This is a genomic window from Bacteroidales bacterium (assembly GCA_023228145.1).
Classification (GTDB): Bacteria; Bacteroidota; Bacteroidia; order Bacteroidales; family CAIWKO01; genus CAIWKO01.
Map to the genome: position 1 here is coordinate 1 of JALOBU010000015.1, position 57,671 is coordinate 57,671.

46 protein-coding genes, 3 tRNA genes and 2 rRNA genes (1 of these 51 running past the window's edge) are annotated in these 57,671 nt (G+C 39.3%); 29 read left to right on the top strand and 22 right to left on the bottom strand.

The window, feature by feature from the left end; translation table 11 throughout:
- From M0R16_08600 to M0R16_08615, 4 genes are all read right to left on the bottom strand, one after another.
- Window positions 1-2,019 (bottom strand): 23S ribosomal RNA (locus M0R16_08600); the annotation flags it as partial.
- A gap of 89 nt (window positions 2,020-2,108) precedes the next feature.
- A tRNA-Ala gene (locus M0R16_08605) sits at window positions 2,109-2,182 on the bottom strand.
- 15 nt (window positions 2,183-2,197) lie between these two features.
- Window positions 2,198-2,271 (bottom strand) — tRNA-Ile (locus M0R16_08610).
- Between the two features lie 124 nt (window positions 2,272-2,395).
- Window positions 2,396-3,919, bottom strand: a 16S ribosomal RNA gene (locus M0R16_08615).
- A gap of 419 nt (window positions 3,920-4,338) precedes the next feature.
- Between M0R16_08615 and M0R16_08620 the strand changes: the two genes are divergently transcribed.
- Together M0R16_08620 and M0R16_08625 are read left to right on the top strand one after the other, a co-directional pair.
- A complete protein-coding gene (locus tag M0R16_08620) occupies window positions 4,339-4,911 on the top strand; it encodes a hypothetical protein (protein ID MCK9612947.1) in 573 nt (190 codons plus the stop codon).
- Between the two features lie 41 nt (window positions 4,912-4,952).
- On the top strand, window positions 4,953-6,281 hold the full coding sequence (locus tag M0R16_08625; GenBank protein MCK9612948.1) for a DNA photolyase family protein: 1,329 nt from the start codon (window positions 4,953-4,955) through the stop codon (window positions 6,279-6,281).
- 57 nt (window positions 6,282-6,338) lie between these two features.
- Here M0R16_08625 and M0R16_08630 read toward each other — a convergent pair whose 3' ends face one another.
- The 5 genes from M0R16_08630 to M0R16_08650 all read right to left on the bottom strand — a co-directional run bounded on the left by M0R16_08630 (window position 6,339) and on the right by M0R16_08650 (window position 15,201).
- Complete coding sequence (locus M0R16_08630) at window positions 6,339-7,841, bottom strand: aminoacyl-histidine dipeptidase (GenBank protein ID MCK9612949.1); 1,503 nt, start codon at window positions 7,839-7,841, stop codon at window positions 6,339-6,341.
- Window positions 7,842-7,922: 81 nt separating this feature from the next.
- Complete coding sequence (locus M0R16_08635; GenBank protein ID MCK9612950.1) at window positions 7,923-9,137, bottom strand: FprA family A-type flavoprotein; 1,215 nt, start codon at window positions 9,135-9,137, stop codon at window positions 7,923-7,925.
- A gap of 28 nt (window positions 9,138-9,165) precedes the next feature.
- On the bottom strand, window positions 9,166-10,245 hold the full coding sequence (locus tag M0R16_08640; protein MCK9612951.1) for an acyltransferase: 1,080 nt from the start codon (window positions 10,243-10,245) through the stop codon (window positions 9,166-9,168).
- A gap of 42 nt (window positions 10,246-10,287) precedes the next feature.
- Window positions 10,288-13,137, bottom strand: coding sequence for a DNA gyrase/topoisomerase IV subunit A (locus M0R16_08645; protein ID MCK9612952.1), 2,850 nt, complete (start codon window positions 13,135-13,137; stop codon window positions 10,288-10,290).
- Between the two features lie 15 nt (window positions 13,138-13,152).
- Window positions 13,153-15,201 (bottom strand): BatA domain-containing protein, encoded by a 2,049-nt coding sequence (locus M0R16_08650; protein ID MCK9612953.1) that lies wholly within the window; start codon window positions 15,199-15,201, stop codon window positions 13,153-13,155.
- Window positions 15,202-15,464: 263 nt separating this feature from the next.
- Here M0R16_08650 and M0R16_08655 point away from each other — a divergent pair, with 263 nt between their 5' ends.
- From M0R16_08655 to M0R16_08710, 12 genes are all read left to right on the top strand, one after another.
- Complete coding sequence (locus M0R16_08655) at window positions 15,465-17,003, top strand: KamA family radical SAM protein (protein ID MCK9612954.1); 1,539 nt, start codon at window positions 15,465-15,467, stop codon at window positions 17,001-17,003.
- Window positions 17,004-17,216: 213 nt separating this feature from the next.
- The gene (locus M0R16_08660) at window positions 17,217-18,134 is read left to right on the top strand and encodes a hypothetical protein (GenBank protein MCK9612955.1); all 918 of its coding nucleotides are present in this window, start codon (window positions 17,217-17,219) and stop codon (window positions 18,132-18,134) included.
- Window positions 18,135-18,330: 196 nt separating this feature from the next.
- On the top strand, window positions 18,331-19,212 hold the full coding sequence (locus M0R16_08665) for a Fic family protein (protein ID MCK9612956.1): 882 nt from the start codon (window positions 18,331-18,333) through the stop codon (window positions 19,210-19,212).
- A 129-nt stretch (window positions 19,213-19,341) separates the two neighbouring features.
- A complete protein-coding gene (gldF, locus tag M0R16_08670) occupies window positions 19,342-20,091 on the top strand; it encodes a gliding motility-associated ABC transporter permease subunit GldF (GenBank protein MCK9612957.1) in 750 nt (249 codons plus the stop codon).
- Window positions 20,092-20,107: 16 nt separating this feature from the next.
- Window positions 20,108-21,856, top strand: a complete 1,749-nt coding sequence (gldG, locus tag M0R16_08675) for a gliding motility-associated ABC transporter substrate-binding protein GldG (protein ID MCK9612958.1) — start codon at window positions 20,108-20,110, stop codon at window positions 21,854-21,856.
- Window positions 21,857-21,868: 12 nt separating this feature from the next.
- Window positions 21,869-22,948: a DUF4340 domain-containing protein gene (locus M0R16_08680; protein MCK9612959.1), complete on the top strand. Its 1,080-nt coding sequence runs from the start codon at window positions 21,869-21,871 to the stop codon at window positions 22,946-22,948.
- 73 nt (window positions 22,949-23,021) lie between these two features.
- Window positions 23,022-24,146: a DNA polymerase III subunit beta gene (dnaN, locus tag M0R16_08685; protein ID MCK9612960.1), complete on the top strand. Its 1,125-nt coding sequence runs from the start codon at window positions 23,022-23,024 to the stop codon at window positions 24,144-24,146.
- A 62-nt stretch (window positions 24,147-24,208) separates the two neighbouring features.
- Complete coding sequence (locus M0R16_08690; GenBank protein ID MCK9612961.1) at window positions 24,209-25,087, top strand: transglutaminase-like domain-containing protein; 879 nt, start codon at window positions 24,209-24,211, stop codon at window positions 25,085-25,087.
- A 195-nt stretch (window positions 25,088-25,282) separates the two neighbouring features.
- Window positions 25,283-25,579 (top strand): metalloregulator ArsR/SmtB family transcription factor, encoded by a 297-nt coding sequence (locus tag M0R16_08695; protein MCK9612962.1) that lies wholly within the window; start codon window positions 25,283-25,285, stop codon window positions 25,577-25,579.
- A 123-nt stretch (window positions 25,580-25,702) separates the two neighbouring features.
- A complete protein-coding gene (locus M0R16_08700; GenBank protein MCK9612963.1) occupies window positions 25,703-26,326 on the top strand; it encodes a hypothetical protein in 624 nt (207 codons plus the stop codon).
- Window positions 26,327-26,334: 8 nt separating this feature from the next.
- Window positions 26,335-27,120, top strand: coding sequence for a DUF2520 domain-containing protein (locus M0R16_08705; GenBank protein MCK9612964.1), 786 nt, complete (start codon window positions 26,335-26,337; stop codon window positions 27,118-27,120).
- Entirely contained in the window at window positions 27,110-27,628 is a 519-nt protein-coding gene (locus M0R16_08710; protein ID MCK9612965.1) for an HAD hydrolase family protein, read from the top strand. Before M0R16_08705 ends, M0R16_08710 begins: the two co-directional genes overlap by 11 nt.
- Window positions 27,629-27,730: 102 nt before the next feature.
- Here M0R16_08710 and M0R16_08715 read toward each other — a convergent pair whose 3' ends face one another.
- Window positions 27,731-29,338 carry a DUF4139 domain-containing protein gene (locus M0R16_08715; protein ID MCK9612966.1) on the bottom strand — a complete coding sequence of 536 codons (1,608 nt, stop codon included), beginning with the start codon at window positions 29,336-29,338 and terminating at the stop codon, window positions 27,731-27,733.
- A gap of 229 nt (window positions 29,339-29,567) precedes the next feature.
- Here M0R16_08715 and M0R16_08720 point away from each other — a divergent pair.
- Window positions 29,568-29,640: transfer RNA gene (locus tag M0R16_08720), tRNA-Lys, on the top strand.
- A gap of 180 nt (window positions 29,641-29,820) precedes the next feature.
- On the opposite strand, the gene M0R16_08725 is transcribed toward M0R16_08720, so the two are convergent.
- Window positions 29,821-30,525, bottom strand: a complete 705-nt coding sequence (locus M0R16_08725) for an Mpv17/PMP22 family protein (GenBank protein MCK9612967.1) — start codon at window positions 30,523-30,525, stop codon at window positions 29,821-29,823.
- 154 nt (window positions 30,526-30,679) lie between these two features.
- Here M0R16_08725 and M0R16_08730 point away from each other — a divergent pair, with 154 nt between their 5' ends.
- Window positions 30,680-31,885: a radical SAM protein gene (locus M0R16_08730; GenBank protein MCK9612968.1), complete on the top strand. Its 1,206-nt coding sequence runs from the start codon at window positions 30,680-30,682 to the stop codon at window positions 31,883-31,885.
- 206 nt (window positions 31,886-32,091) lie between these two features.
- Here the strand turns inward: M0R16_08730 and M0R16_08735 are convergent, their stop codons facing one another.
- From M0R16_08735 to M0R16_08770, 8 genes are all read right to left on the bottom strand, one after another.
- Window positions 32,092-33,954: a CHAT domain-containing protein gene (locus tag M0R16_08735; protein ID MCK9612969.1), complete on the bottom strand. Its 1,863-nt coding sequence runs from the start codon at window positions 33,952-33,954 to the stop codon at window positions 32,092-32,094.
- A 90-nt stretch (window positions 33,955-34,044) separates the two neighbouring features.
- Window positions 34,045-34,713 carry a hypothetical protein gene (locus M0R16_08740; GenBank protein ID MCK9612970.1) on the bottom strand — a complete coding sequence of 223 codons (669 nt, stop codon included), beginning with the start codon at window positions 34,711-34,713 and terminating at the stop codon, window positions 34,045-34,047.
- Window positions 34,714-34,717: 4 nt separating this feature from the next.
- Window positions 34,718-35,113, bottom strand: coding sequence for an energy transducer TonB (locus tag M0R16_08745; protein ID MCK9612971.1), 396 nt, complete (start codon window positions 35,111-35,113; stop codon window positions 34,718-34,720).
- 52 nt (window positions 35,114-35,165) lie between these two features.
- Window positions 35,166-37,142 (bottom strand): OmpA family protein, encoded by a 1,977-nt coding sequence (locus M0R16_08750; GenBank protein MCK9612972.1) that lies wholly within the window; start codon window positions 37,140-37,142, stop codon window positions 35,166-35,168.
- Complete coding sequence (gene aroC / locus M0R16_08755) at window positions 37,120-38,205, bottom strand: chorismate synthase (protein ID MCK9612973.1); 1,086 nt, start codon at window positions 38,203-38,205, stop codon at window positions 37,120-37,122. Before aroC ends, M0R16_08750 begins: the two co-directional genes overlap by 23 nt.
- A gap of 86 nt (window positions 38,206-38,291) precedes the next feature.
- Window positions 38,292-40,397, bottom strand: coding sequence for a C10 family peptidase (locus M0R16_08760; GenBank protein ID MCK9612974.1), 2,106 nt, complete (start codon window positions 40,395-40,397; stop codon window positions 38,292-38,294).
- A gap of 5 nt (window positions 40,398-40,402) precedes the next feature.
- Window positions 40,403-42,529, bottom strand: a complete 2,127-nt coding sequence (locus M0R16_08765) for a C10 family peptidase (protein ID MCK9612975.1) — start codon at window positions 42,527-42,529, stop codon at window positions 40,403-40,405.
- A 34-nt stretch (window positions 42,530-42,563) separates the two neighbouring features.
- Complete coding sequence (locus tag M0R16_08770) at window positions 42,564-44,645, bottom strand: C10 family peptidase (GenBank protein MCK9612976.1); 2,082 nt, start codon at window positions 44,643-44,645, stop codon at window positions 42,564-42,566.
- Between the two features lie 160 nt (window positions 44,646-44,805).
- Between M0R16_08770 and hutI the strand changes: the two genes are divergently transcribed.
- From hutI to M0R16_08800, 6 genes are all read left to right on the top strand, one after another.
- The gene (gene hutI / locus M0R16_08775) at window positions 44,806-46,068 is read left to right on the top strand and encodes an imidazolonepropionase (GenBank protein ID MCK9612977.1); all 1,263 of its coding nucleotides are present in this window, start codon (window positions 44,806-44,808) and stop codon (window positions 46,066-46,068) included.
- Between the two features lie 127 nt (window positions 46,069-46,195).
- Window positions 46,196-48,388, top strand: coding sequence for a DUF748 domain-containing protein (locus tag M0R16_08780; protein ID MCK9612978.1), 2,193 nt, complete (start codon window positions 46,196-46,198; stop codon window positions 48,386-48,388).
- Between the two features lie 58 nt (window positions 48,389-48,446).
- Window positions 48,447-50,144 carry a glutamate formimidoyltransferase gene (gene ftcD / locus M0R16_08785; protein ID MCK9612979.1) on the top strand — a complete coding sequence of 566 codons (1,698 nt, stop codon included), beginning with the start codon at window positions 48,447-48,449 and terminating at the stop codon, window positions 50,142-50,144.
- Between the two features lie 10 nt (window positions 50,145-50,154).
- Window positions 50,155-50,586: a hypothetical protein gene (locus M0R16_08790; protein ID MCK9612980.1), complete on the top strand. Its 432-nt coding sequence runs from the start codon at window positions 50,155-50,157 to the stop codon at window positions 50,584-50,586.
- A gap of 10 nt (window positions 50,587-50,596) precedes the next feature.
- The gene (locus tag M0R16_08795; protein ID MCK9612981.1) at window positions 50,597-51,178 is read left to right on the top strand and encodes a hypothetical protein; all 582 of its coding nucleotides are present in this window, start codon (window positions 50,597-50,599) and stop codon (window positions 51,176-51,178) included.
- A 192-nt stretch (window positions 51,179-51,370) separates the two neighbouring features.
- Window positions 51,371-51,856, top strand: coding sequence for a DUF4293 domain-containing protein (locus M0R16_08800; GenBank protein ID MCK9612982.1), 486 nt, complete (start codon window positions 51,371-51,373; stop codon window positions 51,854-51,856).
- Here the strand turns inward: M0R16_08800 and M0R16_08805 are convergent.
- Complete coding sequence (locus M0R16_08805) at window positions 51,853-52,347, bottom strand: metallophosphatase family protein (GenBank protein MCK9612983.1); 495 nt, start codon at window positions 52,345-52,347, stop codon at window positions 51,853-51,855. The two genes, M0R16_08800 and M0R16_08805, sit on opposite strands and share 4 nt — an antisense overlap.
- 9 nt (window positions 52,348-52,356) lie before the next feature.
- Window positions 52,357-52,794, bottom strand: coding sequence for a hypothetical protein (locus tag M0R16_08810; protein ID MCK9612984.1), 438 nt, complete (start codon window positions 52,792-52,794; stop codon window positions 52,357-52,359).
- A gap of 101 nt (window positions 52,795-52,895) precedes the next feature.
- Here M0R16_08810 and M0R16_08815 point away from each other — a divergent pair, with 101 nt between their 5' ends.
- The 3 genes from M0R16_08815 to M0R16_08825 all read left to right on the top strand — a co-directional run bounded on the left by M0R16_08815 (window position 52,896) and on the right by M0R16_08825 (window position 54,288).
- Entirely contained in the window at window positions 52,896-53,051 is a 156-nt protein-coding gene (locus tag M0R16_08815) for a hypothetical protein (GenBank protein ID MCK9612985.1), read from the top strand.
- A 62-nt stretch (window positions 53,052-53,113) separates the two neighbouring features.
- Window positions 53,114-53,920: a hypothetical protein gene (locus M0R16_08820; GenBank protein MCK9612986.1), complete on the top strand. Its 807-nt coding sequence runs from the start codon at window positions 53,114-53,116 to the stop codon at window positions 53,918-53,920.
- A 77-nt stretch (window positions 53,921-53,997) separates the two neighbouring features.
- Window positions 53,998-54,288 carry a hypothetical protein gene (locus tag M0R16_08825; GenBank protein ID MCK9612987.1) on the top strand — a complete coding sequence of 97 codons (291 nt, stop codon included), beginning with the start codon at window positions 53,998-54,000 and terminating at the stop codon, window positions 54,286-54,288.
- Between the two features lie 47 nt (window positions 54,289-54,335).
- Here the strand turns inward: M0R16_08825 and M0R16_08830 are convergent, their stop codons facing one another.
- Complete coding sequence (locus M0R16_08830; protein ID MCK9612988.1) at window positions 54,336-55,010, bottom strand: Crp/Fnr family transcriptional regulator; 675 nt, start codon at window positions 55,008-55,010, stop codon at window positions 54,336-54,338.
- Between the two features lie 149 nt (window positions 55,011-55,159).
- Here M0R16_08830 and M0R16_08835 point away from each other — a divergent pair, with 149 nt between their 5' ends.
- From M0R16_08835 to M0R16_08850, 4 genes are all read left to right on the top strand, one after another.
- Window positions 55,160-55,705, top strand: coding sequence for a DsrE/DsrF/DrsH-like family protein (locus M0R16_08835; GenBank protein MCK9612989.1), 546 nt, complete (start codon window positions 55,160-55,162; stop codon window positions 55,703-55,705).
- Window positions 55,706-55,790: 85 nt separating this feature from the next.
- Window positions 55,791-56,042 carry a sulfurtransferase TusA family protein gene (locus tag M0R16_08840; GenBank protein ID MCK9612990.1) on the top strand — a complete coding sequence of 84 codons (252 nt, stop codon included), beginning with the start codon at window positions 55,791-55,793 and terminating at the stop codon, window positions 56,040-56,042.
- Between the two features lie 105 nt (window positions 56,043-56,147).
- Window positions 56,148-56,585, top strand: a complete 438-nt coding sequence (locus M0R16_08845) for a hydrogenase iron-sulfur subunit (GenBank protein ID MCK9612991.1) — start codon at window positions 56,148-56,150, stop codon at window positions 56,583-56,585.
- A gap of 1 nt (window position 56,586) precedes the next feature.
- Window positions 56,587-57,671, top strand: the 5' portion of a protein-coding gene (locus M0R16_08850; GenBank protein ID MCK9612992.1) for an FAD-dependent oxidoreductase. Its footprint extends 250 nt past the window's final position; 1,085 of the gene's 1,335 nt are visible here — the first part of the coding sequence; it begins with the start codon at window positions 56,587-56,589; its stop codon lies off the right edge, out of view.

Consider the following 57,671-nt stretch of genomic DNA (forward strand, 5'->3'; position numbering starts at 1 on the left):
CAGTGCCCAGATCGTTACACCATTCGTGCAGGTCGGAACTTACCCGACAAGGAATTTCGCTACCTTAGGACCGTTATAGTTACGGCCGCCGTTTACTGGGGCTTCAATTCAATGCTTCACCTTGCGGTTGACATCTCCTCTTAACCTTCCAGCACCGGGCAGGTGTCAGGCCTTATACTTCATCTTTAAATTTTGCAAAGCCATGTGTTTTTGCTAAACAGTCGCCTGGGCCATTTCTCTGCGTCCCGATTTGCATCGGGAACCCTTTTTTCCGAAGTTACAGGGTTAATTTGCCTAGTTCCTTAGCCATGGATCACTCGAGCACCTTTGGATTCTCTCCTCGACCACCTGTGTCGGTTTCCGGTACGGGTTGCATATATCTGAAGCTTAGAGATTTTTCTTGGAAGCATGATTACGTCCATTATCCGCTTGTCCGAAGACTCACGGTACTATCAGGTTTCAGCAAGAACTACGGATTTTCCTATAGTTCTTATACCTACACCCTTCAACGTACTATTCCGTCAGTACGCAGGACTTTCACTTCTCCGTTATCCCATCGCAATATATGCAAGTACATGAATATTAACATGTTTGCCATCGACTACGCCTTTCGGCTTCGCCTTAGGACCCGACTAACCCTGATCCGATTAGCGTTGATCAGGAAACCTTGGTCTTTCGGTGTGCGGGTTTCCCACCCGCATTATCGTTACTTATGCCTACATTTTCTTTTCCAGCCGCTCCAACATACCTTACGATACATCTTCAATGCAACTGGAATGCTCCCCTACCAATATGAATTACTTCAATTCCACAGCTTCGGTAATATGCTTATGCCCGATTATTATTCACGCCCGATCGCTCGACTAGTGAGCTGTTACGCACTCTTTAAATGAATGGCTGCTTCCAAGCCAACATCCTAGCTGTCAAAGCAATCAGACTTCGTTAGATCAACTTAGCATATATTTGGGGACCTTAGCTGATGGTCTGGGTTATTTCCCTCTCGGCACTGGACCTTAGCACCCAGCGCCTCACTCCCGAGTATATGTCATAGCATTCGGAGTTTGTCAGGATTTGGTAGGCGGTGAAGCCCCCTAGTCCAATCAGTAGCTCTACCTCTATGACACTCAACCTCGAGGCTGTTCCTAGAAACATTTCGGGGAGTACGAGCTATCTCTCAGTTTGATTAGCCTTTCACCCCTACACACAACTCATCCAAAGACTTTTCAACGTCAACTGGTTCGGTCCTCCATCAACTGTTACGCTGACTTCAACCTGGTCATGTGTAGATCACAAAGTTTCGCGTCTACCCCCACTAACTAAACGCCCTATTCAGACTTGCTTTCGCTTCGGCTCCTTCCGTAAACAGAATTAACCTTGCTAGTGAGGAGTAACTCGTAGGCTCATTATGCAAAAGGCACGCCGTTAGCTACTAACCATGCAAGCATGGTGTTGGCCTCCGACCGTTTGTAAGTGTATGGTTTCAGGTTCTATTTCACTCCTCTGTTCGAGGTTCTTTTCACCTTTCCTTCACAGTACTTGTTCGCTATCGGTCTCTCAGTAGTATTTAGCCTTACCAGATGGTGCTGGCAGATTCCCGCAGGATTTCTCCGGTCCCGCGGTACTCAGGATACTGTTAGGTAGTGAATTCGTTTTGCGTAGGGGACTATCACCCTCTATGGTCTAGCTTTCCAGAAATGTTCCGCTACAAATTCACAATCCACGTTACAGTCCTACAACCTCCCGATTGCCTTAACAATCGGGATTTGGGCTGTTCCCTGTTCGCTCGCCACTACTTAGGGAATCACTATTGTTTTCTCTTCCTCCGCTTACTAAGATGTTTCAGTTCGGCGGGTTGACTTCCCTTGCGGGATTCCCGACCTTCAGTCGGGAGGGTTGCCCTATTCGGAGATCTCCGGATCACAGGCTATTAGCGCCTCCCCGAAGCTTATCGCAGCTGGTCACGTCCTTCATCGTCTCTGAGAGCCAAGGCATCCTCCATACACTCTTAATTACTTTCTTGTTAGATGCTTGAGTTTTCTCGATTAATCATTAATTATTGTATTTTCTTCCAATATGTCAAAGAACTTTTACCGCTTTGAGGCGATTTGTGGAGAATAACGGATTCGAACCGATGACCCCCTGCGTGCAAGGCAGGTGCTCTAGCCAGCTGAGCTAATTCCCCATAACGATTTTTCAGTAGTCTCGAGCAGATTTGAACTGCTGACCCCTACATTATCAGTGTAGTGCTCTAACCAGCTGAGCTACGAGACTATTTCTGCAGCATTACACTTGCCGTTTGAGAGCCCTAACTGAGCTCGTTGTGGGTAAAAGAATAATGAAGAAGTAAGAAGAGTAAGTACCAATCCGGAAATCCGGATATAGTAAATCGCTCTAGAAAGGAGGTATTCCAGCCACACCTTCCGGTACGGCTACCTTGTTACGACTTAGCCCCAGTCATCGGTTTTACCCTAGGCAATTCCTTGCGGTCATCGACTTCAGGTACTCCCGACTTCCATGGCTTGACGGGCGGTGTGTACAAGGCCCGGGAACGTATTCACCGGATCATTGCTGATATCCGATTACTAGCGAATCCAACTTCACGAAGTCGAGTTGCAGACTTCGATCCGAACTGAGACCGGTTTTAGAGATTTGCATCTTGTCACCAAGTAGCTGCCCTCTGTACCGGCCATTGTAGCACGTGTGTAGCCCTGGACGTAAGGGCCGTGCTGACTTGACGTCATCCCCACCTTCCTCACTACTTGCGTAGGCAGTTTCATTAGAGTACCCAGCATTACCTGATGGCAACTAATGATAGGGGTTGCGCTCGTTATGGGACTTAACCCGACACCTCACGGCACGAGCTGACGACAGCCATGCAGCACCTTGCAATTTTCATCTGCATTTCTACAGACACTCTCTTGCGAGATATAGCATTCAAGCCCAGGTAAGGTTCCTCGCGTATCATCGAATTAAACCACATGCTCCTCCGCTTGTGCGGGCCCCCGTCAATTCCTTTGAGTTTCAACCTTGCGATCGTACTCCCCAGGTGGATTACTTATTGCTTTCGCTCAGACGCTGACTGTATATCGCCAACATCGAGTAATCATCGTTTACAGCGTGGACTACCAGGGTATCTAATCCTGTTTGATCCCCACGCTTTCGTGCATGAGCGTCAGTTATAGCTTAGTGAGCTGCCTTCGCAATTGGTGTTCTGTGTCATATCTAAGCATTTCACCGCTACATGACACATTCCGCCCACTTCAACTATACTCAAGAATAACAGTATCAATGGCAATTTTCCAGTTAAGCCGGAAGATTTCACCACTGACTTATTATTCCGCCTGCGCACCCTTTAAACCCAATAAATCCGGATAACGCTTGGATCCTCCGTATTACCGCGGCTGCTGGCACGGAGTTAGCCGATCCTTATTCTTACGGTACCATCAGCCCCCGACACGTCGGGGGGTTTTTTCCCGTATAAAAGCAGTTTACAACCCGTAGGGCTGTCATCCTGCACGCGGCATGGCTGGGTCAGACTTGCGTCCATTGCCCAATATTCCTTACTGCTGCCTCCCGTAGGAGTCTGGTCCGTGTCTCAGTACCAGTGTGGGGGATTTTCCTCTCAGAACCCCTAGACATCAGAGCCTTGGTGGGCCGTTACCTCACCAACTAGCTAATGTCGCGCATGCCCATCTTAAACCGCCGGAGCTTTAAATGTAAAAAGATGCCTCTTCACAGTGTTATGGGACATTAATCCCTCTTTCGAGGGGCTATTCCCCAGTTTAAGGTAGGTTGCATACGTGTTACGCACCCGTGCGCCGGTCGCCGCCAGATATTGCTACCCGCGCTGCCCCTCGACTTGCATGTATTAAGCCTGCCGCTAGCGTTCATCCTGAGCCAGGATCAAACTCTTCATTGTAAAATTTGATCTTAAATGTTCTCAAGATTTACTATTCTTCTCAGGTTATTGACAAGAGATACTTACTCTTTTCTTACCTTCTTCAATATTTTCAAAGAACTTGTCTTTTTTCCCTTTTGTTAAAGGGAGTGCAAAATTACTACTTATTTTATTATCTCCAAATATTTTTTCACTTTTTTTGAAAATATTTTTTAAATACTTTAAAATCAAAGCGATATAAATGAAATATTTTTAAAGAACTTTTGTTAAACCTCTTTTTTTATTATAAGGGACTGCAAAGGTAATACATTTTTAGGTCGCTTGTCAAGAAAAATTTTTCTTTTTTAACTTTAAAATTTTGATTGTATTTTTGGTTTTTATTTTGAAAACAATATTTTTTGATATTATACATTTATTAATATAGCGTAACAAATAATCAAATGAAAAAAACAATATTCTTCTTTTTTGTTTTTTTTACTACTCTGCTTGCTGTACACTCAGGCATAGCCATAGCGCAGGAAAGCGAGCCGTCAATCAGAGATGATTATGATGTTACTTTTAAAGGACGTTTCTTCTATGGCGGAGGACTAGGGATGCAGTTTGGAACGGTTACTATGGTTGATGTTGCCCCGCAGTTCGGATATTATCCCTTAGAGAATATCGCAATCGGTATGGGACTGACCTATCAGTACATCAGCGACAGAAGGTATGAACCTCCTGAAAGCTTGCATGTTTTAGGCACCAGCATATTTACAAACCTGCACCTTCCGTTTTACAACAGTATTTTTGCACACGGTGAGTACGAGTTTATTGCATATAATACAGATGTGTTTAGCCTCGATAATAAAAGAAAATGGATTTGTGTTCATAATGTATTAGCCGGAATAGGCTACAGACAAAGAATATTCAACAGGTCATCCATTTTTCTGATGGTGTTATGGAATTTTAATGAAACACAATATAATCTATACAGCAACCCTGTGATTAGGATGGGTGTTAATTTTGGTTTTTGAAAAAACATCACTTAATTAATGCTTTTTGATTTAATGATATTTTGAAAAGTAATACCGATATTAAGAATAATGAAGCAATAAACATTTTCTGGTTCCGCAGAGACCTTAGGATAGAAGACAATGCAGGACTTTATCATGCTTTAAATGCCGGATTTAAAGTAGCGCCAATTTTCATATTCGACACAAATATTGTTGAGCAAATTGAAGTGAACCCTGACTCACGAGTGATGTTTATATGCAGTGCCTTGTCTGCCCTACAAAGCAATTTGCGTTCTGAAGGTTCATTATTACAAGTTTTTAAAGGCACACCTTCTGAAGTTTTTATTATGCTCTCTGAAAAGCTTCACATAAAAGCTGTCTATACCAACAAAGATTATGAGCCTTATGCAATAAAAAGGGATACAGAAGTGGCAACTATACTGAAGAACAAAGGCGTTGTTTTTCATGCATACAAAGACCAGGTGATGTACGATACAGATGATGTGATAAAAACAGATGGCAATCCTTATACGGTTTTTACACCCTACTCAAGGCTTTGGAAAAAAAAAATTTTGCAGGAAGGAATACGAAACTATCTGACAGAAAAGTTGCTGGGTAATTTACTCAAATACCCAAATGAAAACTTTTCAGATGTTACATTATGTTATAATATTGAGAAATCAATACCGATGCATAAACCGGAAATCCCTTCTGCAATTATCAGGGAGTACCATAAAACACGTGATTATCCCGCACTTGAGGGAACATCGAAGTTAGGACATCATCTGCGTTTTGGTACAGTCAGTATCAGGAAACTGTTATCAATAGCAACTGAACTAAATGAAACCTGGCTCAACGAGTTGGTATGGCGTGAATTTTTTATGATGATTTTATGGCATTACCCAAAAGTGGTAACACATAATTATAAATCAAAATATGATTCTGTTTTTTGGCGGAATGATGAAAATGAATTTGAACGCTGGCGTCATGGCGAAACCGGTTATGCCATGGTGGACGCAGGGATGCGGCAGTTGAATTCCACAGGATGGATGCATAACAGGGTGAGAATGATTGCAGCCGGTTTTTTAGTTAAGCATCTGCTGATTGACTGGCGATGGGGTGAAGCTTATTTTGCCCAAAAGCTTATGGATTATGAATTATCATCCAATAATGGCAACTGGCAGTGGGCGGCGGGAACAGGTTGTGATGCTGCCCCTTATTTCAGGATTTTTAATCCGGAAGAGCAGCTAAGAAAATATGACCCGCAACATATTTATGTGAAAAAGTGGGTTCCTGAGTTTGGAACAAGTAGATATGTGAAACCCATAGTGGAAAACAACTATGCTCGTAAACGTGTGATAGAGGTTTATCGTAAAGCACTTTTAGATTGAACTGTCGGGGTGACTGAGCGTTTGACCTGCGCCGTGGTCATTCACCCCGACAATATACTATGAAATATCTTTCAGCACTTCAACGATAAGCCGGTAGCATTTTTCAACGGTATGGATTTCAATTTTTTCTCCCGGCGCATGAACACCCATTAGCGTTGGCCCGAAAGAAATCATATCCATGCCCGGATATTTTTCTCCGATAAGCCCGCATTCCAAACCAGCGTGAATGGCTTTAATCAGGGGTTCCTTCCCAAAAAGTCTTTTATAAGCATTCTTTGAAATTTCCAATGTTTTTGATTTTAAATCGGGTTTCCATCCCGGGTAACCGGAAGCATGAGAAATCTTTACGCCCGGGTGCTGAAAGGCGCAGTCCACCATGTCCACCATGTCCTGTTTGGCTGATTCGATAGAACTTCTTTGACTTGTAGCGATTTTTATTTCACTTTCTTCAAGTTCAGGAATTTCTTTATCATCGGATTCATCTTTTGCATCGCCTTTCATTTTTATGCTCGCAAGGTTGGTGGAAGTCTGCACTAAACCTTCAATATCCGGCGACATAGTTATCACTCCGTGAGGGCAGGCATACAGACAATTCAGCAATGTTTCCTGAGTCTGTTTATCTATTATCTGTTTAGGCAAATCAACTTTTGTACATGTGATATTCAGTTCGGGTTCGTTGGTTTTGTATTCCGCTTTAATGTTACTGCTGATTTTGTCAAAGCACATTTTAAAATCATTAGCTTTTACGGATGGAATTAAACAGACGCATTTTCCTTCACGGGCTATAGCATTTCTAAGGTTCCCGGCTTTAATGTATGATATCTTAGCATCAAATTTCCGCATCAGGTTCCACATTATCCGAACAATCAGTTTTACTGCGTTTCCTCTGCCTTTATTGATGTCTTCACCGGAATGTCCGCCCTGCAGGTCGCTTACATTTATCAGATAAGGGTCATGGTTAGCTGGAACGTTTTCTTTTTTATAAAAAAATCTCGCTACGGTATCGCCGCCACCGGCGCAACCAATTGTAAATTCACCGTCTTCTTCCGAATCAAGGTTTATGAGCATGCGGCTTTTTACAAAGTCAGATTTCAGAGAAAATGCACCTTTGAGCCCGGTTTCTTCGTCAACAGTAAACAGGCATTCCAGTGGCCCGTGTTGAATATTTTTGTCTGCCAGAATGGCCATCTGCAGGGCAACGCCAATACCGTTATCCGCGCCCAGCGTGGTTTCTTTTGCTACGAGCCATCCGTTTTCAATAACCGCTTTTATGGGGTCTTTTGCAAAGTCGTGAATAGTATCCGAATTTTTTTCGCAAACCATATCCACGTGGCTCTGCAATACTACAGACGGGATGTTTTCTTTTCCAGGAGTAGCCGACTTTCTGATGATTACATTCCCCACTTCGTCAATTTTTGTTTCAAGTTTTAGTTTTTCGCCAAAGGCTTTCAGGTAAGCAATTATTTTTTCTTCTTTGCCTGAAGGACGGGGGATTTGCATAATTTCAGCAAAGTAGCTCCATACGGTTTTAGGTTCGAGGTTTAGGATTTCTGGGTTCATTTTATTAGGTGTTTAGGTTTTTTAGGCTGTTAGACTGTTAGGTTTATTAGGCTGTTAGGTTGAATAGGTTATTAGGTTTTTTTATTGGACTCCGCATTTGATTTCCAGCATTTTTGCTGCGAAAGTTTTTCCATATTCAATACAGCGTTGAATGTCTTCCTGTGAGGGTGTAAATTTTACAAAGATATTATCAGCCATAAGGTTCAACTTAAGATTTGTTAGCATGCTTTCCATAATTTTTTGCGCTTCGCCGCTCCAACCATAAGAACCGAAGCATCCGGCCAGTTTTCCCTTATCTCTAATCGGGTTTATCAGAGCGAAAAGTGTATAAATCTGAAGTAATGTATTCTGGTTTATCGTCGGGCTTCCGATAATAAAAGCGCTGGCTTCGGTTAGTTTACGGTCTATTTCTGCCGGCCCCATTTTTTCAATGTCGCAAAGGTCAATTTCCACATGGCCGTTTTCTTTAATTCCTTCAGCAATGGCTTCTGCTAATAGTTGTGATTTTTGATAAGCGGAAACGTAAGCAATAAAAACTTTTTCCTTTTGAGGATAGGAAACAGCTTCTTTAGCATATTGCTCTGATAAATCTACATATCGTTTCCAGTTTTTTGTGAGCAAAGGCCCATGACCGGTGCAGATAGCCTGAATATCAAGCGGGCGTATTTTTTCTATAGCTTTCAGCATAAATTTACTGAATGGCTTTAGTATCACATCAAAATAGTATTTAAAAGCATCATCAAAATTTCCGACTTTATCATCATACATTTCTTCGTGGCAAAAATGCGAACCAAATGAGTCGCAGGTAAATAATACCTTGTCTTCTTCCAGATAAGAATACATACTGTCGGGCCAATGGAGGTTGGGAGCGCCAATAAAGCGAAGTGTTTTGTTTCCTAAGTTCAAAATATCACCGTCTTTAACCACGATGTGCGGAAATTCACAATTTCCAAGCTCGTTCATATACCTGATGACATTACCTGTTCCAACGATTTTGGCATTGGGAGCCATATTCAGCAATTTAAGGGCATTTCCCGAATGGTCGGGCTCGGTATGATTTAAAATGATGTATTCAATTTCTGCCGGGTTTACGACCTTTTTCAGTTTTTCGAGATAAACATCCCAGAATTTCTCTTTGCAGGTTTCTACCACCGTTTTCTTATCTGCATTTATAAAATAAGAGTTATAAGTGGCTCCGTATTTTGTTTCCATCACAATATCGAAGGTACGAATGTCTTTATCCAACACACCTATCCATTTTACGTCGGTTGTAATGTCAAGTATTTTATCGTCCATAATTTAAAAATTTATACAAAAATATGATTTAATTTGATTTTGCAGCACCAGTTTTGGTCCCCAGGTGTACAATTTTCTTTCTTAATTTTTTCTCAATTAAAATATAGGTGATGCTGCAGGTGCCAACCAGAACAGCAAGGTAAATGAAAAACTGTGGCATATTAAAAGTATCGCATCCGCAGATTTTTGAAAACACAAGGTAAACAGGATATTGTAATATGTATATGCCATAACTGATATCGCCAAGAAATACAAAGGATTTCGACCCCAATATTTTGGAAATAAATGATTTGTCAAGAGCCAGACCTGTAAGTATCATAAAAAATACTGGCGATAACAAGCCATTATGGATGCGGAGGTCAGGAATTTTATTGTAAGCGAGAAATGCTAAAAAAAGTATTAGTCCTGTGAATGCAATAATTATGGGAAAATATGAAAAGTTTTTATTTGATTTTTTTATTTTGATGACCAGAGCGCCTGCAAACATGCCGAAAATAAAAGCATTTAAATGCCATACAGGAAAAAATGCAATTAAATCATCAATCACTTTATTTCCAAATTCATAAACATGGGTTTCAAAAAAATAATTTTGCAATATACTTAATATCCAAATTATTAATGAAAATAAACCGAGCTTCCACAAATTGAGTTTTTTAAAAAGGATTAATAATAAAGGAAACAGCAGGTAAAAGAATATTTCAACAGATATGGACCAACCCGGGAAATTAATGTCGGTACAATACCCCGGTGTCCAGGCGTGAAGTGCCAGAATCTGGAGCATGATGCTCAATCCTCTGGGATGTGTGTCAAATAAAAGTATAAGTGCTGCCAAAGTTATAATAATACCAAAGAGATAAATAGGGTAAATGCGTGCAAAACGTTTCAGGTAAAACATTTTGCTGGAGAATCTACTGTATTCAAAGTAATTGAGTGTCAATACCATACCTGAAAGGAAAAAGAAAAAACTAACAGCAACAGGGCCGTTGTCTACAATAATGTTTACGATTTTATTTGAAAATATCCCCACCCCGTAATGATGAAAAACCACCATCACTGCTGCCAGAAACCTTGGAAATGTTAATTGGGGGATATATTCATTTTGAGCCATGATTTAATCAGGTTGTACTAATGTAATTTTTAAAAGTTTTTATTAAAATTCAAATTCAATTTGAATGGCTCCGGGAAAGTCTTTCCCTTTCTTTGTTTTTGAGTTTTTTTTCTTGTTGTTTTTCTCAGAAGATGTTTTCTTTTTTTCGGAGGTATCTTGTCGAGTTTCCTTTTCTGTTGCTTTCTTGGGTTTTATGGGCCTGTCTGCAATTCTTTTTTCTTCCTTTGCTTGTGTGTTCTCTTCTTCGGCTGATGTTTCTTCAATATGGATGTCTTTCAGTTCTATTCTTCCTGTTGTTTGTTTGTCAGGTGTTGGACTTTTTTCTTCAGGAATTTCCGGTGTTTCGTTTTCGCCAGATATTTCTGAGTCTGGTGTTTCAGGAATGATGCGTTTTATTTCCTGTATTACATTGTTTGAAAGCCGCTTACCTTTAGCTTTATGGCTCTTCACGCCAATAAAATCCTTCAGGTTAATAATTTCGGAAGGTTTGCTACGTAAATTTTTTGTTATATAAAACAGTTCAATTGAAGGGTCGGGTTCTGACATAAATTCCACCATGTATGACTCGGGGGTGTCGCCGACGAAGCTTGTCTTTTTCTCTGAGTATTCAATGTTAAAACGTTTTACGAAATGATAACCTAATTCTCCGTCGAAATAAATTACAGTATATGTTTTTTCGGGATTGTATTTTTCAATTTCGAAAAGGTCTTCGTCGAAATGTACAGACAGGTCGCAGTTATAAATTCTGAAATGCCCTGACTTCATAAAAGCGATGATTTTATCAGCAGCTTCGAAAGCTCCGAGGTATTTTCCGCGTTGCTCGGTATTAATACGTTTCACAGTGTCATCATACCATAGATCTCGTGCGCTGAGAGTTGAAACCCCTTCGCCTTTCAGAGTGATTTTACGTACAGGGTTTTTTGTAAGTATGTTGCCGATAGAATTACGCCCCTTGATTGCCAGAGTGCTGAAGTCAAAGTCGAAATTAAGTATTTTTAATCTGGGTTTTGGCCTGAGGTGTACGGTAATAACTTCGGCTTCACCATTAGGGTTTGCCGTAAAATATAATACTTTGGAATCAGCTTTGCCCTTGGTAAGGACATATTCTTTGTCACGGTTAACTCCCATCACGGCAAAACGCTTCACCATGGCCGGGCCACCTCTTCCATCCTGGTAAACCATATTGAAAATTGTGCGGTCGTCGTATCTTTTATAAACCGCAGCATGTATTATATTCTTCCCAACAAATAACTTTTCGGAAACCTTAGTAAGCATAAAAGTGCCATCGGCCCTGAAAGTTATGATATCATCTATGTCGGAACATTCGCATACAAATTCATCTTTTTTGATACCGGTACCAATAAACCCTTCTTCTCTGTTGATATATAGCTTTTGATTGGCGGCAGCTACCAGGGTGGCTTGTATCACATCAAAATTGCGTATTTCGGTGCGGCGTTCCCTTCCGGCAGCATATTTCATACGGATACGTTCATAATATGCAATGGCATAATCAACCAAATGGTCTAAGTCGTATTCTACCTGCGCAATATCATCATTAAGTGATTCAATGATGTTTTTTGCCTTGTCGGAATTATATTTTGATATTCTTTCGATAGGAATTTTACGTAAGCGGTGAATGTCTTCTATAGTAACAGGCCTTATAAATAACTTGACATAAGGTTTCAGGCCTTTGTCGATGGTTTCGTTTATTTCCTGGTCTGTCTTTGATTTTTTTATCAGCTGATAAACTTCTTTTTCAATAAAAATACGTTCCAGTGTGGCAAAATGGAGTTGCTCGAGGCATTCGGCTTTTTCAATTTCCAGCTCGTGCTGAAGCAGGTCGAGGGTATGTTGTACTGATTTTTCCAGTATTTCATGAACGGTGATGAATTTGGGCTTTTGGTTTTCGATGACACAACATATTGGTGATACGCTGCTTTCACAAGCGGTAAAAGCGTATAACGCATCAATGGTTGTGTCGGGTGAAACCCCTGGGGCAAGGTGTATGATTATTTCAACTTTTTCAGCCGTGTTGTCTTCTATCTTGCGTATTTTTATTTTGCCTTTATCATTTGCAGTAACTATGGTTTCGATAAGCGATGCGGTGGTTGTGCCGAAAGGTATTTCGGTTATCATCAAAGTTTTCTTATCCTCCTGAACTATTTTTGCCCTAATCCTTACTTTTCCTCCGCGTGCGCCGTCATTGTATTTTGAAAAATCAGCCATACCGCCGGTAGGGAAGTCAGGAAGGATTTCGTATTCTTCATTTTTGAGGTGTTTGATGCAGGCATCTAAAATTTCAATAAAATTGTGCGGTAATATTTTGGATGACAAGCCCACTCCAATGCCTTCAACACCCTGGGCTAACAACAAAGGAAATTTAACCGGTAGGGTAATGGGTTCTTTGTTTCTGCCGTCATAAGAATTTTGCCATACAGTAGTTTTGGGGTTAAAGACCACATCAAGAGCAAATTTCGACAAACGGGCTTCAATATAACGCGGGGCGGCGGCACTGTCGCCTGTAAAAATATTTCCCCAATTTCCCTGGGTATCTATCAGCAGGTCTTTTTGTCCAAGCAATACCAACGCTTCTCCAATGGAGGCGTCTCCATGAGGGTGGTATTTCATAGTGTTGCCAATGATGTTAGCGGCTTTGTTGAACCTGCCGTCGTCCAGCTCTTTCATCGAGTGTAAGATGCGTCTCTGAACGGGCTTCAGCCCATCTTCAATGTGAGGGACAGCCCGGTCCAGATTCACATAGGAGGCATATTCAAGAAACCAGTTTTTGTACATTCCCGAAAGGTGTGTCGCCTGATGAGAATCGCCCATACTGCCGATGTTGCTTTCACCGTCCTGATGTTGTTCTGTGTTGTCCTTGTCTTCTTCGCTCATCGTATTGCTTTGGTTTTATTTCCAAAAACGCAAAATTATAACTTCTCCGGCAAGAAACAGCAATGCAAGCAACACAAAAGTTTTCCACAATTTTATCCCCTGATTAAGTTCGGATATTAAAAGTGGCAGGGATTTCACTTTTGCTTCAAGCAATTGGGCATTTTTGAGATGACTTTTGTTAATATGCTGTTTAATTTCATCCGGAGTGGCAACTCTCAGGTCTGATTCATCACTGTTGTAATTAAATGCAATGCCGTTTATCAGTTTTTTTTCACCCGATAATTCATAATTTCCGCTCTCTTTTACTTGCTGGTTAACCATTAAAGCAGTTTTTCCGGGCATTTTTTGTATTCCGGGAATAATTTCTATTTCTTTTTCGGTGTGTTTTAATTTTACTACAAGGTCTTTGCCTTCTTCGTAAACCAGCGGCATCTCAAGCACACTTTCTTCTCCTATCGTATAATAAAGCTTATTTTGCATGCGGCTCAGCAGGGCTATTTTATATATAGTGGGCACAAATAGCGCATGCCGTGGAAAATTGCTGAATGAGGTCTGAAGGGGTATCGCAAGCAAGTAAACTTTACCGTTGCCGCAACTTTGAACATCCAGAAAAATATCGCCGTTTTGAAGTTTTAGAAGGTACTCCTGCACGGAACGGCTGATACGGCTGATGGCATAATAAGACGTTACCTGTGGCATATCCATGTTTTGCGGAATGCTCTCAAAAACATCTGTAAAAACAGGATTCTGAAGATTGATAGTCGCTATTTTTTGAGCAGCTTTTAAAAGGGAAGTATAATAATTTGAACCCAGTGAACTGAGAAACTGCCGGTAATTTTCAATATTTATTTTTTCTGAGGGTATTACCAGGAGGTGCCCTCCGTTGCTGACAAATTTTTGTAACTCTTGTGCCAATCCTGTTGAAATATCTTCTAATTCGTTGATTATAATTAAATTATACGAATTTAATGCATTGTAGTTAACCTGTCCGACAGGTGTGTTTTGATAAGTAAATGCAGAGTCCTCAGCCATCAGAGAATTCAGAAAGGGGCTTGGCTGCTTTCCGTTGATGCTTAATACCGGCACCGACGGAAGAATGTTATATGAAAAATAAAACTTATCATCAAAAATAATAGGGTTATCTGTTATCTCTATCATCCCATGGTGAACTCCGGCTTCATGGTCGATGTATGAAATAACTACTCCGGCAGTGCCGTTTGGGCCAATATTGAAACTATTTACGGCTTTTTGTACTTTATTGATATAAAGGCGCAAAGGTACTTTTTCGATAGCCTCTGCAGAATTGTTTTTAATGCTGATAAAAAGCTTTACGGTTTGCCCCGTAAGATGTACCGGCGATTCGAACCAGCAGGTATCAATGTATAGATTGTTGATATTGTTGGCGTTGACAGGAACTAAAAAATAATTAATTGACGTATCGGGGATGAACATCTCAGGTTTGCAGGTTGTTTTCTGAAAGTCGGATATTACGTAAGCAATGTTGGAAGAGCCTTTCAGGTTGCTGAAAATTTCCAGTTGCCTTTTGGCAATATCCTGCAGCGAGCGGCTTATGGGGCTAAGTTCTAAACCACGCACCATTTCGCTAAATTCATCGCGCGTAACAAATTGCCAGTGACGGGCTTCAAAATCATTGGTGAGCAGTTGAAAATGGTCGCCGCTGCGATACGCGGAAGCTATTTCTATGGCTTTGTGTTTGGCTTCGTCAATCAGGCTGCCTCTGCTGCCCTCAGCCTGCATGCTGAAAGAATTATCAATATAAATACTGATGTAGTTTACGGCTTTGGGGTTGGCAGATTGTTGCTTATGAGGAATGTAGGGTTGGGCAAAAGCAAACACCAGGGCTGTGATGGCAAGTATGCGAAGCAACAAAACAATCAGGTTGCGAAGCTGTGATTTTCTGCGTGTTTCCAGTTTTAACTCCTGAAGGTAACGTACATTGCTGAAAAAAACTTTTTTGTATTTACGGAAGTTGAACAAATGGATGATGATGGGTACTGCCACAGCAAACAATGCAAACAGAAAATATGGATTTAAGAAAGTCATCCGTAAGTTTTATTAAAGCGCAAATTTAGTCATTTTTGAGAATTTTTGACGCGGTGCAGTCACTAATAATAACCAATATATTTTCAGATTATTAAAAATTTTATTAGATTTGTAAAATAGTTAAAAGCAGAGCGCGGTTTTTTCCCGATAATACCCGGTCACTATTTTTCTAGTGGCATGCGGTAAGAGAAGTCAAAACTCAGATATGGGTTTGCTTTGTAAGTTTCAAAGCTTAGGCCTTTTATTAATTTAAAAAAATAAATATGATGAAAAATGATAATAAGATATATTATAAGTCACGTGATTTTAAAACAATTTCATTATGGAAAAACATCACCCGGGAGCAATGGAATAATACTAATTGGCAAAAAGTCAATACTATACGTGACATAGAACAATTAAAACAAGTAATTAAACTCAATAATTTTCAGGAGAAAGAAATCAGAAGAACCCTGCAGGTATTAAAAAAAGAAGGGAAAGAGGCCTTGCGTATTACCCCATATTATGCTACGCTTATGCAGGAAGACCCGTTTCATCCCGTGATGCTGCAGGGTGAAAAATCAAGCCAAAGGCTAGACCCTGTTTTCTGGCAATGTGTACCAACTCCTGCCAACCTGCTGTTTCCCGATACAGGTGCAGAAGGCGCTATGTGTGAGGGTTCCAGAAGCTATGGCGCCGCTTATCAACGATATCCAAACCGGGTGGCGCTGTTTGTGGGCGAAAATACAAGCTGTGCTTCTTACTGTGTGCATTGCCAGAGGGCAAAATCACTGGACGGCTCTGTGGATGTGAATAGAAAAGAAATCAATAAAGGATTGTTTTATATAGGGTATAACAGAAATATCAACGAAGTGCTTGTAACAGGAGGCGACGCCTTGATGATAAGCAGGTCGCGACTTCAGTATATTCTTGAGGAATTAAGCAAAATTCCGCATCTTCGTACCATAAGGATTGCTACAAGAACTCCTGTGGTGATGCCAATGGGTGTTACAGATGACATACTCGCTTTAATCAAAGAGTCTGCAAATAAATACAACCAGGGAATAGAAAAATATGTGTATTTTATGACGCATATTAATCATTATCAGGAAATTACATCAGAAATGGCATCGGCCATCAAACGAATTAGCAGTCATGGTTTCACCATCAGAAACCAGACGGTATTGTTAAATCATGTAAATGATTATTACAAGACACTGGCTGAAACATTCCGCCGCATGTTCTGGGTGGGCGTTCATCCTTATTATTTATTGCAGTGCCATAAAGAAAAGGGCCTGGTGCATTTTATAACGCCCATACAGATTGGGAAGATATACATGAAGCATCTTCAGGGCTGGATGTCGGGCATTACCGTGCCGCGTTATGCCGCCAATGTGGAAGGCGGCGGCGGAAAAGTGCTGCTGATGCCCTCCGGGCATGATACATTAAATATTGACGATAAAATTGACCAGAAAATCTCCGAGAGTTTTGCGAACGTGATTACCTGGGATGGTAAAGAATGGTTAAGGTACGAAGCATTGGGAAGGGCAACTTACGAAGAGTTTGAGGCCGGCGTTAAAATTATGGACGATTTTATCGGGCGCAAGGGTGTTTTCTTTCCCAAACTCATCATTGTTGACAAAGACGGGAACCATCTTGAAACAACCAACAGGACAAAACTACCCACCCTGAAAAAAATAAAAAAATCCGAACTTCTCGGATACAAACTTCACAGCCACAACATGCCGCTTACCAACCCCGCCGAAATATCGGATGAATTGGACAGGCAATTTGTGAAATCAAAATTCATGAAGCAGGAATAGATTTGTAATGGTATTGGCGTGAAAAAATTTATTTGATTTTACAGGAAAGCGATTTGTTTTCATTTTGGTGTTTGATATTAAATATTTATATTTGTGTTCAAATTTAAAATGTTAAGCTATCTCCTGAAAGTCAGCAAATAGTGTTGAAAAAAGGGGAAGCGAGAAATGAGTTAAGCACAAGGCTAAAAAGACAAACACGAAAACAAATTAAGATTGACAAACTCGACCCTTACATATGAACGTAGATTAATTGCTTTTATAGACATTCTTGGCTTCAAGGACATTGTAAAGCAATCAGAGACAGACTCTACTAAAATAGAGCTAATCTATTCTGTTCTTGAATATTTAAAGGATTGGGAAAAGACAGAAAAGTGGGACTTGAAATTTTTAGAAATTGAAGAAGACGCTCAAAAAAAAGGGGTAAGCAATTTTGACTTGCGTGGTAAGACAAATACAACTTCATTTTCTGATAGCATAGTCGTTTCGGTTCAGGTTGACAATAACGTAAATGAAATGGCTTCAACTTTAATTGTTAATCTCGCCTATATAGGAACTGTGCTTCTAGAAAAGGGAATTTTATTTCGTGGTGGTTTGACAATTGGAAATTTAATTCACGTTGACAATGGCACTGTATTCGGACAAGGATTAATTGACGCATATATGCTTGAAACAAGAAGTGCAAAATTTCCTAGAATTGTTCTTTCGGACAAACTATTAAAAGAATTAAATTATCCGCTAGAAACAAAAAGAAACAGATATCCATATCACCAATATTTAGACAGATTTGATGACGGATGTGTTGGGTTTCATCAATTAATTTACTACCAAGTAATCGAAAGTTGGACAGAAATGACCCCTGAATTATTAACCGAATCATTAAGAAAAGTCCGTAAAGTCATAGTAAGCGGACTTGATTCAAGTTTTGAGAAACCTGAAGTATTTGAAAAATATACTTGGCTTAAAGACCAATATAATAAATTGATAATTCTTAGCGACTTTGATTTCGAGACCAAAACAGAAGAGCATATAAAACAAAAAATAAGAGAACGAAATGATGGAATTGTAGGTAATAATATTCACTACTCTTACACCGACAATTTTTATGAAAACCGTAGAAATGACAAAGACTGAAAAAAGCCCAGTGCATAACAGCCGTTTGCCGCAATGGGGGCTGACGTGGTTAAATCAATTGCAGTGCTTCTATCAAGCTTTCTGCTTGGTTGACAGTGAAGTGCTCCGAAATCCCCCACTGCGGCAAGCGGCAAACCGTTAAGGAAAACATCATATCGTTGAACGAAAAATTCAAGAGTAACAGTATAGATTAATAATGAGTAATTCAAAAATATCCATACGTTTCTTTGACGACCGCGAAGTACGAGCTGTTTGGGACGAGCAAAATGCCAGGTGGTGGTTTTCGGTCCTGGATATTGTTGCAGTGCTTACCAACCAGGACAACTATACAAAAAACCGCAATTATTGGAAATACCTTAAAGCAAAGTTAAAGAAAGAAAATAGTCAAGTGGTTAGTGCCACTACCCAACTGAAACTTACAGCCAATGACGGTAAACGCTATGTAACCGACATGTTGGATTACGCTGGTATTATTGCCTTAGGTAAAGAATTCCCGGGCAAAAAAGCAAACCGGTTTATTGATTGGTTTACATACAGTGATGAATGTATTGACGGCAAAAGCAAGACAAAAGCGTATGCCTTGTTTGAAAGTTCGTTTATCGAAAGCATTGAAGTTGGGACAGCCAAAGGCTTGCAACAAATTCATGCGTATTTGTTTGGAGGGTTGTATGATTTTGCAGGACAAATCAGACAAAAAAACATTTCCAAAGGAGGTTTTCAATTTGCTGTATCACATTTTTTGGGCGACACATTAAAGCAAATAGAAGCCATGCCTGAAAATACATTTGACGAAATCGTAAGCAAATATATTGAAATGAACATTGCGCACCCTTTTATGGAAGGTAATGGCAGAAGCACCAGGATATGGTTGGATTTAATACTGAAAAAACGCCTCAAAAAATGTGTTGATTGGAGTAAAATAAGTAAACGAGACTATATGAACGCAATGATGCTAAGCCCTACCAAAAGTCATGTTCTGAAATCTCTTTTAGAAAAAGCGCTCACCACCAAAATAAATGACCGTGAAATGTTTATGAAAGGGATTGATTATTCCTATTATTATGAAGAAAATGGTTAAAGAATATATGAAATAGTGAAACTTCATAATTTAATAGCACAAGCGGTTAATTTATTCTTCTTTAACACCCTTTTGTTTAAAAATTGCATATTCATTTAACAGCTTTATTCATAATTTGTGTAAATTCGCATGCTTTTTAATACAGGCATGTTCACTCTACTCAAAAAAGAAATAAGCGGATTTTTAAGTTCCCTGATAGGCTACATCGTCATCATCGTGTTCCTGCTTACCAACAGCCTGTTCTTGTGGGTGTTTAACAGCGATTTTAATATCCTGAATTTCGGATATGCCTCTATTGACGGTCTCTTTGTGTTGGCTCCTTGGGTGTTCCTTTTCCTGATTCCCGCCATCACCATGCGCTCTTTTGCTGATGAAAAAAAATCAGGCACTATAGAGTTGCTTCTCACCAAGCCCCTCAGCGACCTGCAGATTATCTTTGCAAAATATTTTGCCGGCTTGCTGCTGGTGGTGCTTTCTTTGTTGCCCACACTCATATATTTTATTACAGTTTACTGGCTGGGTTTTCCAATAGGCAATATTGACACCGGAGCGACCTGGGGCTCATACATTGGATTGATATTGCTGGGCTCAGCATTTGTAGCCATTGGGCTTTTCTGTTCGGCAATTACAGATAAACAGGTGCTTGCTTTTGTATTGTCGGTGTTTATATGCCTGTTTTTATACATCGGATTTGAAATGCTGTATTCTTTGGAATTGTTTGGGAAAATTGACCTTTTCATACAACGTATAGGGATGAATGCGCATTATATATCTTTAAGCAGGGGTGTGGTGGATACCCGCGATGTTATATATTTCCTGAGTGTTATTGCCCTGTTTATCCTGCTCACCAAAATAATGATAGAAAAACGAAAATGGTAAAAAAATCATGGCTGGCATGAGGAAGACAAAAAAACATTTTAAGCGCAACAGCCTGACACAGCTTGGATTGAGCCTGCTTGTCATCGTCCTGCTTAATATTATTTTCAGTTTTGTTTTCACACGTATTGACCTCACACAAGAAAAACGTTACTCTTTATCAAAAGCAACAAAAGAATATCTGAAAAATATTGATGACATCGTATATTTTAAAGTTTATCTTGAAGGGGATTTCCCTGCCGGATTTAAACGCCTGAGGTCTGAAACTAAAGAAATGCTTGATGAATTCCGGGCTTATAACAGCAATATACAGTACCGTTTCATCAATCCTTCGGCCGGGGATGATAAAAACAAAATTAAAACCACCTACCAGCAACTGATGAAAAAAGGCTTGCAGCCCACCAACTTAAAAGTAAATACCGCCGAAGGCACCTCGCAGCAATGGATATTTCCGGGCGCACTGGCCACCTACAAGGAAAAGGAAATCCCTGTTCAATTGTTTATGAATCAACTGGGCACCCCTGCTGATAATGTGTTGAATAACTCAGTACAAAATCTTGAATACAACCTTATTAGTGCCATAAGGAAACTCAGTGTGAAAACCAAGCCACGCGTTGCATTCACCGAAGGGCACGGAGAGCTGAGCAACTATAAGATGGCAGATATTATATATTCATTGTCGGACTATTATGCTGTGGAAAGGGTGAAAATTGACGGCAAAATTAACAGCCTGATGGTTCGTGGTACCAAAGAAAAACCGCTGCTGAATAAATACGAGCTACTTGTCATCGCCGGCCCCGACTCAGCTTTTAATGAAAAAGACAAATATTTTATAGACCAGTTTGTGATGCATGGCGGCAAAATTCTCTGGCTTGTTGACCCCGTATATACCAGTATGGACAGCCTGCAACGCAGTAACGAAACACTGGGATTCGGCAGAGATCTCAACCTTGATGATATGATGTTCAGTTACGGTGTACGGATGAACACCAACCTGCTGCTTGACCTTAATGCCTTGCCAATACCCGCTGTTACAGGCTCTTATGGGGGACAACCGCAAATTGAATTACTGCCGTGGTATTATTTTCCTCTTCTTATGACAAACATTAAACATCCCATAGTTAATAACCTGAATGCCGTCAAAACCGAATTTGTCAGCAGTATTGACACTGTGGGAGGCAGAGACATTAAAAAAACTGTTTTGCTTACCACTTCAAAATATTCTCGTGCTGTTAACACTCCTACGCGTATCTCGCTGGATATTATGCAGGAAAAACCGGATGAAAGATTATTTAACAAATCATTCCTGCCGGTAGCGGTATTGCTTGAAGGTAAGTTTAAATCAATTTATATCAATCGTTTGCCACGTTCTATTATTGAAGACACTTCCAGCTTTAATTTTTTAGAGCAAAGCCCCGAAACAAAAATGATAATCATTGCCGACGCTGATGTTATAAAAAACCAGCTTGACAAGAAAAACGGAACCCCCTTTCCGCTGGGCTACGACCAATATACTGGTGAAACCTTCGGAAATAAGGACTTCATAATGAATTGTATTGATTATCTTTGCGATGATTCAGGCATCATCAGTGTACGTTCACGTGAGATAAAACTACGCGGACTTGACCCCAAGAAAATTAAAAATGGCAACATAAAACTTATTGTACAGTTGACAAATACTGCAGGGCCTGTGTTTATTGTGATGTTTCTTGCCATGGTAATGATGTTAACAAGAAAATACAGATATGCAAAAAAACATAAGGTGTAAAATCTCTTTTCTATGAAAAAAAACCGCATTACGATATTGCTTGTTTTGGTATTAGCTATTGCCGCCATCATTTTATTGATGGTTAAAAACAAGAATAATACTCTGGATGATAAAAATACACGATTTGCCGTTGAAGATACTGCGAGTATTACAAAAATATTTTTAGCAGATAAACAGAATCGTACCGTTCTTTTAAAAAAAGAAGCAGAGGGGAAATGGACGGTTAATGAAAAGCACGATGCTTCATCAGATGCCATAAAGATGATTTTAAAAACCGTGATGAGTCTGGAAGTTAAAGACCCTGTTGCAAAACCGGCAAAAGAAAGAATAATGGGCCTGATGGCTACCAAGTCTGTGAAAGTTGAGATATATCAGATGGTTTATCGCATTAATCTTTTTGATAAAATCAGATTATTTCCTCATGAAAAAAATACGCGCACCTATTATGTAGGTGTGGATGCGAAAGATAACCTCGGCACATATATGCTTCTGGAGAATTCCGACACTCCTTACATCGTATATATTTTAGGCTTTAATGGTTTTTTATCAACGAGATACAGCACCAACGAAAAAGACTGGCGGGACCATACTATTTTTAAACTGAAATATAATCAGGTTAAAATGGTATCTGTTCGTTTTCCGGATTTGCCTGAAAATTCTTTCAAAGCTGTAAAAAAATCACCTAAGGATTTTGAGCTTTATAGGCTGAAAGACAATGAGCAAATATTTGATTATGATACGGTTAAGCTTATGGATTTGTTTTCCTTCTTTGGCGATATTCGTTATGAGGTGCTTCTTAATGATATGGAAGCCGACAGGAAAGATTCAATTATATCTTCACCGGTTTATATCGAAGTAACTGTGGAGGATGAATCTGGGAAAAAATATTCAGTTACCACCTTTAAGCGAAAAGCTCCAGAAGGCGAATTTGACCAGCAGGGCAACCCTGTAATTTTCGACCGCGACAGGCTTTATGCTCTGATAAACGGCAAAAAAGACTTTGTATTGATACAGTATTATGTTTTCGGGCAGATTTTTAAGCCATTGGATTTTTATTTTCAATCATCAGAAAAACCTGTCGCCGATAATTAAAAAAAAATTATGTAAAAGAAATTTTTATATTTTTGTAAAAAGCAAAATTTAAAAAGTTAAAACAATTAACACTATGAAATTCATTGTCTCAACCAACGTACTGCTAAAGAACCTTCAATCTATAAGCGGTGTATTAAATACAAATAACACACTCCCAATATTGGATAACTTTCTTTTCGACCTTGATGGTGAAACTTTACGGGTAACAGCTTCCGACCTGGAAACAACCATGACCATCTCGGTGCCTGTTACTAAATCAAGTGAAAACGGCAGCGTGGCTGTCCCTGCACGCTTTCTGATTGATTACCTGAAAACTTTTCCGGATGTTCCCATGACGATAAGTGTCAATAAAGATACTTTCCTTATTGAAATATCAGCTGGTGATGGTAAATACAAATTCAGCGGGTTCAGCAGCGATGAATACCCACAGTCTCCGGTTGTGGAAAATGCCACCGCTATCACCTTGAATTCAGGTGTTTTGGCTAATGCTTTTAATAAGACACTTTTTGCTACAGGAAACGACGATATGCGCATCGTGATGACAGGGGTTTTTTGCCAGATATCTGACAAAGACATTACTTTTGTTGCCACTGATGCTCATAAACTGGTTAGATACCGCCGAAGCGATATAGCTGCCAGCGAGCCGGGTTCTTTTATACTTCCCAAAAAGCCCATGAGCCTGATAAAAAACATTCTTTCAGCCATTGATGTTGACGTAAAGATTGAGTACAATAATACGAATGTATCTTTCGAATTTGAAAATATCGCAATGATATGCCGGCTGATTGATGGCAAATATCCTAATTATGAGGCAGTTATTCCAATTAACAATACCAAAAAGTTGACCATTAACCGCCAGCAGATACTCACGGCCATAAGGCGTGTATCTATATTTTCCAGCCAACTGACACGCCAGATACGTTTCTCTGTCTCAGGCCAGGAACTTATTTTATCATCAGAAGATATTGAACTTTCTAATGAGGCCAAAGAGCGCATGAGTTGCACTTATTCAGGTGAAAATATTGAAATTGGCTTCAACTCAAAATTTATTCAGGAAATGATAAGCAATCTCAGTGCGGAAGAGATTTGCATGGAAATGTCTGCATCGAACAGGGCAGCTCTTATTTTTCCTGTTGTAAGTGAAAACGAAGGAGAAGAAATTCTTATGCTGGTGATGCCTGTAATGTTGAACCAATAAAAATTTAGCATGATTTTTCAAAGCAAGATTACAATATCTTGCTTTTTTTATTAAATAAAAAAATGGAATCATCAGGAACAGATAAGGAACTAAGAGCGCTTATAAATCTTATTGACGAACCCGATGAAGTTATTTACAGGCAGATACGCGACCGCATCCTGTCGTATGGTATGGCTGCCATTCCGTTTCTCGAAGAGGCTTGGGGCAACAATCTTGAGCCCGAAGCGCAAAGACGTATCGAAATACTGACGCATAAAATTCACTTTGAACATATTTGCACGGAACTGAATAACTGGTACACTCTCGGCGGAGGGAACTTGCTGACAGCTTATATTCTTGTCAGCAAATACCACTATCCTGATATGAATGATTCCAAAATAAAGGATGAGCTTGAACGAATAAAAAAAGATGTTTGGATAGAGCTAAATCTCGGGCTTACTTCATTTGAGAAAATTGGTGTTATCAACCGTATCATGTTTGAAGAGTTAAAGTTTGAAGGTAACCGTACTAACTTTCATGCTCCTCAAAATCATTATATTAACCAGGTTCTTGAAACTCGTATCGGCAGCGCTTTGTCTCTTTCGGTTATTTATATGCTCATTGCCAACATGGTAGGCTTGCCTGTGTATGGTGTAAATCTCCCGGATAACTTTGTTCTTGCCTATATGGATGAAACTGTATTGATTCATGGGAAAAGCCTCGATGAAGCGGAGGTGCTTTTTTATATCAATCCCTTCAACAAAGGTATGCTGTTTACAAGAAAGGAAATTGACATTTTCCTGACGCAGAAGAAAATTGAGCCGGATGAAAAATATTACAGACCATGTTCCAATATTGATATTATTATTAAGCTGTTGCAAAGTCTTGCTTATTCCTATGAACAGACAGGCAATAAGATTAAAGTCAGCGAAATAGAAATCCTTCTCGGTATTTATAAATAACAAGGCTTCTTACTAAGAAATCAAATCAGTGAACTATCATTATTTTTTTGTAGGTGGTATGATTATTTGAAGTATTCACTCTAACAAAGTATGTTCCCAAATATATAAATGGTAAAATAATGTAATAAATTTTATATATTTTGTTTGTATTTAATAAAAAATTATAACTTTGTTAAAAATTACAAAACTATTACTATGACAACAGAAAAGAAAATTGATGCTGCAAAACTGGAAGAAGCTGCTAATCGCCTTAGAGTAATGGCACATCCTGTTAGAATTGCCATTATTGAAATGCTTGAAAAAAACAAACAGATGAATGTTACCCAGATTTACGAAAAACTGAATCTTGAACAGGCAGCGGCATCCAATCATTTAACATTAATGAAAACATACGGCATCCTGGAATCAAGAAGGGCAGGAAAAAATACCATATACTCCGTTAAAACTCAGGCACTCAGCAAAATACTTGAGTGTATAAAAAAATGCGGATAAGCTTTTCCCGTTTTTTTTTAATTCATAATACTACGCGATAGACGTTTTTTTTTGTAATTTGCACACAAATTATTATTTCATTTTTTTATGTTGCACCGTTTGTGCATAAATATAATATTATTGTTGCTTATTACAGTTTCCTGTAACAAAGATGAAAAAAATAAAATACACATTGAGGGAAAAATATATGACCCCAATACTGAGGAATATGTCAGCAATGTGCTTGTTACAATTTCTGCCAGTAAGCTGAGTTCCGGAGGCATTTTTAGTTCAGGATACGATGAAATCGCATCAATTACAACCGACGCTAACGGCACTTTTATCTTTGATTTTCAGGAAGGCAAATTTGCGGGATTCAGGATAACGGCTATCCGCGAAGGGTATTTTTATTTTTTTAAAGAACTCTCTACTTCAGAAATTATCCCGGGGACAACTTTTTTGCCTACTTATTACCTTTATCCGGTTTGTTATATTGACATGAAAATCAAAAATATTGTCCCTTACGATGAAAATGATTTGATTTCATATTCATTTACAAGTGGCTGGCTTGGAGGTTTTGAATGTTGCGATAATACGATACATCAGGGTAGCGGCGAATATTTTTCAGATACTGTTTTCTGTAAAACTTATGGGAACCAATATGTTACTGTAACATATAATGTTACAAAAGAGGGCAACACATTGTTATTCACACAAACAAAATACTGTCAGGCTTTCGATACCACTTATTTTAACATACAATATTGACAAACCCTTTGAAAATTAAAGAAAATATTGTACTTATCGGCTCTGGTAAGTTGGCAACAAGCCTTGCGTTTGCATTGAAAAAAGTAGGTAGAAATATTGATTACATATACAGCAGGAGTTTGACCAATGCTAAAAAACTCGGGGAGGCGACAGGAATCCAGTTTACAGATAAAATTAGCGATTTGCCACAAAATGCCGCTCTTTATATTATTTCTATTACCGACAGTGCTATAGAAGAAATAATTACTCAACTTAAGATTTCTTCCGGTATTGTTGTGCACACATCAGGTTCCGTGGAAATGGACATTATAAAACCTTATGATAATTACGGGGTTTTTTATCCGCTTATGCAATTTACTAACGACAAAATAACTAATTTTAAAAATGTGCCTGTATGCATTGAAGCCTCTAACGTAAATAATTTTCAGTATCTGAAAACTCTGGCAGAAGATTTGTCGGCGCAGGTTTATGCCATGAATTCGGATCAGCGGAGGTTTTTACATCTGGGTGCTGTTTTTGTATGTAATTTTACGAATTTAAATTATGTAATTGCTGAAGAGATATTGGCAAAACAAGGTCTTTCCTTTGATATTTTTGGACGTTTGATTTCCGAAACTGCCTCGAAGGCAATACAAAAAAGTCCCGCAACACTACAAACAGGTCCCGCTGTGCGTAAAGATTACAATATCATTGAAAAACATATTGCTCTGCTTGCAGAATTTCCTGAATATCAGGAAATTTACCGCTTGCTTACCCAGACAATCATAGATAAAAAAAACAAAAATGAACTTTAAAAACCTGCTTATAAATATCAATACCATGATATTTGATTACGACGGTGTACTTACCGATGGTACTGTGCTGACGACTGCTAACGGCGACCAATTGAGGACAGGATATGTGAAGGATGGGTATGCCCTGCATTATGCCATAAAAAAAGGTTATAACATTGCTATCATCAGCGGGGGAATGTCCGATTCTATTAATAAGCGCCTTGAAACCCTTGCACTTAGTGATGTATTTATCGGGGTAAGCAATAAAATTGATACCTTTAACAATTACCTGAAAAGCAAAAATGTCAGGACTGAGCAGGTTTTATATATGGGGGATGATATTCCTGACTATAAAGTGATGCAACTGGCAGGTGTTGCTGTATGCCCTGCGGATGCTGCCGAAGAGATAAAATCCATATCCAAATACATATCATTACTCAAGGGCGGACATGGCTGTGTACGCGATGTGGTGGAACAGGTACTCAGAGTCCAGGGAAAATGGATGAATGACGATGCCTTCGAATGGTAAATTACCTCCCCCCCCGAAACTCTGTGCCCCCTTTTTTTCTTGTGTCTTCAGTGGTTAAAAAAATATATAACATCAATATTAGCTTCCACTGTGTAACAAAGCTTAGTTAATATTCAAAATTTTATCTTTAGGATATTTTACGGAATAAGACAACTTTAGCTCTTTGGTTTCAGCAGGCTTAATATTAAACCTCCAGCGGAGTATGCCTTTATCTTCATCTTTTGTAGCACCCGATATTTCAATGGCTTCAACCTCAATGTCTTTGTCGGAAGTGATAGGCAATTGGTCTTCAATCAGAATGTCAATACTTTGTTTCTTTTTGTTGCGTACAGAGATGTTGAAGGCAAATGTTTCCTTTTTGTTCAGTCCGAGGATTTTCGTGCTCGAAAAATCTTTAATCTTTTCACGGTTCACGCTGATGTTTTTATCAATACCCAGTGAAAATTCAAGTGTATCGCTGGTAACCCTTGTGTCAATATAAGATTTGCCAACATAGGTCCCTTCAAAGAAAAGGTTCATTTCCCCCGAAATAATATTATATTTATCCCATCCGCTTACCCGTGCCACAAGAAACACATCTTTACTTAGCTTGGGGGCACAATAATACTCGTATAGGGCAGGCAGGGTGTTTTTCTGGATTTCCACCATGTAATTTTTGCCATCAGATGATATATCGTAAGGCAAGCTGATAATGTATTCAATATTGGTTTGAGTTTCATTTACTACGGTATAATCGGCTGCCGAGCCTGCAACAGGTGTAAAGGCTTCTTCATCGCCATCGGCAGCTTTTTTCTCCAGGGTAGTAGTTTCACTTTTAGCCTGTGCCGGGTATGAATATCTGTAAGGATAAATATAGGAAAGGTACCAAGGATTTAGCACAGGTTTTACTCCGTTTTGCATGGGGTTTCCGGTTGAAAGAGTGAGCTTTACTTTGTTCCAGTCGGTGCCGGTGGTTTGGTGTACATTAGCGCGGAAGTCAAGTTCAATAGGATTGTTGATGTTGGTGGCACGCATATCATAGGTAGGTGTCCATCCGGCATTGGTAACATAATAGCTTAAAATTAATTTTGCAGATAAGGCAGTTTCAGAAACAACAGTAACTAAAATTTCACTGGTGGGTTCTGTAGTCTTGCTGTTATATACTGCCAGTTGGTTATTGTTTGCGGTGATGCGTTTCTGGATAGCGCTGATTTTTTCCTGTATCTTCATCTGATTGTTTTTAATATCGAGCAGCCTGGTGCGGAAATATTCTGTAGCCTGCATCAACTCGCTTACTTTAACGCCTGTTGATTCTCCGCCAATAACCTTATTGGCCAGCAGCATGCTTTCTTCCTGCACATAAACATTTAAAATGGTTTGTTGTTGTGTAAGCTGTTTGCCAAGTATTTCAAGCGAGTCTTCTATGCGGCTGACTTCAGGAAGTTTTTCCTGGTTTTTTAGGTAGTTGATATGATGCGTAACCGACAGAATATCGAATTTGCCCTCACCTTTCACCTGTATGCTTTGTGCATTGATATATTGTGTCAGGCCTTCAAACAAAATAGTGCTCTGGCCTTCCTGGAGGTTAATATCTCCGGCTTGTGTGATTTGCGCTCCATTGAAAAAGACGGTTACTTCTTTGATTTTTGATTTGATGGTTTTGGGCTGACTGTTAGCTTTGAACAACATCGCATTGCATATTACTAACAAAAAAATAATTAACTTTTTCATGGTTTTAGGATTTTTAAATTATGCCTTTAGATGTAATAAACATTAATTTCCACAAATCTGAAAAAAAAATTTAACAGATGATTATTTTTGTTTCATAATAATTTTGGTTTCTGGTTATTTTTATGTAAAAATATACTGATTAGGAAGCTTTTGATAATGCTTTTTGATTTTTATCTATAAAATCTTTGCCAATTCAAATAAAGTCAGTAAATTTGCACGCTCAAAAAATGATTATGTAGCTCAGCTGGTAGAGCATTGCCCTTTTAAGGCAGGGGTCCTGGGTTCGAATCCCAGCATGATCACAAAAAGCAGCCGGTGTCAACCGGCTGTTTTATTTTCAGAAAGAGCGATTTAGAACTTTGTTCGCAAATTGCGACGAATGAAAACAAAACAAAGCCCGACAGGGCTGTTTTTTGTAGCCGCCCCCCCAAAAGATAATCCGTAGAAGGCAGTAATAAAAAAAGTTAAAGGTTGATTGAGAATTACTTCTTCTTATTCATCACGGCAGCCACAGCCAGTATAATGCCCAAAACTATGCCTAGAACTGCGGCAAATAAAACCCTGAAATGACCCGGTAAAAGAAAAGTGATGGTATGTGCCGGTATCCAGAAAAATGGAATGGTTTTCTTAAAAACAAAACCCCATTGCACTGTCCAGTTGATACCGCTGAAGATAGACGCAAAAGGTATGGGAGTAATTAAGCTTTTCAACTTACCGCCATTGGATAAAATATGAGTGTCGGTGATTTTATGAAAAGTCATCATCACAGGGGCATATACCAGGTTCAGGCAAAAGCTGATGCTGAAAGCTGTCAGCAATTTCAGGCCAGTAAGCCCGCCTTTCATGGAGGCAACGGCTCCTTCTATGCCAAGATATTCGAGCAATGCAGGAGTGCCTGTCTGAAAAATCACAAAAGCCATGGCGATTGTGGCGCCGAGCAAAGCCCATACTACCGCTCGGGGGATTATGCCGAAACCTTTTTCAAAATAATGTCCTGTTTTTATGCGCAAGCCAATTAATTCGCCGGTAGTGGCAAGTATGCCAAACTTAAACATGGCAAGCAAAACCGGATAACCTGTTTTTTGGTCATTGGCGTTGATATAAAACTCATAAAGTGAGGGGAAAATTACAAAAGGGAGAAAAAGAACTGCTACGAATAACAGCATATAAAGGTCTTTAATTTTCATGGAAAATTTTTTTGCAAAGTTATGTAAATATGCTGTTCATTAATAAAACTTTATCTTCATTACAGAAAATTAAATGTGAAAATATGTAGCACAGCTAAAGCTTTTATTTTTTAATTTCGCATGTTGCTTAGTTAAGAATTTTCAAAAAACAGCGATGTCTTCAGAAATAAAATATGATGGTTACCTTGACAATGCCACGCCATACAAACTGATTGGATGGGCGGCAGATATGAATGATTTTTCGGCCCATGCAGAAGTTGAATTTTTACTAGACGGAAGTGTCGTAGGCCGGACTATTTGCCGAAGTTTCAGAGAAGACCTTTTGCAGGCAGGGGTAGGGACGGGCGACCATGCTTTTTGTTACACCTTTGATTCGCCTTTACCCAGTTCTCCGGCTTTGCAGTTTGCTGTGCGTATTGCCGGCACGGACATACAGCTAAAAAATTCTCCCTGGCCATATCCGCTGCAACGCGGTTTTGATATTATTGCTGCCGACATCACGGATAATTGCAACCTGCGATGTCCTTTTTGCCTTTATGACTATAGTAATGTAAAGACTACTCATAAGATGACACGCGGTACTTTTGCGAAGCTGATAGATTTGTCGCAATATGTGGGTGAAGGGCAGTTTTTTGTATCCTGCCTGCACGAGCCTACGCTGCATCCTGAGTTTTTAGATTTCCTTGAAATGATACCCGGGCACCTGAGGCAGAAGGCTTTTTTCACCACTAATAACTGTCGCAGGCTTACCGATGATTATTTTTCAAGGCTGGCGAATACAAATATCCACCATGTAAATGTTTCTTTTGATACCCTGAAACCAGATTTTTTTTCATTTTTACGCAAAGGGGGAAACAATGAAGTTTTCATGGAAAATAACCGTCGCATGGCAGATGCTTTTAGTAAAAATCCGAGAGCGCCGAAGCTCAGGTTTATTATTATGGCGTTCAAAAGTAACGCAGCAGAGATACCTGCTTTAATAAAATTCTGTCACGATGAATATGGTGCCGATGACGTGGAAGTGCGTTATACCTTCGAAATGCCTCATATCTCAACAGAATTTTATCAACAGCATGTCATGAATCGTGCCGATTGGGCAGCATTTGAAAAGACATTATCGGAAGTAACACAGCAATACACCCTCATGCTTCCTCCTGAATATTATGACCCGCTTCCGGCCGGAGGCCGAAAAATTCATTCTCTGTCTGATATGGAAGCCGTTACTACTTATCCGCCACCTCAACCAATACAATTAAGAGTTTCGTGGGATGGCACTATGCAGGTGATTGGGTGGGAAAAACATTTCAAGGTTAATATTAATATGCTGAGGGACCCCTACGCCACACTGATATCAATTTAAATTGGTAATGTGCTGAAAAATAAAAAAAGCCCTTGCGGGCTTTTTTATTGCTGGTTGCTTTTCTTGGCTTTTTTCTGCTCTCTTTTTTCTTTTAAGGTCTTGGTGGCCTTTTTCTTTTCTTCTTTTTTTTGTTTTGATTTTTCTTTGCCCATGGTTTTATGTTTTAGAAAAATTTACAAATACAAAGATACATATTAATTATGGATTTACTTACGCTGTATTAACTTTTTTCGTAACGCAAAAAACGAAACTGCAAGTAAAATCAAAATTATGGGCATTACATAATAGCGTACCGTATTATTATTATGCCTGTAAGTAAGGTCTGCGCCGCTGTAAACAATACCTGCCCAGTAAAGCGGGTTGGCTTCAGCGGGACTGCATTCTTTGAGATATTGCAACTTTGCATCACGCAGGGCAACTTCAACGGTATGGCCTTTGGCCAGCCTGTTGTAAAAAATTCCGAAAATGTCCGAAGTGGCTTTATCATCAACCGGCCATAAAGTGTAAATCAGGTTTCTGCAGCCAGCAAACATAAATGCCTGTGAAACACTTATCATTCCCATACCTTTTTTGTATTCCCCAAAACCTGTGGCACAACTACCCAGTATGAGTAAGTTTTTTTTAATATTCATGCCGTACATATCGGATAAAGTAAGATATGCGCTTTCGTCTTTCTTGTGCGCAAATACAATGAATGAAGCCATTATATCGGTATCGTTAAGTACTGTATGGCTTGCCAGGTGAAGTATCCCCGTTGTAGATAACTCGGCAGCAAAGGCCTGCCTGTTCGCTTTACTTTCACTGAATTCTGCGACATCAAAATCTTGCTTTATTTTTTTAAAAAGATTTCTGGTGAACCTGAGTTCAGTCAAGTTGATGTATAAGGAATCCGAAGTTTTATGCTGCTTACCCGGATATTTGTTTTTTAAAGAAGGATTAAAAAAAGGAGAAAAGAAAGCAATGGTTTTATTTTTTGGTAACTTGTTATTGTTTAACGAATAATAGTAAGCATGTAATGAAGAATAATAATCAATTTGATAATGCTTCATGAGGTAATCAGCATTTTTAAAATCACTTTGTGAAGTTGATGCGTTTTTCAACAAGCAATCAAAAGGGAGGTAATTAAGATGTTTGTCAGGAATAATTATCAGTTTTTTTGAATCTGCAAAAAGAAGTTCAAAGGGTTTAATGAGTAAGTTATACAAACTGTTTGAAGCAAGTGAAAACCCTGCAAAGTCCGATTCATTAAGAGCTTTAATAAGGGATTTTGTTAATACCGGAATTGAATCTTCTTTTATGATAACAAAGTTGTGTGCATAGCGGTTCATACAAAATGCAAAGAGGTTTTTATCTCCATAGAAGTAATAAATAAGGCATAGGTTACGGTTTGTTTTTTCTGAAAAAATACCTGCAATATCAATTTTATAATTGTTTATGTTTGATAAGTTTTTAATAGTTTTTTGTTCCAGCAGGAATGCAATGGAGTCGTTCTTTTGTTGTATTCCAGACAAAGAATCAGTAAGCATTTTTAGGTGGTTGTTATTAGTATTGTTTTTTTGCGATTCGCGGTCAATTTTATTTCGCATAACCAGAATCTGCCCTGAGTATTTGGTAAGTTGGTTTGCCAGCCCGGGATTTTCTTTGGTAACAGCATTGAGTACAGTTTTTTTTACAGACTCTCGCAGAATCAGGTTTCGTAATTTTTCGGTAAGTTCAATACTTTTATTTATCAGAGATGGTAATTTAATTACACTATACAGCTGGTATGACAGAGATACAGTTCCTTCATAAAGAGGGTAAACATATCGTGTCATCAGAATGTTGTAATCAATATTTTTATAAGCTGCTGATATGATGTCGGTAACAGCTATTGCATGATAATGTAGTTGCAGAAGATAGCAGTTAAAACGCAGCGATTTTTTTTCAATACCGGCGGTGGATTCAATGGCCAGCAGATAATAATTTAATGCTAACAAATATTGTTTGTTGGTTTCGGCGTCTTTTGCCTTCCGGCACAAACTATCCGACCGTGTTTTGGCCTGAATTTCGAGGGGAGTTAATTCAGACATAAATAAAGGGGAGATGTTTTGTGCGAAACAATCATGTAATGTTATAAACAGGAGAAAATTCAAAAAAATAATAGTGCGCAACATCCTGAATTAATTGGTCATCAGGAGGCATTGTGTTTTTTGCCTGCTGTTGTTTTGTATTTCAATCTTATAACCGGCTGTTTTTTCGGGGGTAAAAGAAACATAGCAATTTGCGATACTGTTTGGGTCTTTGGCTATCATTTTGCCTTTGTTGTTGAATATTTTCAGCTCAAGGGCTGTGCCGTCATAATTTACAACATATACCTCGGCAATTTCTTTCCCCAAAAAAGTTGTATTAAGTGTGATGTTTCCAAGGGGTTTCAGCAGGTATTCCTGAACATAAGGGCTGTATTGCCTGCCGCGGTCTTTCAGTTCGGTATCGTCCAGATAAGCTTTTTCATTTTCTATCAGTGAAGAAATAGATTCATCTTTACAAAATTTCAGGGCATCTTCCAGAAGTTTGTATGGGTCCAGTACGGTTTTATTAAAGCCATCAGAAAGGGTATCTCCAGAAATAAATTTATTTTCCTTCAAAGTTCTTATGGGATATTTATTCAAAATCCGGGAGGCAGACCACAACGCAACAGGGTCGGAATGTTCATATCCGTATGCTGCTAAAGCGTATACATTTGCTATAATTTTGAAAACTTCTTGCTGTGTTTCCTTGCAGGCTTCCTGTGCTGATACTTTTATCAGCAGGAACAAAAAAACAAGAACGAAACAGCTTTTCCTCAACATCTTTTCACTCTGTTTTTATTTTTTCTGTAGCACGGATGTTGACGTTTATTATCAGGTTCGATTGATATGCCACGCCATTAGCCATAGCCGGGGCGTATTTAAGTTTTTTCAGCCAGACGGAGACTTCGTCTTCTATGTTAAAACCGATGTTACTCAGAGGAATGATGTCCGTAATGGTGCTATCGGTTTTTACGGTGAAGCTCAGTATGGCGGTGCCGGAAAGTTTGTTCTGAATAGCTTCAGGGGAGTAGGTGATATTCTCCAGAAAATATTTCGCCAGGGCAAACTCTCCCCCTGAATAATGAGCATTCTGATTTACTTTAACAGAATAATTTCCCTGTGCTGCGACATGGAGCCATACGAACAGGCAAATACCGTAAAAAAAGATTATTTTTTTCATAGGATATCGAATTATTAATACTGTTTACGATATAAAGGTAAGCTTTTTATCATTATTTTTCAAGTATCACAAATTCAGTACGCCGGTTTTTGGCCCTGCCTGCTTCAGTATCGTTGTTTGCTACGGGTTTGTTTTCCCCGAATCCTTTGTATGAAAGCCTTTCCGGAGACATTCCTGAATTGATAAGATAATTATATACCGATTTGGAACGGTTGTCGGAAAGAATCGTATTGTCATCATCATTACCAATATTATCGGTATGTCCGTGAATGGCGGCTTTTATTTTTGGGTTTTCATTCAGAAATTCAAGGAATCCATCGAGGATGGCCTCTGAATCATGGTTGAGTTCGTATGAATTTGATTCAAAATAAATGTCATTGAGTTTGTATGATTTTCCAACCTCAATAGGTTTTATCTCAAAATGCACTTCGCTGACAGGTTCCGATTTTACCGTATCTTCAGCAGGTATCAGTTTCGATTCATAGGCATAATTTTCTTTCTTGACGGTCATGATGTAATCGTTCTTTTTACTGATGGCAAAAATGTAATTTCCTGTGGATGAATCAACAGGTATCTCGGTAATTTTTTTTGTTTCTACGTTTTTTATCTCTATTCGTGCATTTACAGGTTTCTCTGTTGTTTCTTCTTTCACGTCGCCTTTTATGATTTTCATTTCTTCGGGGCGGGCATCGGCATATAAGTCAAAGGAATAAACGTCCCATCCGCCAACACCTTTAAGCTTGTTGGAGGAAAAATATCCTGTCTTGCCATCGAGGCTGACAAAAAAACCTGCATCATCCGAATCGGAATTGATAGGGTAGCCAATATTTACAGGCTTGCCCCAGCTTCCATCGGCGTTTATGCGTGAAAAAAAGATATCGAAGCCGCCCAGCCCGGGAAGTTCATCAGAGTCAGTGGAATAATACAAAGTCTGGTTGTCGGTATGCAAAAAAGGTGTTTTCTCGTTGCCTTTTGTGTTAACAGGTTTCCCTAAATTTATTGGAATTCCCCATCTGTCGTTGTTGTCTTTTTTCGAATAATAAATATCGTATCCGCCAATACCTCCGGGTCTGTCACTGATAAAAAACAACATTTTCCCATCAGAGGAAATGCAGGGCATGCTTTCCCATGTGTCGGGGTTGTTAACATTTTCAAGCGCTTCAATATCGCTCCAATATCCTTCTTCTCCTTTTCTGGAATAGTATATGTCACAATTCAGGTAGCTGCCTTTGTCCTTGCAAACAGTATAATATAATTCGTTATTGTCAATGGTAACAGTGGCTCCGCCTTCATTATCATTTTCGTTGAAAGGGTAGGGCATTTCTTTGCCATTGTCGTATTCGTTGTTTATTTTTTCACTGTAGAAAAACTTTTCCTTATAAACAGGTTTAGGTATTAGGTCGTTTTTACTGGGGGGCAATTCCAGTACTCTTGCATAAAACATAAAATATTCATCGGGTGACATAGATGGGATATATTCATCGGTAGCTGATGATACTCCTTTGATATAACGAGGGTTAAAAGGTACAGGGCTGTTGTATGCTTTGTTATAAAACGAAGCGTATTTATGCATAAGCGTAGCTCTGTTGAAATCTGCATCCGATTCAATTTGTTCCGGGTCTTTCACGAATTTTGCAAGTGCTTTTTCCGCTTCAGGCCAGTTTTCGGCTCCGTAATAAATATCGCCCAGGTAATAATAAACATAAATATCAAATTCCGGGCATAATTCTACAGATTTTTCAAAATATGTAAGGGCGGCTTTCAGATTGTAATCCAACCTTTTGAAATTAATATATCCAAGAAAAAAATAACATTGCCCGCACAATGGCTCAAGTTCAATGACCTTTTTGAACTGCACAATGGCATCATTGAACCTCATATGCCTTAAATTATCAAAGGCTTCATCATAAATTTTTTTAATTTTTTTATTTGTAAGTTCAATACAGCTGTCATTCTCCTGGGCATGTATGATACAGGGTGCAATCAGAAAAAAAGCGAGTAGTAATTTATAGCTGATTTTTTTCAACATAAGCACGATACTTAAGAAAACTGTCTGCTATGGTTATTGACGCCAGAGCTTCAACTAAGGATACAGCCCTTGGTACAAGGCAAATATCATGCCTCCCCTTGCCTGTAAAAGTAACATTGTTGGCATTTCTGTCTATGCCTGGCTGCTCTTTTGCAATGGAAGAAACTGGCTTAAAAGCTACATGAAAAAAAATATCTTCCCCGTTGCTGATTCCTCCCTGTATGCCTCCCGAATTGTTAGTTAATGTACGCAGTTTATTTTTTCTTATTACAAAAATATCGTTATGCTGGCTTCCGGTCATGGATGCTGCCCCAAAGCCCGAACCATATTCAAAGCCTTTGACTGCGGGAATGGACAGCATCGCTTGTGCAAGTTTTGATTGCAGTTTCCCAAATACAGGATCTCCTATTCCGGGAGGGCAAGCGTTCACGATACAGCATACCACACCTCCTGTAGTATCTCCTTTACTTTTTAACTGTTTGAGCAAGCGCAGCATTTTTTCAGAGGCTTCAGCATCAGGGCATTTAACATGGCTTTGGTCTGTGAGGGATAGATCAAGTTCCTGATATGTTTTTCCCACTTTGACCGTTCCTATCTGATTTACATAAGCCTTGATAGTTATATTGGCTTTTGACAACATTTGCCTGGCAACTCCTCCTGCTACTATCACAGAGGCAAAAAATCTGCCTGAAGCATGAAGTTTCCCCGCACTTTCTTCACTGCCGTATTTTGCATAATAGGTAAAATCTGCATGCGAAGGCCTGAAAAGTTTATCCAACTCATCATAATGACTGCTTTTTACATCCTTGTTAGGAATGATGAACCCTATCGGGCCTCCTGTGGTTTTTCCATTTCTTATACCGGATAATATCTCAAACGTGTCGGGTTCTTTGCGGGATGTTGAAAAAAAATCATGGGCGCTACGTTTCGTGAGTTCTTTTTGTATAGCGGCAAGGTCTATCTGCATTCCGGGGAAGCATCCGTCAATAATACCCCCTATAGCTTTTCCATGGGAATCCCCGAATAAGCTAATGCGAAATAATTCTCCAAACGAGTTACTCATTCAGCAAATTTAAAGAATAACCAAAGATAAACTTCTTGTGCTGTTTTTCAAAAATCAACACGTTTATTAACACGATATCCTTTTTGTCAGTAAATGACAAACTTTTGTATGTGGTTAAAATTATCTGATGTCAGTTTCAGAAAATAAATTCCTTTTGAAAAACGGCTTATATCAATTTCTTTGTTAAGAATCCCGTTGTCTGCAATAACTTCTGAAGCATACAGGATGTTGGCTGTGTTGCCGAATATTTCGAGCAGGAGTGATTTTTTTTCAGGAACGCTGGCTTCGATTTTTAAATAGTTATGAGCCGGGTTGGGGAAAATGCTTACATAAGCATTTTGGTATTCTTCAACTGCTGCAGGTGCCGATGAATATGTGATTTCCCATCCATCGGCATTGTCGCGTGGTCCCGTCAGAAATAAAATCAATATCTTGTTTGAGTATGCGGTGATGTTTTGTGGAGTTGTTTGTCCCTGATAAGTTATAAGTGTTGCGCCAGTGTTTTCATCGTAAATTCTAAGGAGGTCGAAATCAGCAGCCAAGTTAAAAGAATTGAAATTAATATTTATAGAAGCGGCATCGGGCGGCATGATACGCCAACGGCACATGGTGCTGTTATTGTAATTATGCGGACCGCTGCCATCTGTGATTATTCCTGATGGTTCGGTAAGCTCAGTAAGATTGTTACAGAACCTTACATTTTTAGATGTAAAGGATAATAGCCATCCTTCAGCATTATTGGCCCCGTCAGAAATAAATCGCACCAGCACTTTGTTGCCTGTGGATTGTATTTCACCGGGAATGGTATTGCCGGAGAAAGTGCCAAGTATGGGGTCCGTAGTGCTTTCGCCATCATAAATAATGACCACATCATGCCCTGCTTCCGTATTAATACGTTCAAATTTTAGCATGATGTATTCTATTGTGTCGCTAGGAGCAATGAGCCATTGACAATCGGCATTGTTATGATAATTATTTCTAGGGCTGCTGCCATCTTCTATGGTTCCGTATAAGTTGGTGATTATAGTGTTTCCGGAGCAATACTGGGGATAAGAGCCTGCTGGGTATGAGTTTAGTATGGCTTTGTGGTCAAAATTAAAGTTATACCCGGGGTTTAGGTTGTTCAGGTAAAAATATCCGTTGTAAGCTCCGCCCCAGCCCCAGTTAAAATGAAAATAGTTGTTCCCCTGATAACCATCGCAGACAAAGGCATGACCGCTTTCTTCGGTCCTTGCCGAGTATTGTATGGGCATCTTGTTGTCGAGGTCATCAATAAGCAAGTTTGCCCATGCTGTTGAGCTATATCCATCGTCTTTATGAAACAAATCTGTTGAAGAAGAATATCCGAAATAAGTTTTCATCGCAGAAGCCGCATCCCACATATAAGCGCCGGAGCCGTCGGGGCTGTAACCCATTTCAACAGCGATGCCGCAGTGGTATTGCAATAGTGCCATATCGTAATTATATTTCCCGTTGATATCATTTTGCATATTGTTCCACTTGTACGATGTTGTACCGAAGTTTGCAGATAAATAGCCGTAATCGGAATAATATCCATTAGAGCCGCTGCCTTGCAAAGGGTAACGGTAGTAATACATTACCTGTGCCATGGCTGTTGCTACGCATCCTGCCCACACAAAACCATCAGGCCCTGCTGGGTCTTCAGGGCAAAGATGGTTGTAATATGTACCCTGATCCCATGTGGATATGAGTAATGGCTCCATAGATTTTAAACCACCTTTTATTGTTCCGGGTTGAAATTCTACTGTGTATTTACGCCATAATGTACCGATTTCATTATCAGCTTCTATTTTTGATGACCGGATAAAAGTTATCTGTTCTTCGTAGTCTTTCATCCAAGTGCTAAATGCAGGGCATATATGATTTAAATTGTATTTCCCGTCAAAAGAATAAGCCAGCACAGGGTAAACGTCATCATCTGCAGCTACAATTATAAAACCCTGAGGCGTATTGAAAACATAATAAATTTCTTCTTCGGAATCATATTGAGTGTAAATATGAGTAACTTCGACAGGAGCTTTCAAATCAAGGCCAGACATCAAAGCCCTTTCGTAATAAAAATTAGTTGCCAGTTTCATGGCAGTTTTCATTTCCACCCTGTCGGCAAAAAGGTTGAGAGTAAATATGAGAATTAAAAAAACTCCTGAAAGAAGTTTTGATAGCAGACTCATGGTTTTTATTTTATAATCAGTTTTTTAACAAAATTTTCTTTATTGCTTAATAGTTTTAGAAGATAGATTCCCTTGTTAAGCATGGATATATCAAGTTCGTATGATAATGAACCTTGAGGGACATTTATATTAAACACTTTTATTAGTTTCCCGTCGTATGAAAACAACGAAGCGTGGTAGGTTGATTGCTCAGCCACCCTGCTAAAATTAATGAATAACTGGTTTGATGTGGGATTTGGGTTTATTGCAATATCAGTATTTAATAGGTCAGGTTCATCTATGCTGTTTGAAAGATAGTAAGAGGCAGTAAACCCCTGAGCAGTTTCTTTCTCAAAAGTTTTAAAAATAATGAGCATACTACCCGAATTACAAACGATATCTGTTGGGGTATCTGTACCGTAAATAGTATCAAGGTCAATGGTGTTGGCATTGTCAATAACCCTGATGTAATCTGTTGGTGCAAGGTCAAAAAAGTCGAAGTGCAGGTTAATGGAAGTTGCCCCGGGAGGTTGTATTCTCCATCGGCATAGTTGGTTATAGTGATAATTATATGGCCCGCTTCCGTCTTCAAAAGTGTCGGCAACCTCTGTGAGTTCCTGAATAGCTACAGAACAGAAAATGGGAACGGTGCATGTATAGGAAGCCAGCCATCCAGAAAAGTTGATGCTGTCATTGGAAATAAAATGAACCAATAAGGCTTTTGAAGTTGAGGTTATTTGAGAGGGTAAGCTGGAACCTGAATAAGTTCCAATGACAGGAGCGTTTGTCGTTGCACCGCCATATACAATCACTATATCAGAATCCTGTTCGGTATTAAATTCAAGGAAATTTAATTTTATATTTGTTATGGAATCATTTGGTTCTATGAGCCAATAACAGTCAGACGAGTTGTTGTAGTTTAACAGGGGACCGCTGCCATCGCCGAAAGTTCCTTTGGTTTGTGTCAGAGTAGTTGTGCCATTGCATTGTGTCGGGTATCCCAATGATGTATCGGGAAAAAAGTTAATAATCAATTCATGGTCTAATGTGAAATCGCTTCCGCCCGGTGTCAGGTTATCAATTAGAAAGTATCCGTTAAGAGAGCCTCCCCATCCCCAGTTGAAATGAAAATAGTCTGTATCCTGATAGCCGTCGCAAACAAAAGCATGCCCGGAAACATTAATCGTATCGGCCCAGCCCGCATAATAAAGCGGTTTCTTTTCATCAAGGTGAGAAAGTATCAGTTGTTTCCAGTCTGTATTAATGGCTGTATCACGGAAGACATACTCGCAAGCGGGGGAATATTTAAAGTAGGTTCGTAATGAGTAAGCTGCTTTGTGGTTAAACATTCCCGAGCCATCGGGCCCATAATCAAGGTCGACAGAAACTCCAAGATGGTATAATAACTTTGCAATGGAAGAATCGTTGTGGTGTTCATTAACAGCCAGAGGCATCAAATCCCATTGATATGTTGTATTTTCAAAATCAGCAGAGAGGGTTCCGTAATCAGGATGTGTATAAGTGTAAGCGCCAACGCCTTGCTCCGGGTGCCTGTAATAATTCATTATTTGTGCCATAGCAGTTGGCACACATCCTGCATAAGCATGGCCGCCAGGGCCACCAAGGCCTTCAGGGCAGTAGCTATTGTAATATTTATCCTGGTTCCATGTAGTGTGAAGAAGAGGTTCCACACTTTTTGTGCCTTTAGATTTTTTAAGTTGCTCTGGAGTGCTGTTAAGTAAACGTGTCCATTCATCAAGGCATTGTTGTGTGCCAAAATAATTATTCTCAAAGGCAGCTGCAATTTGTTTTTCATAATCCTGCATCCAATGGACAAAGGCAGGTGGCTGCTCATTCTCAAAAAACCTGCTACTGAATGAATAACAAAGCACCGGGGTTATATTGATATTTCCTGCCACAATGACAAAGCCGATATTTTTAAATTTTATAATGTAATAAAGAACATTCCCGTTTGTCTTTTTTGCCTCAATATTGTCAATGATAATATCATTATAATTGTTCGGGCGTTTCTGGTTAAGTTTTTCGAAATAAAAGTTTTTTCCGGCCACTGCTGCCTGCTGTTCACTGACTTTTTGAGTATAGCCAGCAAATGATATTGTTGTGCATAATAATGCAATGACAAGGTATTTCATTGTTTTCGAAAATTATGATATTTATTGTCCGGGCTTATTGAATAATGATTTTTTTGAAGGTATTGTATTTTTCTCCAAAGATGCGAAGCATGTATATTCCCTGTGAGTAATTTCCTGTATTAATTTTTTTGGTGTATATTCCTGAAAAATTGTTAAGTGTTTCTGAGTACAGAACTTGTCCTATAATAGAGCTCAATTCAATAGTAATATTTTTAGTATCAGTAATTTCAAAAGAAACATTAAGTTCTGAAATGGCCGGATTGGGATAAATACTCAGTTTGTAGGGTTCCTTGTTTTTGTCTATCCCTGAGGAACCGTCAGAAGTATAGTCTAACGAAAATCCTTCGGAATTAATATATCCGTCTGATTTGAACATCACCATTATTTTACTGGTATTATATGTCTGTTCAGCAGGGATGCTGGTTCCTGTGTAATTCGCAAGTTCAGCACTGTTTTCCTGGTTATAAAGTTTAACGAAGTCGTTTGTTGCGAGGTTAAATTCAGTAAAGTTAATCGTGATATATGTTGCATTTGGAGGGGCTATACTCCATCTGCAAAAGTGGTTATATGTATAACTGTATGCTCCGCTGCCATCTTCTATAGTCCCGCTGTTATCTGAAATGTTGGTTATACTGTTGCAATAGGTTGGATAAACAGAGCTGTAGGTGGCTTTCCATCCCTGGCCGACAACACTGCCGTTAGTCTGGAAACGCACCAGCATTTGCTGTCCGGAAGAAGTAACCAGTGCCGGCAGGGTGTTTCCCGAAAATGTTCCCAACACTGTTGCCGAAGTGGAATTGCCGTCATAAACTGTTACAACATCGTTTGTGGCTTCCGTATTGAATGTAACAAAGTTTAGTTTGATCTTTGATACTGCTTCATCAGGATCTATCAGCCACTGACAGTCTTTATTATTGGTATAGTCATTAGCAGGCCCGCTGCCATCTTCAATGGTGCCGGTTACAAAAGATATTGATTTTGTGCCGCTGCAATTATAGGGATAACCTCCTGAAGTTAATGGGTATATATCTTGAACCACGCCCTGAAATTCACTAAAGGTGCTACCTCCTGCAGTAAGATCAGATAAGGAAAAAAAACCGTTGGCATACCCGCTCCATCCCCAATTCATGTGGAAGTTGTTGCTGGCATCGTAGCCGTCACAGTTCCATGCATGGCCTCCGCTAGCAAAATCAGTACCGGAATATATCATAGGATGTTTTGCATCAAGGTTGTCCTTCAACATGTTAGCCCAGTTTACGTCTGAGTAACCGTATTTTGATTCATAGCTGCAGGCAGTGTTGTATTTATAATAATCTTCCAGCGCATCCACACAATCCGGAGTGTTGGCGCCAGACCCGTCAGCAGCATAAGACATATCAACTGCTTTTCCGCAATGATATAAAAGAGTTGCTACAGCTTCATTATAATTGTTCAGGTCATCCAGCATATTGTCCCACTGATAGGTAGTAGCGCCGAAATTAATTCCACCATGGCTGCCAACACCTTGTAAGGGATAACGGTAATAATACATCACCTGTCCCATTGCAGTGGCAACGCAACCTGCATAAGCACGGCCATCGGGGCCGCCCGTGGCTAAAGGGCAAAACTGGTTGTAAAACTTGTCCTGGTTCCATGTGCTGCTTAATAAGGGTTCTACGGCTTTGTCTGATTTTATGGACAGGTTTTCACTGTTTCTTGAAAGATAATATGTCCATTGGTTGCTTATTTCGGGACTGGAACTTACCTTGCGTTCTATAGCATAGGAAATCTCTTTTTTAATCATGCCAAGCCAGTATTTTAAAGCCTCAGGCATTTTTGATGGTTCAAGGTTTGATTCATAGGAGTACCCAATAACAGGGATAGCTATGTCATCAGCAGAAACAATTACATAGCCGCTTTTCCCTATATTGATTATGTGGTAAATTGCTATGTTTTCATTCATTTCAGTAAATGTAGCGGTAACTCCCAGTGTTTTGTAATCAAGCGGGATAAACTGCCCTGCATGTTCATAAAAATATGCCAACCCCACTTTTTGTGCAAGCTGAACTTCAACTTTTTTAGCCTGTACAGCGCAGAATGAGAGAATTAATAAAATAACGAGTAATGTACGTTTCATATTTCTGTTTTTTTAACAAAATTAATAATAATTTTGTAATGAAAATAATCATTTTTTACGATTTAAAAGTTTAACAAAAATTTAACCACTGTTTATATTAATTATACGTTTTTTAAAGCTTGTCTATGAATTTTAGTTTTTTTATATTAATAAATTGTCAATGGCACTAATAATTGTAAACATAAAGGAACTTGTCCAGGTGGAACCTGATAATAGGAAACTCCGGATAAAAGTAGGCGGGAAAGAAATGGCTTCTTTAAAAACCATTAAAAATGCATACCTGAAAATTGAAAATGGGCTTATTGCTGCTTATGGGTTTATGAAGGATTTGGATGATATTAAAGCCGCTGAAAAAGCTTCTTTTAAGGTTATTGATGCCACCGACCGCATGGTATTTCCATGCTTTTGTGATTCTCATACGCACCTGGTATATGCCGGCAGCAGGGAAAAAGAATATATTGATAAAATCAGGGGTTTGTCCTATGAAGAAATAGCAAAAAGAGGAGGAGGCATACTCAATTCGGCGAAAAGGTTGCATAAAGCAAGCGAAGAAGAACTCTGTGAACAGGCACTGGTGCGACTGAATGAAATTAAAATGCAAGGAACCGGGGCTGTGGAAATTAAGAGCGGTTATGGCTTAAATACCCACGATGAGTTGAAAATTCTTAAGGTTATAAGAAAACTTAAAAAACTTTCGCCCCTGACGATAAAGGCAACTTTTCTGGGAGCTCATGCAGTGCCTGCTGATTACAAAGGAAGGCAAAGTCTTTATGTAGATTTGGTTATCAATGAGATGATACCCATGGTTGCAGCTGAAGAACTGGCGGACTATATTGATGTTTTTTGCGACAGGGGCTTTTTTACAGTTGAAGAGACAGAGAGAATTCTTATGGCGGGCATCAAATTCGGTCTTCGCTCGAAAATCCATGCCAATGAGCTGGATTATTCCGGAGGCATTCAGGCGGGAGTTAAATATTGTGCTTTGTCGGTTGACCATCTTGAATACACCGGAGATGAAGAAATACGTGCACTGCTTGGCAGTGAAACCATGCCCACGCTATTGCCGGGTGCGGCATTTTTTCTCGGGATGCCTTATGCTCATGCCCGAAAAATGATTGATGCAGGTTTGCCCTTGGCAATGGCAAGCGATTATAATCCGGGTTCTTCTCCATCCGGCAACATGCAGTTGATTTTATCTATGGGCTGTATTAAATACAAAATGCTCCCCGAAGAATCTATTCATGCTGTAACAATTAACGGAGCATATGCCATGGGTGTCTCCGACATACTGGGCAGCATTGCTGTGGGGAAAAAAGCAAATGTTTTTATCACCAAACCTATCCCTAGCTTGGAGTTTATGCCTTATGCATTTGGAAGCAATAAAGTGGAAACGGTTATTATTAACGGAAAAATTCAAAAATGAAAACAATTGGGCTTATAGGCGGCACAACATGGGAACCAACTCTGGATTATTATCGTAACATCAACAAGGAAATGCTTAAAAAAGCCGGCAAAAGTGCATATACATTACAAAACTAAATTCACGTATTATGAAACGAAAATTAAGAATAAAAAAAAGGTATATCGTAATTATTAGCATTGTATTTTTTTTGTTTTTATTGCTATTTTTTCTTTCAAGCATAGTAAGATGGTACTTAGTGAAAAACAGTGTGGAACTGATTGGAAGAAAAGTTGACCTTAAGGAGCTGCATATTAATTATTTTAAATGCAGTGTCAGAGCCAAAAATTTTACGATGTACGAAAAAAACCAGTCCGACAAATTTGTGAGTTTCCAGGAATTGTATGTGAATTTTGACCCGTGGAACCTTTTTAAAAATGAAATCGCCTTCTCCGAAATCAGGCTTGATAAGCCTTGGGTGTCGCTGGTTTATGCAGATTCTGCCTTTAATTTCAGTGATTTTATGCAAACAGGCGACACCACCATGGCAGATACAACAGATGAAATGGAAAGTGATACACTGAAGTTTTTGGTGAAAAATTTCAGCATCAACAGCGGGTATATTAAGTATGAAGATAAATCCTCAAATACAAACACCGAACTCAAAGACCTGAGTGTTAAAGTTCCCGAAATTTCATGGAATAGCAAGCAATCAAAAATGGGTGTGGAGTTTATTCTTGGTAAAGACGGGGAGGTGGCGGTTGATGGTATGATAAATCAGGCATCGGGGGAATATTCCGTTATTCTGAAAACAAATAATATTGATATCACTCCATTTGCCGGCTATGCCAAAGCATTTATTGCTGCCGACATTACAAGCGGTAAATTATATTCCAACCTGAGGGTAAAGGGAGAAATGAATAACCCCTTAAATATGAAAGTTTTCGGGGAAGCAGGATTGAAAGATATTGCCATTTTTGAAGAGGATGGAAAGAAATTCTGCTCTTTTAAAGACATTTATGTAAGAATGGATTCCCTTGACATTGGCAGCTCCAATTTCTGTATTGACAAGGTGTTGATTGACGAACCTCAGATTGTTGCCGTTCTTGAGAAAAACAATACCAACATCCAGAGGATACTTGCCCCTATATTGAATGATACTTCGGCAGTAGCTGATACCACAAATGATACTACTGTTGTACATTATTCCATTGACACCCTGGTATTAAGAGGCGGGTACATTGACTTTTCGGATCTGTCGTTAAACCGGCCATTTAAGTTTGACATTAAAAATCTTTCTCTTGACGTTGCGGGGTTTAGTGACCTGGCAGCAAAAATTCCTTTAAATTTCAGTATGAACCTCAACGGCCCAGGAACTTTTAATGGAAAAGCCACACTCAGCATGGTGAATATGACGGATGTTGTTTTTGAAGGCAATATTGCAAAGCTGGATATGGTTAGCCTGTCGCCTTATTCGGAGTACTATCTGGCAAGACCCATCAAAAAAGGGTCTTTTAATTACGACTGCAGGCTGAAAATGACTCCTTCCATGCTTGATAACAATAATAAACTGAAAATTGCCAATCTTGAATTTGGTAAAAAAACAAAAGATACAACAGCTTATAAAGTGCCGGTTATTCTGGCGTTGTATATTATCAAAGACCGCGAGGGATTGATAAAAATTGATTTGCCTGTAACCGGTAGCCCTTCTGACCCCAAATTTAAATTGAGGAAAATCATCTGGAAAACATTGGAAGAGTTTTTACTAAAAGCTATTTCCGAACCTTTTGAGGCCATAGGAAAAATGTTTGGCACCAGTCCTGAAAGCATAAAGCAGATTCCTTTTGATTTTTTACAGGATAGTCTTACTGCCGAGCAGAGGAGCAAGTTGGATAAAATATCGGAGATTGTTGTAAAAAAACCAGAATTGAATTTTACTTTTATACAGACTACTGACCCTGAAAAAGAAAAAGCGCTGATAGCAGTACAACAGGCAAAAACACTTTTTATTTCAAAAGCCACGGCGCAGGGCACTGAGCCTGAAGAAATCCGTAGAAAAGCAGCCGCTGTTTCAAATTTTGACCCGGCATTCCTTACTTTCCTGGGAATAGAAGGCGAAAGCAATGAAGGTTCACTGGCAGAGCGGTGCTTACAGCTTGTCGGAAGTGAAAATGTGGAAACGGAATTTACCCAACTGATGTTGAAACGCGAAAATATTTTAAAAACATTTTTTGCCGATAAAGCTTTGCCTGCTGGTTCTGTGGGTTTTAAAACTACCGACCTGAGAAACCTGCCTGTCGAGATGAAAACTCCTAAGTTTATCATTGAACTTAATGTAAAATAAATATATTGACTTTTATTAAAGTAGTATTTTTGCTGACTAAAAAAACGCGAAAAAGGCCATGAAACAAATTATTGAATGTGTTCCCAATTTCAGCGAAGGGAACGATATGAGCATCATCAAACAGATAACGGATGAAATGGAAGCCGTTTCCGGTGTAAAACTTTTAGATGTTGACCCTGGCAAGGCCACCAACCGCACGGTGGTTACTATAGCGGGGGAACCTGACGCTGTTGTAGAAGCAGCTTTCAAAGGTATTAAAAAAGCTTCGGAAATAATTGATATGCGCAAGCACAAAGGGGAACATCCCCGTTTCGGTGCTACAGATGTATGTCCTTTTGTTCCTATATCCGGCATTACCATGGAAGAAACTGTGGAGTATGCCCGCAGGCTGGCTGAACGCGTTGGCACTGAACTCAATATCCCTGTTTATTGTTATGAAAATGCTGCTTATAGCGAAGAAAGAAAAAATTTAGCTGATTGCCGTGCCGGAGAATATGAAGGTTTGCCGAAAAAACTTGCTGACCCTCACTGGAAGCCGGACTTTGGCCCTGCCGTATTTAATGCCATTGCCGGTGCCACTGCCGTAAGTGCCCGCGATTTTCTTGTCGCCTATAATGTAAACCTGAACACAACATCTACCAGACGTGCCAACGCAGTAGCTTTTGACATACGTGAAAAAGGCAGACCAAAACGGGAAGGCAACCCGATAACAGGAAAAATAGTAAAGAATGAAAATGGAAATCCTGTGATGATTCCCGGTTCGCTAAAAGCCTGCAAAGCAATAGGGTGGTTCATAGATGAGTACGGCATTGCCCAGATTTCCATTAACCTCACAAATATCAGCATCACCCCGGTGCATGTGGCATTTGAGGAAGCCTGCAGAAAAGCACGGGAACGTGGATTAAGGGTTACAGGTTCTGAATTGGTGGGATTGATACCATTAAAAGCCATGCTTGATGCCGGAAAATATTTCCTAAAAAAACAACAACGTTCAACAGGCGTTTCAGAAAATGAACTTATTAAAATTGCCATAAAATCATTAGGACTTGATGATTTAAAACCTTTTAACCCCAGGGAAAAAATCATTGAGTTTGTCCTTGAAGACAAAGAAGAAAACACCAAAAAGAAGTTGGTGGATTATACTTGCCGGGGCTTTGCCGATGAAACCGCCTCGGAATCACCTGCCCCCGGAGGAGGCTCAATATCAGCTTATATGGGCTCGTTAGGAGCTTCTCTGGCAACCATGGTCGCCAACCTTTCATCACATAAACCCGGCTGGGACGGGCGCTGGGAAGAATTTTCAGCATGGGCTGAAAAAGGGCAGAAAATAAAAGATGAACTGCTGTTGCTGGTGGATGAGGATACCAATGCCTTCAATAAAATTATGGATGCTTTCGAACTGCCTAAAAGCAATGATGAAGAAAAACAATTACGTGACCATGCCGTTCAGGATGCCACACGCTATGCCACGGAAATACCTCTCAAAACAATGTACAAAGCTTTTGAATCCATGGAAGTGATTAAAGCGATGGCAGAAACAGGCAACCCCAACTCCGTAACCGATGCCGGCGTAGGAGCCCTTTGTGCCCGCTCTGCAGTAATTGGCGCCTTCCTGAATGTTAAAATTAATGCATCGGGATTGAAAGATAAAGAATTGGCAGCAGAAATGATTGCTCAGGCGGAAGAACTGGTAAATCAGGCACAGGCGTTGGAAGACGAAATACTTGACATCGTACATCAAAAAATTAACCTTTAAAACAAACACAATGAAAAAAATTAATTTGGAATTGTCTCCGGACCAGTATAAAGAACTTCTTCGCCTCGTATATTCAGGCAATTGGATATTGGATGAACCGGAAAATATTGTTTTGAACGATTTGGTGCAGATGATATTTTCTCAGGCAAAAGTTGCCAGCCATGAAAAGTTAGTCAGCTTTGATGATAACATGCAGTTGTATATGCCATCAGATGATTTTGATGACGAAATGGTTGATATTATCGAAGATTTTGAAGACGAATGTTTTTGGAGCCATCTGAGCTACCGCCTTGCCGAAAGAGATGCCGGGAGGCAGGCAGGCCAGGAATTTGAAAAAATGAATTTGGAGGAAAAACTCGTAATGCTCGAACGTATAAATGAAAAGTATGTCAGCGAATTTGATGAAAATGGATTGGAAAATATCGAAATCAAAAATTCTTGACCTTCTAAATATGAAGTATAGAATTGGGTGGGTAATTGCAATTCTTTTTATCTTTTCCTGCGGCCAGATAAAAGAATTTACGAACCTGCTTACCTGCGATTTCCGGCTGGCATCGGCTGAAAATATTACCCTGGGAGGCGTTAATGTTCAGAAAATAAAATCATTCAACGACCTGACTTTGGTTGATGGAGCTAAACTGCTGGCTTTTGTTACCTCCGGCTCTTTGCCCCTGAATTTCACATTAAATGTTGAAGCCCGTAATCCCAATAAGGAAAAAGCCGCACTGAGCAAACTCGACTGGATTGCTTTGATTGACGACACTGAGATTGCCCAGGGAACCACTGCAAAAAGGGTTGAAATTAATCCAAACGGCGGTACAGGCAACTTCCCCATACAAATCAATGCCGACCTGGTGAAATTACTTTCCGGGCAATCCGGGAAAAACATAGTGAATTTTGCGTTAAACCTTGTGGATGCCGGCAACCGTTCCACACGAATCTCCCTGAAAGCAAAACCCACCATCATGGTCGGGAATACCTCGATTCAATATCCCGGGTATATTACCATAAAAAAAGATTACGGGGGAAATTAGCAGTAAATGTTTTATTATTCTTTTTAACCATTTGTCAGGTTCATCATAATATCTTACAAACTTAATTGTTTTCTTGCAGAGGCTATGAGGTACAAAGTTAACTTCTGTGATTTTGATTCATAGCAAGAAAAAGTATTTAGGCATTATATCTGCAATTGGTTTAAAAAAGTAATTTTGTAAAAAAATAAAATTATGATACAACGCATTCAGAGTTTGTTTTTGTTGCTGGCCGTAGCAGCCTATGTATTGCTTTTTTTCTTTCCCTTTGCCGAATACCGCACAGGAGACATGGTTTATACCTTCTCGCTTTTAGAAATTACAAACGGCAATAGCAACAGCACTATTCCCTTAATTATTGCAGTATGCCTTCTTGCCCTGGCATGCGTGATAACTATATTTTTATTTAAAAAACGCCTGATTCAGATTAAAATCACAGCTATAACACTGCTGGCACATATTGGATTTATTGCCGCTCTTTTTTATTCTGCTGAAACCGTCATCGCAAATTCTATCGCAAAAAACATAACGGAAACATTAAGTACAACGGCCGAGCTTATTCCGGCTTACAAGGCAGGAATGTATATAGCATTGTTGCCTATTGTTTTTCTGGTGCTGGCACACAGGGCTATCCGTAAAGACGAAAAAATGGTACGTGCCTCAGACCGCCTGAGGGATTAATGTTTATCCAGTTCCAGAACTTCCATATCCCGCATATCATTTCCGTCAATTATAAAACGCAGTAGCGTTATTTTCTGATGCAAACCGTATTTCCCTGCCGCACCGGGATTGATATATAGCATCTGATATTTTTGGTCGTATTGCACCCGACAGATGTGTGAGTGGCCACAAACAAATATTTCAGGTTTCTCTTTTTCTATTAATTGCCTTGCCTTTATATCGTATTTGCCCGGTTTTCCTCCTATGTGTGTTAGAATAATTTTAACATCTTCCGTCATAAAAATCTGTGTCTCAGGAAAGCATTGACGTAATGGTTGCCCATCAATATTGCCGTAAACGGCTGTGAGCGGCTTAAAATTTTTAAGTTTGTCGGCGGTTTCTGCATCACCGATATCGCCTGCATGCCATATCTGGTCGCATTCAGCGAAAAACTCAAAAACTTTTGCATGCAGAAAACAATGGGTGTCGGAAAATATGCCTATGCGTGTCATACCACAAAGCTAACACTTTAATCCGTTTCCGATTGTTATCTCAAAAATCATATTTCTCAGGCCTTCGGGAAACTTCACATTCAAAAAATACTCGAGAAAACAATTTTTTAGGCTTTCGGTAAATACGCTACCGCACATTTTCTCGCGCACCACCTGGTAGCCAGTAACCACACCACTGCTGTCAATACTGAAATCCACAGTTAAAAAAATGGCGGAGCAAGTGGCACAACTTAGTATAAGGTTGTTCTCCTTTAAACAAACATGAAAATCATTCTGCAGCCATTCGTCATGGATTTTGTTCCATGCAAGGCGTTGCTCCAGTGTAGGCAAATCGGTGTATGTTACCACCGAAGGATTTGATTTCGGGGTTCCGAAGTCCTGTGCAAAAATATTGCTACAGACAAAACATAACAAAACCAAAAACAAAAAAGCGGTTTTTATTTTCATTAGTTTAATAATTAATCCGTTTATTTTCAATTATTCAAAGCTTTATACATCGAAAAAATATATAGTAACCTCAAAATTATCGAAAATAAAATTACAAAAAAATGAAATACATCATCAGCCAAAAAACATGGGCCATTTCAAACAAGTTCATTATTAAAGACGAGCAGGAAAATGAGTGCTTCATTGTCAATTCTAAACTTTTTACATTTATGAACCAACTACATTTGGAAGATTTGCAAAGACGAGATATTTTATAATCATAGAAATTAACAAAAGAAGGAACGATTTTTGATAATTTTAAGGTTAAAAAAAATGTATTATGAAAAAATTTATACTACTTAATGTGGCTCTGTTTTTTTTCTCAGGATTCGCCATGCCTCAAAAAGCAGAATATAAGAGCAACAGTACATTTTCGAATAATTCATATACTTCAAAAGCAGCAGCCACGCCCACAAACACACAATATCAAAGCCAGCCAACATACAACAATAATAATCAGCAATACAGCAGCCCGGTCAGCGGAATAAATCAACAAAATACAATCAGCTATGATAAAAACAAAGCGCATCAAAGTGGGCGCAGTTCCCGTATTTCATATTATAAAACCATAAGCCACACAAATACCAACCGCAATGTCTTTAAATATTTATTTCCTCTGAAAAGCAAACCCATTAAAACATCTGCAACCTTCAATGAGCGCCTGACGGATACAGTAGTAACAAAAATTCCTGAAGCAAGTCATAACCCAACTTTTTATAACATACGTATTATACCTCCCCAAAAATCAATTGAAAACAATAATAATTTAAAAGAAGGAATATCCCCGGTAAGATATTTCAGATGTTTGTATGGCAGCAGCTATTTTTATGCTTCTGCCGGAGCTTATGGTGTTTATGTTGCATCATCTCCCGATTTGTCAATTCAGACGAAAATGATGAATTATTTGTCTCGTAAGTATAAAGTAAAAGCTTTTGTCATTGAAGAATTTGCATCAGCCAAAAAATACCACCTTGTTTTAGGAAGGTTTCGCCAGCTTAAAATGGCTTTTATCACAGAGGGTAAAGTTCGGAAAGAAATCCCCAAAGCATTTGTTATCAAGTGGAAGGCGCATTGGTCGTTGATATAATCAGGATATTTATTCATTCTATTATGAATTTGTGTAATTTCTATTATGAATTTGTGTAATATTGTGAAAAAATCTTTATGAAAAAAATATTAATCCTGTGCCTGGCTGTTTTTATTTTTGCTTTTGCCAATTGCAAAAAATGTTATGACTGCACCAAGAAATGCGGTATTTGCACAAAAGAAGGTTTTGAATCCCTTGCCGGATGTCAGGGAGACTCATCTTTAAATGGTCATTCAGTTGAGGCATGGAAACTTTATTTTGAGAATCAGGGATATACCTGTGTTTATGATAATGTTACTGAAAATGTTTGCGGAGATGAAAACAAGGAGGAATTATCCGGAAAAAATTACGAATGTCTCGAAGAATAATCTGGAATTTCCATATCTTTTCAATATTCGCTGATTTTTCATTTGTATCAACCCTTTTCACTTATTTGCTTAAGAAGTTTTTTGTTAAGAATTTTAAATTTTTTGCCTTTGAATTCAATAAGTTTATTGGCTGAAAAATCTGAAAGAATCCTACTGACGCTTTCCCTTGATGTTCCGACCAAATCTCCGAATTCGCTTTGAGTCAGAGGAAAATTATAGCTATCTGCATTAAAAATTTTTTCAGATATACAAAGAAGCGTTTCTGCAACCATACCGGGTATCTGTTTTTGAGATTGGCTGGTATACCGCTGATAGTCCATCAGTTCATTCTCGCAAAGCTCAACAATTATTTCATAAGCAAATTTGCCATTATTATAAATAAAGTTCCTGAAGAGGTTGATGTCAATGAAACAAACAGAAGTATCAACAATGGCGGTAGCTGAAAAGTGGTTTATTTTATCACCAAAACTTGTCGGTAAGCCTATGTATGATGGGGATTGTACGATGCGAAGGATTTTTTCGCGCACAGGCCCTCGTTTGTGAATTTTTGCAATGCCACTTTTCAGAAAGGCAACATTTAGCGACAGAGCGCCTTCCCGAAAAATGTTATCGCCTTTTTTAAAATGAACTTCCACGGTGTTGTTTTCCATCACCTCAAATTGCTCGGGATGCAGACTGCTAACCGCGGCACATTTAATGATGCAATTATTGCATTGCTGCATAATTTATGATGATTATAAGTGGTAAAGATATGTATTTTATTTAAAATGTGATTTAAATCACACTTTTTGTTGCTATAACTCACACAGGTTTTTGTAATTGACAAATCAATGATGACTAATTTTGAATTAAAATATTTAAATCTATAATTATGAGTAATGAAATAGAAAATCAGATTCAGGAATTGCAAAAAAAGATTGCAAAAATTGAAAAAGGCACCAAAGACCAACTTTCGATGGTTGTTTTTTCGGGCGATCTGGACAAGATCCTGGCAGCAATGATTATCTCCACCGGAGCAGCTGCCTATGATATGAAAGTAAAGCTTTTTTTTACTTTCTGGGCTACTGCAGCTTTGCGCGACCCAAAGAAATCAGTAACCGGCAAGACTTTTTTAGGCAAGATGTTTGGCATGATGTTGCCCAAGGGAATGAACAAAATAAAATTATCAAAGATGCACATGATGGGTATGGGCACAAGCATGATAAAAGGCCTTATGAAAAAGAAAAAGGTGGCTTCCCTGCCCGAGATGTTTAAAACTGCCGGAGAACTGGGAATTGAAATCAATATTTGCGAAATGTCAATGGACCTGATGGGCTTTAAACGTGAAGAAATGATTGATTATCCTCACATGAATGTGTGCGGTGTGGCAACATTTTTGGCAGATGCGCAGGAAAGTAAAATACAGTTGTTTATTTAACAAATCAAATATCATTTTTATTGCAAATGACGCTTGGTGTTTTTGCGGTAAAAAAATAAAAATACTAACCTTAAAAAATAAAAAAATGACAACAGAAGAATTAAAAAACATCACAGCAAATCAGGTAGTAGACGCACGCGGAACCGCTTGCCCCGGACCATTATTGGCAGCAAAAAAAGCCATTGGTGAGATTGAATCCGGAGAGATTATGGAGATTTTATCTTCAGACGAAGGTACCAAACACGATATTCCCAGATGGTGCGAAAAGATGGAACACGAATTTTTAGGCATTCTTGAAGAAGACAGTTATTCCAGATTATTTTTAAAAAAAGCGTAAACAGTTAGCAGTTAGCAGTTAGTAGTTAGCAGTTAACAGTTAACAGGTAGCAGTGGCTGGAAGTGGCTGCTTTAGGATATAATATTGAATAATAAAATTTATTGTATGGAAAACGATACTTATAAACCGAAAATACTTGTCTTCTCGACCGACAAGATATCTGATCCGGGTATCGACCAGGCGGGTTTGCGGAAGATTCACTATTCTCCTTCGGTGTATGTTATAAGCATGCCCTGCTCTTCAGGCATCAAACCCAAATGGATAGTGCAGGCCATCGAAAAAGGTTTCGACGGAGTGTTTATTGCCGCCGATGGCCACGAATGTTCTTACAGCCCGAAATGTGCCGATTATACTAACCGCATCATTACCGAGGCACAGGAAATGATGAAAGCAAAAAACATCAGCCCAAAACGTATCCGCATGGCTGCTATCTGTTCGGTATGTGCTGAACCTTTTGCCAGCCACATGGAAAACTTCTCCAGAATTCTTAATGAATTGGGTAGCATCAAAGATGAATTAGCCAACACAACAAATCAACAATAATATGCAGGAAGAACAAAAAATATTCGACACCCTGGTCATCGGTGGTGGCATTGCCGGACAGGAAACCGCGCTCAGCCTGGCCGAAATGGATTATAAAGTGTTGCTTGTCGAAAAAGACCTTTCTATAGGTGGCAAAATGATACAACTGAGCAAGGTATTTCCTACACTCGACTGTGCCGCCTGCATCACCACCCCAAAAATGTCGGAAACCGCGCGGCATCACAACATTACACTGAAACTTAACACGTTCATTGATGATATCCGTAAAAACGGGGAAGGTTCTTTTGATGTCAGCATAAATGAAAAGCCCCGGTATGTTGACCCCTCGTTATGCACCGGCTGTCAGGAGTGTGAGTTTGTATGCCCGCAGGTAATCAACGACCATTACAACCACAACATGGTGGGACGAAAAGCCATTTACATTCCTTTTAACCTGGCTAACCCCAAAATTGCTGCTATCGATATCGATAATTGCATACATTGCATGCGCTGTGTAAAAGCATGTGCGCCCAAAGCGATCAACTTTAAGGAAGAAGAACGTAAGACAACCGTCAAGGTTAAGTCGGTGGTGGTATGTACCGGTTTTCGCCTGTTCCCGGGTGCAGGTAAGCCCGATTACAGCTATGGAAAATACCCCAATATTGTGGATTCACTCCAGATGGACCGTTTGATTGCCCCCACAAGGCCTTTCAACAGTGTGGTGAGGCCAGGCGATGGCAAAGCTCCAGAAAATATCGCTTATGTGTTGTGTGCCGGCTCACGCGATTCGGGCATTGAGAATAAAGAATGTGCCGGCGGTTGCTTTAACAACCCAATATGCTCGCAGATATGCTGTATGTATAGTATCAAACAGGCACAGCTGCTCATGGGAGCCTTGCCTATGGCGGATATTACCATCTACTATATTGATATCAGGGCCTTTGGAAAAGGTTACGAGGAATTTTTTCAGCAATCCAAAGGCATGGGAGTAAATTTTGTAAAAGGAAAAGTAGCCAAAATAATAGAAAAAAGCAATGGTAGCGGCGACCTTGTGCTGCAATACGAAGATATTCACAGCGGCGTGTACAAAGAAGCCAAACACGATAT

Coding starts and splice junctions, on each gene's coding strand:
- M0R16_08620 (MCK9612947.1), top strand. CDS start 4,339: ATGAAAAAAACAATATTCTTCTTTTTTGTTTTTTTTACTACTCTGCTT.
- M0R16_08630 (MCK9612949.1), bottom strand. CDS start 7,841: ATGAACCCAGAAATCCTAAACCTCGAACCTAAAACCGTATGGAGCTAC.
- M0R16_08635 (MCK9612950.1), bottom strand. CDS start 9,137: ATGGACGATAAAATACTTGACATTACAACCGACGTAAAATGGATAGGT.
- M0R16_08640 (MCK9612951.1), bottom strand. CDS start 10,245: ATGGCTCAAAATGAATATATCCCCCAATTAACATTTCCAAGGTTTCTG.
- M0R16_08645 (MCK9612952.1), bottom strand. CDS start 13,137: ATGAGCGAAGAAGACAAGGACAACACAGAACAACATCAGGACGGTGAA.
- M0R16_08650 (MCK9612953.1), bottom strand. CDS start 15,201: ATGACTTTCTTAAATCCATATTTTCTGTTTGCATTGTTTGCTGTGGCA.
- M0R16_08655 (MCK9612954.1), top strand. CDS start 15,465: ATGATGAAAAATGATAATAAGATATATTATAAGTCACGTGATTTTAAA.
- M0R16_08665 (MCK9612956.1), top strand. CDS start 18,331: ATGAGTAATTCAAAAATATCCATACGTTTCTTTGACGACCGCGAAGTA.
- gldF (MCK9612957.1), top strand. CDS start 19,342: ATGCTTTTTAATACAGGCATGTTCACTCTACTCAAAAAAGAAATAAGC.
- gldG (MCK9612958.1), top strand. CDS start 20,108: ATGAGGAAGACAAAAAAACATTTTAAGCGCAACAGCCTGACACAGCTT.
- M0R16_08680 (MCK9612959.1), top strand. CDS start 21,869: ATGAAAAAAAACCGCATTACGATATTGCTTGTTTTGGTATTAGCTATT.
- dnaN (MCK9612960.1), top strand. CDS start 23,022: ATGAAATTCATTGTCTCAACCAACGTACTGCTAAAGAACCTTCAATCT.
- M0R16_08690 (MCK9612961.1), top strand. CDS start 24,209: ATGGAATCATCAGGAACAGATAAGGAACTAAGAGCGCTTATAAATCTT.
- M0R16_08695 (MCK9612962.1), top strand. CDS start 25,283: ATGACAACAGAAAAGAAAATTGATGCTGCAAAACTGGAAGAAGCTGCT.
- M0R16_08710 (MCK9612965.1), top strand. CDS start 27,110: ATGAACTTTAAAAACCTGCTTATAAATATCAATACCATGATATTTGAT.
- M0R16_08715 (MCK9612966.1), bottom strand. CDS start 29,338: ATGAAAAAGTTAATTATTTTTTTGTTAGTAATATGCAATGCGATGTTG.
- M0R16_08725 (MCK9612967.1), bottom strand. CDS start 30,525: ATGAAAATTAAAGACCTTTATATGCTGTTATTCGTAGCAGTTCTTTTT.
- M0R16_08730 (MCK9612968.1), top strand. CDS start 30,680: ATGTCTTCAGAAATAAAATATGATGGTTACCTTGACAATGCCACGCCA.
- M0R16_08735 (MCK9612969.1), bottom strand. CDS start 33,954: ATGTCTGAATTAACTCCCCTCGAAATTCAGGCCAAAACACGGTCGGAT.
- M0R16_08740 (MCK9612970.1), bottom strand. CDS start 34,713: ATGTTGAGGAAAAGCTGTTTCGTTCTTGTTTTTTTGTTCCTGCTGATA.
- M0R16_08745 (MCK9612971.1), bottom strand. CDS start 35,113: ATGAAAAAAATAATCTTTTTTTACGGTATTTGCCTGTTCGTATGGCTC.
- M0R16_08750 (MCK9612972.1), bottom strand. CDS start 37,142: ATGTTGAAAAAAATCAGCTATAAATTACTACTCGCTTTTTTTCTGATT.
- aroC (MCK9612973.1), bottom strand. CDS start 38,205: ATGAGTAACTCGTTTGGAGAATTATTTCGCATTAGCTTATTCGGGGAT.
- M0R16_08760 (MCK9612974.1), bottom strand. CDS start 40,397: ATGAGTCTGCTATCAAAACTTCTTTCAGGAGTTTTTTTAATTCTCATA.
- M0R16_08765 (MCK9612975.1), bottom strand. CDS start 42,529: ATGAAATACCTTGTCATTGCATTATTATGCACAACAATATCATTTGCT.
- M0R16_08770 (MCK9612976.1), bottom strand. CDS start 44,645: ATGAAACGTACATTACTCGTTATTTTATTAATTCTCTCATTCTGCGCT.
- hutI (MCK9612977.1), top strand. CDS start 44,806: ATGGCACTAATAATTGTAAACATAAAGGAACTTGTCCAGGTGGAACCT.
- M0R16_08780 (MCK9612978.1), top strand. CDS start 46,196: ATGAAACGAAAATTAAGAATAAAAAAAAGGTATATCGTAATTATTAGC.
- ftcD (MCK9612979.1), top strand. CDS start 48,447: ATGAAACAAATTATTGAATGTGTTCCCAATTTCAGCGAAGGGAACGAT.
- M0R16_08790 (MCK9612980.1), top strand. CDS start 50,155: ATGAAAAAAATTAATTTGGAATTGTCTCCGGACCAGTATAAAGAACTT.
- M0R16_08795 (MCK9612981.1), top strand. CDS start 50,597: ATGAAGTATAGAATTGGGTGGGTAATTGCAATTCTTTTTATCTTTTCC.
- M0R16_08800 (MCK9612982.1), top strand. CDS start 51,371: ATGATACAACGCATTCAGAGTTTGTTTTTGTTGCTGGCCGTAGCAGCC.
- M0R16_08805 (MCK9612983.1), bottom strand. CDS start 52,347: ATGACACGCATAGGCATATTTTCCGACACCCATTGTTTTCTGCATGCA.
- M0R16_08810 (MCK9612984.1), bottom strand. CDS start 52,794: ATGAAAATAAAAACCGCTTTTTTGTTTTTGGTTTTGTTATGTTTTGTC.
- M0R16_08815 (MCK9612985.1), top strand. CDS start 52,896: ATGAAATACATCATCAGCCAAAAAACATGGGCCATTTCAAACAAGTTC.
- M0R16_08820 (MCK9612986.1), top strand. CDS start 53,114: ATGAAAAAATTTATACTACTTAATGTGGCTCTGTTTTTTTTCTCAGGA.
- M0R16_08825 (MCK9612987.1), top strand. CDS start 53,998: ATGAAAAAAATATTAATCCTGTGCCTGGCTGTTTTTATTTTTGCTTTT.
- M0R16_08830 (MCK9612988.1), bottom strand. CDS start 55,010: ATGCAGCAATGCAATAATTGCATCATTAAATGTGCCGCGGTTAGCAGT.
- M0R16_08835 (MCK9612989.1), top strand. CDS start 55,160: ATGAGTAATGAAATAGAAAATCAGATTCAGGAATTGCAAAAAAAGATT.
- M0R16_08840 (MCK9612990.1), top strand. CDS start 55,791: ATGACAACAGAAGAATTAAAAAACATCACAGCAAATCAGGTAGTAGAC.
- M0R16_08845 (MCK9612991.1), top strand. CDS start 56,148: ATGGAAAACGATACTTATAAACCGAAAATACTTGTCTTCTCGACCGAC.